Source organism: Exiguobacterium sp. SL-10 (assembly GCF_004337025.1).
Taxonomy (GTDB): domain Bacteria; phylum Bacillota; class Bacilli; order Exiguobacteriales; family Exiguobacteriaceae; genus Exiguobacterium.
In genome coordinates this window covers 1-57,671 of record NZ_SJUP01000014.1, presented here as the reverse complement: position 1 = coordinate 57,671, position 57,671 = coordinate 1, and the positions used below count along the sequence as shown (strand labels likewise).

51 protein-coding genes, 1 tRNA gene, 1 other RNA gene, 1 pseudogene and 1 riboswitch (1 of these 55 running past the window's edge) are annotated in these 57,671 nt (G+C 52.0%); of the genes and pseudogenes, 11 read left to right on the top strand and 43 right to left on the bottom strand.

The window, feature by feature from the left end:
• The 8 genes from EVJ33_RS13380 to EVJ33_RS13345 all read right to left on the bottom strand — a co-directional run.
• Positions 1–1,011: the 5' portion of a cysteine desulfurase gene (locus EVJ33_RS13380; protein ID WP_131437935.1), read on the bottom strand. The gene continues 210 nt to the left of window position 1, outside the view; 1,011 of the gene's 1,221 nt are visible here — the first part of the coding sequence; it begins with the start codon at positions 1,009–1,011; its stop codon lies beyond the left edge, outside the window.
• A 1-nt stretch (position 1,012) separates the two neighbouring features.
• Complete coding sequence (gene sufD / locus EVJ33_RS13375; protein ID WP_034778444.1) at positions 1,013–2,281, bottom strand: Fe-S cluster assembly protein SufD; 1,269 nt, start codon at positions 2,279–2,281, stop codon at positions 1,013–1,015.
• A gap of 12 nt (positions 2,282–2,293) precedes the next feature.
• Entirely contained in the window at positions 2,294–3,055 is a 762-nt protein-coding gene (sufC, locus tag EVJ33_RS13370; protein WP_087576453.1) for a Fe-S cluster assembly ATPase SufC, read from the bottom strand.
• A 172-nt stretch (positions 3,056–3,227) separates the two neighbouring features.
• On the bottom strand, positions 3,228–4,442 hold the full coding sequence (locus EVJ33_RS13365) for an MDR family MFS transporter (protein ID WP_131437908.1): 1,215 nt from the start codon (positions 4,440–4,442) through the stop codon (positions 3,228–3,230).
• Positions 4,443–4,543: 101 nt separating this feature from the next.
• Positions 4,544–5,377 carry a MetQ/NlpA family ABC transporter substrate-binding protein gene (locus EVJ33_RS13360; protein ID WP_131437906.1) on the bottom strand — a complete coding sequence of 278 codons (834 nt, stop codon included), beginning with the start codon at positions 5,375–5,377 and terminating at the stop codon, positions 4,544–4,546.
• Between the two features lie 30 nt (positions 5,378–5,407).
• Positions 5,408–6,070 carry a methionine ABC transporter permease gene (locus EVJ33_RS13355; RefSeq protein WP_131437904.1) on the bottom strand — a complete coding sequence of 221 codons (663 nt, stop codon included), beginning with the start codon at positions 6,068–6,070 and terminating at the stop codon, positions 5,408–5,410.
• Positions 6,060–7,088 (bottom strand): methionine ABC transporter ATP-binding protein, encoded by a 1,029-nt coding sequence (locus tag EVJ33_RS13350; protein WP_021065491.1) that lies wholly within the window; start codon positions 7,086–7,088, stop codon positions 6,060–6,062. Before EVJ33_RS13350 ends, EVJ33_RS13355 begins: the two co-directional genes overlap by 11 nt.
• 77 nt (positions 7,089–7,165) lie before the next feature.
• Positions 7,166–7,271, bottom strand: a riboswitch (SAM riboswitch).
• Positions 7,272–7,724: 453 nt separating this feature from the next.
• Positions 7,725–7,991 carry a thioredoxin family protein gene (locus EVJ33_RS13345; RefSeq protein ID WP_255417509.1) on the bottom strand — a complete coding sequence of 89 codons (267 nt, stop codon included), beginning with the start codon at positions 7,989–7,991 and terminating at the stop codon, positions 7,725–7,727.
• A gap of 178 nt (positions 7,992–8,169) precedes the next feature.
• On the opposite strand from EVJ33_RS13345, the gene EVJ33_RS13340 reads away from it, so the two are divergent.
• Entirely contained in the window at positions 8,170–9,222 is a 1,053-nt protein-coding gene (locus EVJ33_RS13340) for a PTS sugar transporter subunit IIC (protein ID WP_131437900.1), read from the top strand.
• Between the two features lie 40 nt (positions 9,223–9,262).
• Here EVJ33_RS13340 and gcvH read toward each other — a convergent pair whose 3' ends face one another.
• The 6 genes from gcvH to EVJ33_RS13310 all read right to left on the bottom strand — a co-directional run bounded on the left by gcvH (position 9,263) and on the right by EVJ33_RS13310 (position 16,312).
• A complete protein-coding gene (gene gcvH / locus EVJ33_RS13335) occupies positions 9,263–9,646 on the bottom strand; it encodes a glycine cleavage system protein GcvH (protein WP_021065488.1) in 384 nt (127 codons plus the stop codon).
• A 39-nt stretch (positions 9,647–9,685) separates the two neighbouring features.
• Positions 9,686–10,048: an arsenate reductase family protein gene (locus EVJ33_RS13330; RefSeq protein WP_131437898.1), complete on the bottom strand. Its 363-nt coding sequence runs from the start codon at positions 10,046–10,048 to the stop codon at positions 9,686–9,688.
• 45 nt (positions 10,049–10,093) lie between these two features.
• Complete coding sequence (locus EVJ33_RS13325) at positions 10,094–10,822, bottom strand: hypothetical protein (RefSeq protein ID WP_236634632.1); 729 nt, start codon at positions 10,820–10,822, stop codon at positions 10,094–10,096.
• 88 nt (positions 10,823–10,910) lie between these two features.
• A complete protein-coding gene (locus EVJ33_RS13320) occupies positions 10,911–12,695 on the bottom strand; it encodes an acyl-CoA dehydrogenase family protein (RefSeq protein ID WP_131437894.1) in 1,785 nt (594 codons plus the stop codon).
• A 13-nt stretch (positions 12,696–12,708) separates the two neighbouring features.
• Positions 12,709–13,881: an acetyl-CoA C-acetyltransferase gene (locus EVJ33_RS13315; RefSeq protein ID WP_131437892.1), complete on the bottom strand. Its 1,173-nt coding sequence runs from the start codon at positions 13,879–13,881 to the stop codon at positions 12,709–12,711.
• A 19-nt stretch (positions 13,882–13,900) separates the two neighbouring features.
• A complete protein-coding gene (locus EVJ33_RS13310; RefSeq protein ID WP_131437890.1) occupies positions 13,901–16,312 on the bottom strand; it encodes a 3-hydroxyacyl-CoA dehydrogenase/enoyl-CoA hydratase family protein in 2,412 nt (803 codons plus the stop codon).
• 214 nt (positions 16,313–16,526) lie between these two features.
• Here EVJ33_RS13310 and EVJ33_RS13305 point away from each other — a divergent pair, with 214 nt between their 5' ends.
• The 3 genes from EVJ33_RS13305 (at position 16,527) to EVJ33_RS13295 (ending at position 18,738) form a co-directional block, all read left to right on the top strand.
• Positions 16,527–17,429 carry an SDR family oxidoreductase gene (locus tag EVJ33_RS13305; protein WP_131437888.1) on the top strand — a complete coding sequence of 301 codons (903 nt, stop codon included), beginning with the start codon at positions 16,527–16,529 and terminating at the stop codon, positions 17,427–17,429.
• Between the two features lie 124 nt (positions 17,430–17,553).
• Positions 17,554–18,108, top strand: coding sequence for a YcxB family protein (locus tag EVJ33_RS13300; RefSeq protein ID WP_131437886.1), 555 nt, complete (start codon positions 17,554–17,556; stop codon positions 18,106–18,108).
• Between the two features lie 57 nt (positions 18,109–18,165).
• Entirely contained in the window at positions 18,166–18,738 is a 573-nt protein-coding gene (locus EVJ33_RS13295) for a YcxB family protein (protein WP_161566939.1), read from the top strand.
• A 15-nt stretch (positions 18,739–18,753) separates the two neighbouring features.
• On the opposite strand, the gene EVJ33_RS13290 is transcribed toward EVJ33_RS13295, so the two are convergent.
• The 6 genes and pseudogenes from EVJ33_RS13290 to secA2 form a co-directional block, all read right to left on the bottom strand.
• On the bottom strand, positions 18,754–19,671 hold the full coding sequence (locus EVJ33_RS13290) for a proline dehydrogenase family protein (RefSeq protein ID WP_131437882.1): 918 nt from the start codon (positions 19,669–19,671) through the stop codon (positions 18,754–18,756).
• 157 nt (positions 19,672–19,828) lie between these two features.
• The gene (gene trhA / locus EVJ33_RS13285; protein ID WP_131437880.1) at positions 19,829–20,500 is read right to left on the bottom strand and encodes a PAQR family membrane homeostasis protein TrhA; all 672 of its coding nucleotides are present in this window, start codon (positions 20,498–20,500) and stop codon (positions 19,829–19,831) included.
• A gap of 95 nt (positions 20,501–20,595) precedes the next feature.
• Positions 20,596–22,038, bottom strand: a complete 1,443-nt coding sequence (locus EVJ33_RS13280; protein WP_131437878.1) for a carbon starvation CstA family protein — start codon at positions 22,036–22,038, stop codon at positions 20,596–20,598.
• 382 nt (positions 22,039–22,420) lie between these two features.
• A complete protein-coding gene (locus tag EVJ33_RS13275; RefSeq protein ID WP_131437876.1) occupies positions 22,421–23,497 on the bottom strand; it encodes an RNA-guided endonuclease InsQ/TnpB family protein in 1,077 nt (358 codons plus the stop codon).
• Positions 23,498–23,754: 257 nt separating this feature from the next.
• Positions 23,755–24,576: an SLAP domain-containing protein gene (locus EVJ33_RS13270; RefSeq protein ID WP_131437874.1), complete on the bottom strand. Its 822-nt coding sequence runs from the start codon at positions 24,574–24,576 to the stop codon at positions 23,755–23,757.
• 1 nt (position 24,577) lies between these two features.
• Positions 24,578–26,920, bottom strand: a pseudogene (gene secA2 / locus EVJ33_RS13265) (accessory Sec system translocase SecA2).
• A gap of 282 nt (positions 26,921–27,202) precedes the next feature.
• Here secA2 and EVJ33_RS13260 point away from each other — a divergent pair.
• Both EVJ33_RS13260 and EVJ33_RS13255 read left to right on the top strand, forming a co-directional pair.
• Entirely contained in the window at positions 27,203–28,498 is a 1,296-nt protein-coding gene (locus EVJ33_RS13260) for a Y-family DNA polymerase (RefSeq protein ID WP_131437872.1), read from the top strand.
• Positions 28,495–28,824: a YolD-like family protein gene (locus EVJ33_RS13255; RefSeq protein ID WP_131437869.1), complete on the top strand. Its 330-nt coding sequence runs from the start codon at positions 28,495–28,497 to the stop codon at positions 28,822–28,824. Before EVJ33_RS13260 ends, EVJ33_RS13255 begins: the two co-directional genes overlap by 4 nt.
• On the opposite strand, the gene EVJ33_RS13250 is transcribed toward EVJ33_RS13255, so the two are convergent.
• Positions 28,821–30,377, bottom strand: a complete 1,557-nt coding sequence (locus tag EVJ33_RS13250; protein ID WP_131437867.1) for a SulP family inorganic anion transporter — start codon at positions 30,375–30,377, stop codon at positions 28,821–28,823. The genes EVJ33_RS13255 and EVJ33_RS13250 overlap by 4 nt on opposite strands.
• A gap of 153 nt (positions 30,378–30,530) precedes the next feature.
• Positions 30,531–31,622: a phosphotransferase gene (locus EVJ33_RS13245; protein WP_236634631.1), complete on the bottom strand. Its 1,092-nt coding sequence runs from the start codon at positions 31,620–31,622 to the stop codon at positions 30,531–30,533.
• A 213-nt stretch (positions 31,623–31,835) separates the two neighbouring features.
• On the opposite strand from EVJ33_RS13245, the gene EVJ33_RS13240 reads away from it, so the two are divergent.
• Positions 31,836–32,429 carry a YcxB family protein gene (locus EVJ33_RS13240; RefSeq protein ID WP_161566938.1) on the top strand — a complete coding sequence of 198 codons (594 nt, stop codon included), beginning with the start codon at positions 31,836–31,838 and terminating at the stop codon, positions 32,427–32,429.
• Positions 32,430–32,508: 79 nt separating this feature from the next.
• Here the strand turns inward: EVJ33_RS13240 and EVJ33_RS13235 are convergent, their stop codons facing one another.
• Entirely contained in the window at positions 32,509–33,921 is a 1,413-nt protein-coding gene (locus tag EVJ33_RS13235) for an NAD-dependent epimerase/dehydratase family protein (RefSeq protein WP_131437863.1), read from the bottom strand.
• Positions 33,922–34,060: 139 nt separating this feature from the next.
• Between EVJ33_RS13235 and EVJ33_RS13230 the strand changes: the two genes are divergently transcribed.
• Complete coding sequence (locus EVJ33_RS13230) at positions 34,061–34,252, top strand: hypothetical protein (RefSeq protein WP_131437861.1); 192 nt, start codon at positions 34,061–34,063, stop codon at positions 34,250–34,252.
• A 299-nt stretch (positions 34,253–34,551) separates the two neighbouring features.
• Positions 34,552–36,237 carry a GIY-YIG nuclease family protein gene (locus EVJ33_RS13225; protein WP_236634630.1) on the top strand — a complete coding sequence of 562 codons (1,686 nt, stop codon included), beginning with the start codon at positions 34,552–34,554 and terminating at the stop codon, positions 36,235–36,237.
• A gap of 98 nt (positions 36,238–36,335) precedes the next feature.
• Here the strand turns inward: EVJ33_RS13225 and EVJ33_RS13220 are convergent, their stop codons facing one another.
• The 20 genes from EVJ33_RS13220 to EVJ33_RS13120 all read right to left on the bottom strand — a co-directional run bounded on the left by EVJ33_RS13220 (position 36,336) and on the right by EVJ33_RS13120 (position 56,591).
• Positions 36,336–37,295, bottom strand: a complete 960-nt coding sequence (locus EVJ33_RS13220) for an HNH endonuclease signature motif containing protein (RefSeq protein WP_131437859.1) — start codon at positions 37,293–37,295, stop codon at positions 36,336–36,338.
• Between the two features lie 71 nt (positions 37,296–37,366).
• Positions 37,367–37,975, bottom strand: coding sequence for a hypothetical protein (locus EVJ33_RS13215; protein ID WP_131437857.1), 609 nt, complete (start codon positions 37,973–37,975; stop codon positions 37,367–37,369).
• A gap of 191 nt (positions 37,976–38,166) precedes the next feature.
• Entirely contained in the window at positions 38,167–38,322 is a 156-nt protein-coding gene (locus tag EVJ33_RS13210) for an alcohol dehydrogenase (RefSeq protein WP_131437855.1), read from the bottom strand.
• A 127-nt stretch (positions 38,323–38,449) separates the two neighbouring features.
• Positions 38,450–38,805, bottom strand: a transfer-messenger RNA (tmRNA) gene (ssrA, locus tag EVJ33_RS13205).
• Positions 38,806–38,854: 49 nt separating this feature from the next.
• Positions 38,855–39,325 (bottom strand): SsrA-binding protein SmpB, encoded by a 471-nt coding sequence (smpB, locus tag EVJ33_RS13200; protein ID WP_029595066.1) that lies wholly within the window; start codon positions 39,323–39,325, stop codon positions 38,855–38,857.
• Positions 39,326–39,374: 49 nt separating this feature from the next.
• Positions 39,375–41,777 carry a ribonuclease R gene (gene rnr, locus EVJ33_RS13195; protein ID WP_131437853.1) on the bottom strand — a complete coding sequence of 801 codons (2,403 nt, stop codon included), beginning with the start codon at positions 41,775–41,777 and terminating at the stop codon, positions 39,375–39,377.
• A 16-nt stretch (positions 41,778–41,793) separates the two neighbouring features.
• Positions 41,794–42,534 carry an alpha/beta hydrolase gene (locus EVJ33_RS13190; RefSeq protein WP_131437851.1) on the bottom strand — a complete coding sequence of 247 codons (741 nt, stop codon included), beginning with the start codon at positions 42,532–42,534 and terminating at the stop codon, positions 41,794–41,796.
• Positions 42,535–42,636: 102 nt separating this feature from the next.
• Positions 42,637–42,861, bottom strand: coding sequence for a preprotein translocase subunit SecG (gene secG, locus EVJ33_RS13185; protein ID WP_012726902.1), 225 nt, complete (start codon positions 42,859–42,861; stop codon positions 42,637–42,639).
• 73 nt (positions 42,862–42,934) lie between these two features.
• The gene (locus EVJ33_RS13180) at positions 42,935–43,822 is read right to left on the bottom strand and encodes a YitT family protein (protein WP_131437849.1); all 888 of its coding nucleotides are present in this window, start codon (positions 43,820–43,822) and stop codon (positions 42,935–42,937) included.
• A gap of 54 nt (positions 43,823–43,876) precedes the next feature.
• Entirely contained in the window at positions 43,877–45,217 is a 1,341-nt protein-coding gene (locus EVJ33_RS13175; RefSeq protein ID WP_201739715.1) for a glycosyltransferase, read from the bottom strand.
• The gene (locus tag EVJ33_RS13170; RefSeq protein WP_236634634.1) at positions 45,214–46,422 is read right to left on the bottom strand and encodes a glycosyltransferase family 4 protein; all 1,209 of its coding nucleotides are present in this window, start codon (positions 46,420–46,422) and stop codon (positions 45,214–45,216) included. The genes EVJ33_RS13175 and EVJ33_RS13170 overlap by 4 nt, the downstream gene beginning before the upstream one ends.
• A 21-nt stretch (positions 46,423–46,443) precedes the next feature.
• The gene (gene galU, locus EVJ33_RS13165; RefSeq protein ID WP_131437845.1) at positions 46,444–47,325 is read right to left on the bottom strand and encodes a UTP--glucose-1-phosphate uridylyltransferase GalU; all 882 of its coding nucleotides are present in this window, start codon (positions 47,323–47,325) and stop codon (positions 46,444–46,446) included.
• A 732-nt stretch (positions 47,326–48,057) separates the two neighbouring features.
• Positions 48,058–49,350: a phosphopyruvate hydratase gene (eno, locus tag EVJ33_RS13155; RefSeq protein ID WP_021065450.1), complete on the bottom strand. Its 1,293-nt coding sequence runs from the start codon at positions 49,348–49,350 to the stop codon at positions 48,058–48,060.
• Positions 49,351–49,388: 38 nt separating this feature from the next.
• On the bottom strand, positions 49,389–50,927 hold the full coding sequence (gpmI, locus tag EVJ33_RS13150; protein WP_131437843.1) for a 2,3-bisphosphoglycerate-independent phosphoglycerate mutase: 1,539 nt from the start codon (positions 50,925–50,927) through the stop codon (positions 49,389–49,391).
• Positions 50,928–51,680, bottom strand: a complete 753-nt coding sequence (tpiA, locus tag EVJ33_RS13145) for a triose-phosphate isomerase (RefSeq protein ID WP_131437841.1) — start codon at positions 51,678–51,680, stop codon at positions 50,928–50,930. It lies immediately after the preceding gene.
• A gap of 18 nt (positions 51,681–51,698) precedes the next feature.
• Positions 51,699–52,883: a phosphoglycerate kinase gene (locus tag EVJ33_RS13140; protein ID WP_131437839.1), complete on the bottom strand. Its 1,185-nt coding sequence runs from the start codon at positions 52,881–52,883 to the stop codon at positions 51,699–51,701.
• A gap of 98 nt (positions 52,884–52,981) precedes the next feature.
• Positions 52,982–53,989 carry a type I glyceraldehyde-3-phosphate dehydrogenase gene (gene gap / locus EVJ33_RS13135; RefSeq protein WP_021065446.1) on the bottom strand — a complete coding sequence of 336 codons (1,008 nt, stop codon included), beginning with the start codon at positions 53,987–53,989 and terminating at the stop codon, positions 52,982–52,984.
• 59 nt (positions 53,990–54,048) lie between these two features.
• Positions 54,049–55,074: a sugar-binding transcriptional regulator gene (locus EVJ33_RS13130; RefSeq protein ID WP_201739717.1), complete on the bottom strand. Its 1,026-nt coding sequence runs from the start codon at positions 55,072–55,074 to the stop codon at positions 54,049–54,051.
• A gap of 112 nt (positions 55,075–55,186) precedes the next feature.
• Positions 55,187–55,444, bottom strand: a complete 258-nt coding sequence (locus EVJ33_RS13125; protein ID WP_021065444.1) for a glutaredoxin family protein — start codon at positions 55,442–55,444, stop codon at positions 55,187–55,189.
• A 1-nt stretch (position 55,445) separates the two neighbouring features.
• Positions 55,446–56,591, bottom strand: coding sequence for an RNA polymerase factor sigma-54 (locus tag EVJ33_RS13120; protein ID WP_131437835.1), 1,146 nt, complete (start codon positions 56,589–56,591; stop codon positions 55,446–55,448).
• A 123-nt stretch (positions 56,592–56,714) separates the two neighbouring features.
• On the opposite strand from EVJ33_RS13120, the gene EVJ33_RS13115 reads away from it, so the two are divergent.
• Positions 56,715–56,787, top strand: a tRNA-Arg gene (locus EVJ33_RS13115).
• Between the two features lie 151 nt (positions 56,788–56,938).
• Complete coding sequence (gene clpP / locus EVJ33_RS13110) at positions 56,939–57,514, top strand: ATP-dependent Clp endopeptidase proteolytic subunit ClpP (protein WP_131437833.1); 576 nt, start codon at positions 56,939–56,941, stop codon at positions 57,512–57,514.
• Positions 57,515–57,671 lie beyond the last annotated feature (157 nt).

Sequence of the window (57,671 nt, the reverse complement as noted above, 5' to 3'; positions counted from 1 at the left end):
ACCTAAGTTGAACGTGACGAGTCCGACGCGTTCCTCTGGCCCGTAAATCTCAATGCCTTCAATCGTCCGCATCTGTTCGATGGCGTACGTCGCGAGCGCCCGTTCGTGGGCCTCGACGTTCTCGAGACCGAGGTCTTCTAAAAAGTCGATGGCCGCTGCCAAACCGACGGCGCCGGCGATAATCGGCGTCCCTGCTTCGAACCGGTACGGGATGTCTTTCCATGTCGACTCATACAAGTCGACGTAATCGATCATCTCGCCACCGAATTCGACCGGTTCCATGTGTTTGAGCAACTGTTTCTTCCCGTATAAGACCCCGATCCCGGTCGGACCGAGCATCTTATGGCCTGAGAAGGCGAGGAAGTCGCAATCGAGTGCTTGCACGTCAAGTTTCCGGTGCGGTGCGCTTTGTGCCGCATCGACGACCATGACCGCGCCTTTTTCATGGGCGAGCTTCGCCACATCGGCGATCGGGTTGATCGTGCCGAGCACGTTCGAGACGTGACTCATAGCGACGATTTTCGTCCGGTCTGACAAGACGGCACGGACCGCGTCGAGCGTGACTCGACCGTCCGGCGTCAATTCAACGTAACGGAGCGTGGCCCCTTTACGTTTGGCGAGCTGTTGCCACGGAATCAAATTGGCGTGATGCTCCATCGGCGTCAGGACGATTTCGTCCCCCGCTTCGACGTTAGCATCCCCGTAGCTCGACGCGACGAGGTTAATCGCCGTCGTCGTCCCGCGTGTGAAGATAATCTCTTCTGGGACGGCGGCGTTGATGAATGAACGGACGCGCTCCCGCGCCCCTTCATACGCATCCGTCGCGTGCGTCCCGAGCGTATGGACGCCCCGGTGCACGTTCGAGTGGATGCGGCGATAGTAATCCTCGATCGCCTCGATGACAGCAAGCGGTTTTTGGGAGCTCGCCGCGCTGTCGAGATAGACGAGCGGATGACCGTTGATTTCCTGATCTAAAATCGGGAACTGTTTACGAATCGAGGCATCGATCATCTTAACGTACTTTCCCTTCGATGACTTCACGGAGACGGTCTTTGACCGACTCGATCGCGAGTTGCTCGACGACCGGGTTCAAGAATCCGTGAATGATCAACCGTTCGGCTTCTTTACGTGACAGACCGCGGCTCATCAAGTAGTAAAGCTGCACGTCGTCGACGCGGCCGACCGAAGCGGCGTGACCTGCCATGACGTCGTCCTCATCGATGAGGAGAATCGGGTTTGCGTCGCCACGTGCCTTTTCAGACAACATGAGCACACGTTCCGTTTGAACGCCGTTCGATTTCGAAGCGCCATGGTGAATCATCGATGTCCCGCTGAAGATGGCCGTGGCCGAATCTTTTTGGACACCGTGAATCAAGATGAACCCTTCCGATGACTTCCCGAAATGGTCCGTCCGGATGTTGAAGTTTTGTTTCTGCGCGCCACGACCAACCGTGACGGCTTTCGTGTCTGAGAACGTGTTGTCTCCGACGAGGTGCGTCTTCGTCTCGACGAGCGAGTTGCCGTCGTTCATGTGACCGAGCGCCCATTCAAGGCGTGCGTTCTCATAGACGACACCACGGCGGTTCATGAATGAGAGGGCCGACTCAGCGAGCTGGTCGACGCCACCGAAGACGACTTTCGCGTTCGCGGCTGCGAACACTTCTGTCACGGCGTTGACCGTGTGCGGTTCGTTCGTGTTCGAGAGGAAGCTCTCGACGTACGTCACTTCACTGCCTTCGTCTGCGACGATGATCGTGTGGTGATAGAGCGCGCCGTTCGCTTGTTCCATCGTGAAGATGGCTTGGAGCGGGTCTTTCAACTGGACGTTCTTCGGTACGTATAAGAACGCGCCGCCGTTCATGAGGGCAGCGTTCAACGCAGACAAACGTTCTTCGTCCACGCGGACACCTTCCGTCATGAAATACTTCTCGACGAGGTCCGGATGTTGTTCCATCGCTTCGTTGATGCCCATGAAGAGAACACCTTCTGGCGTCGCAAGTTCGTTGTAGACGACATGACCGTTGCGTTCAACGAGCACGTTTGTACGGTGGTCTCCAAGAAGTGCTTCGATTTCAGGCGTCAAGCCGTCGTGCTTCGTGAGCTCGACGTCTCCAGAGACGAAGTCCCATTTATCAATCTTGATCTTTTCAACTTTTGGCAAGGCGAGAGTCGGCGCAAGTTCTGCTGCTTCTTTGCGACGGTTGACCATAAATGCCGGTCCACCGAGCGCCTCTGCACGTGCCGCTACTGCTTGTGCATCCAATTCAAATTGTACGGTCATCGTACAGCCTCCTTACGCTTCTGTGTCTACTGTCATTCCAAGATCTTGCTTCACCCAGTCGTAACCTTCTGCTTCGAGTCGTTGTGCAAGCTCTTTGCCACCTGACATGACGATTTTTCCGTCCATCATGATGTGAACAAAGTCTGGCTCGATATAGTTGAGGAGACGTTGATAGTGCGTGATGATCAAGCAGCCGAACTCTTCGTTGCGCATTTCGTTGACGCCTTTGGCGACGACTTTAAGTGCATCGATGTCAAGACCTGAGTCGATTTCATCGAGGATGGCGATGTTCGGTTTAATCATCATCATTTGAAGAATTTCGTTACGTTTTTTCTCTCCGCCTGAGAAGCCTTCGTTCAAATAGCGGTGTGCCATGGCTGAAGGAATTTCAAGGACGTCCATCTTCGCATCGAGTTCACGGATGAACTTCATGAGCGAGATTTCTTGGCCTTCTTCACGGCGCGAGTTGATCGCTGAACGCAAGAAATCGGCATTCGTGACACCACTAATTTCAGCAGGATACTGCATCGCGAGGAACATTCCGGCTTGCGCGCGCTCGTCGACTTCCATCTCGAGTACGTCTTCGCCGTTCAAATCGACGCTTCCGCCTGTTACTTCATACAATGGATGTCCCATAAGTGCCGATGCGAGTGTAGATTTACCCGTCCCGTTAGGACCCATGATGGCGTGAATTTCGCCACCTTTGATTTCAAGATTAAGACCTTTGACGATCTCTTTTCCTTCGATTGAGACGCGGAGGTCATCAATTTTCATGTGTGGTACGTTAGACATTCGGATACCCCTTCCGTTTTCTCGCCATTTTTGGCGTAGATTAGATATATTCTAATCTTAATCTAGGCAATTTTTTATTTCAAGCGACTCACCTTATTATTCATTCTCAATAAAACTTAAATGTTGAGAATGAGAATATCGGGAAATCAAGACTTTATCCAACTTTTTCCTCGGTTAAGGCCAAACTTGCTTTCCTTTCTTTCAAGGCGTCGGCGAAGAAGAAGGCCCCGCATGCCGTCAATACGGCCAAGCTTCCAAAAACCGGTAGCGCTGCGTTGTCGAATCCATCGAGCAACACGCCGCCGATGACAGGACCGATCGTCTGACCGAGCGCCGTCAACCCCATCGCCCCGAAATACGTCCCGCGCAGGTGAGCCGGTGCCAATTCGTCCGTCAACACGTCCGTCATCGTGAACATGAGCACCTCCCCGATTGTAAAGATGACCATCGCGACGAACAACACCCACGTCTCGGTCGCAAAACCGATGAGCAGAAGGCCGGTCGACAACGTCCCGACGCCGAAAAAGAGCGACTTGATCGGTGACACGCGAATCCCGAAGCGCATGATCGGATATTGGACGACGAGCACGGTGATCGCATTGACCGTCAACAGGTAGGCGAACAAGCGTGAGCCGTCACTGAAGCCGTCATGAAACGCGATGAACTGCGGCAACGTCGCATTGAACTGACTATAGCCGATGATGGCAAAGATCATGCCGATGATGACGGAGCGGAACGTCTTATCTTGTTGTAACACACGGAACGTCTCCGTCAAGCGCGGCCGGACTTTGACGCCGTCCCCTTCCTCGAACGGATACTTGCGGAACAATGTCGAGATGACGAGTCCGTATAGGACATAGACGCCCGTCACGACGAAGAAGGCGCTCTTCGCTCCGGTGAGCGACAACACGACCGCGAGCAACGGCCCGATCGCCGCCGCGATATTGATTAAAAAGTAGCGGACGTTATAAACGATGACGCGTTGGTCCGGCTGTGTCGTATCGCTGATGAGCGCACGGGACGCCGGTTCGAGGAACGACCGTGACACACCCATGAGCACCGAGAATATGTAAAACCAAAACAAGTCCGTCACAAGTGCGAAGCCAGTGAACGTGACCGCATTCAAGGCGATCCCGATCAGCATCAACTGCTTGCGCCCATACCGGTCAGACAACGTCCCCCCGAAAAAGCTCATGAATAACCCCGATAGCGCCGAGATGGCGAATACCGTCCCGATGACGCTCGCCGAGAAGCCGAGCGTCGCGAGATAAATCGCAAAAAATGGCATAACAAAAAATGTCGACAGCCGGGCAAAAAATGTGCCAAACAAGACACCCAGCGTCAGCGGATGAATGTGTCGTATGTTCATCCGGATCCCCCCTTTTTCTACATATATATAGTGTACTTCGAATACTTAGGCAAAACTACTCCAAACAAAAAAGGCCCGGGATGTCCCGAGCCTTGACGAGATTATTGTTTGACCGGTACGACTGCACCTTTGTACTCTTCCAAGATCCACTCTTGTGTCTCTTCTGAAGTGAGGACTTCAAGAAGTGCCTTGACGCGCTCATCCTCTTCGTCTCCTTCACGTGTGACGATCAAGTTGACGTAAGGTGAATCTTCGCCTTCGAGGGCGATGGCGTCTTCGAGCGGGTTGAGGCCAGCATCGATCGCGTAGTTCGTGTTGATGAGGACCGCGTCCCCTTCACCGTTGTTGAACGCTTGCGGGAGAAGTGCCGCTTCGACGTCCGTTTTGAACTCCAAGTTTTTCGGGTTGTCGACGATATCTGCAACCGTCGCATCTGTCGTCTTGCCTTCCGCTAGTGTGAGCAAACCTTCCGATTGGAGCATCGTGAGGATCCGTCCATGGTCAGCGACCGACGAGCTCATGATGATTTCAGCACCTTCTGGAAGCTCATCAAGTGATTTGTAGTCTTGTGAGTAGACACCGATCGGCTCGATGTGGACACCGCCAGCTGATGCGAATTTGTAGTCTTTGTTTTCAGCCATTTGCGACTCGAGGTACGGCTCGTGTTGGAAGTAGTTCGCGTCGAGCTCCCCGTCCGCGAGCGTCTTGTTCGGGAGAACGTAGTCTTGGAACTTCTTAATTTCGAGCGTATAGCCCTTCTCTTCATATTCGTCTTGAATGTGTTCTAAAATCTCAGCGTGCGGGACGTTCGACGCGCCGACGACGAGCGTCTTGTCATCGCCTGAACCTGATTCTGAATCCCCACCGCCGCAAGCCGCGAGAATCGTGAGTGCTGAAGCTGCTGTCAATCCGAGTACTGTTTTCCATGATTTCATTATAAAACCCCTCCAAATTTTCTATTTCGATCAAGCGGAACGCTTGTCAATTACGGATACGAGTCGATCGCCGATGAACTGGATGACGAAGACGATGACCAAGATTAAGACGGTCGCGACGAACGTGACGTCGCTTTGTGAACGCTGGAATCCTTCGAGGAACGCCAAGTTACCAAGTCCCCCGCCCCCGACGACCCCTGCCATCGCCGTGTAACCGACGATCGCGACGATCGTGACCGTGATGCCTGACACGATGGCCGGCAACGCTTCAGGGAACAATACTTTATAGACAATCTGCCATTTCGTCGCACCCATCGATTCGGCCGCCTCGATGACGCCGCGGTCGACTTCGCGAAGCGCGAGCTCGACCATCCGCGCATAGAACGGAGCCGCACCGATGATCAGTGCCGGCAGTGCTGCCGTCGAGCCGAGCATCGTCCCAACGACGAGTAACGTGAACGGGATGAGCAAGATAATCAAAATGATGAACGGGATTGACCGGAACACGTTGACGATTGCGCTGATGATTGTGTAAATCGGCCGGTTTTTCATCATGAGTGGCTCGTTCGTGACATATAGGAGCATCCCGAGGGCAAGACCGATGACGAATGTCGCGGCTCCGGCGACGAGCGTCATATAGAGCGTCTCCCACGTCTGTTCCAACATAACTTGCCAATCTACATTAGGAAACATCGCTTTCTACCTCCACTTCCACTGCCTGTGACCGGATTGAGGCGATGGCCCGCTCGACTTCAGCCGGCTCTCCGATCAATTGGATGAATAATGTCCCGAGGGCACCGACTTGTGACTGCGTCACGTTCCCGCCGATGATGTTGAAGCCGATATCATGCTGCTTCAACACTTCCGACAAAATCGGTTGTTCGGCCGTCTCGTTCAAGAATTTAAGCTTGACGATTTGACCGCTCGGATAACGGGCTTTCAAATGCTCGAACGTGAGCGACATGTCCTCGACCGCACCAATTTGTTTGACGAACTCTTTTGTGATCGGCTGCTCCGGATGTTGGAACACGTCGGCGACTTGTCCGGTCTCGACGACCTTCCCGGCCTCCATGACGGCGACACGGTGACAAATCTTTTGAATGACATGCATCTCATGGGTGATGAGGACGATTGTCAAACCGAGCTTCTTATTGATACTGACGAGCAGTTCGAGAATCGAATCGGTCGTCTTCGGGTCGAGGGCGCTCGTCGCTTCATCGCAGAGGAGCACTTCTGGATTCGTAGCGAGCGCGCGGGCGATCCCGACTCGCTGCTTTTGGCCACCCGATAGTTGTGACGGATAGCTGTCTTCTCGTCCGGCGAGGCCGACGAGTTCGACGAGTTCTTGGACGCGGCGTTTGCGCTCGCTCGCCGGTACCCCGATGAGCTCGAGCGGGAAGCTGATGTTCTCAGCGACCGTGCGCGACCATAATAAGTTGAAGTGTTGGAACACCATCGAGACGTTTTTACGTACCCCGCGTAGTTCCTTCGGCGTGAGCTTCGTCAGCTCGCTGCCGGCGACCACGATTTCACCGCTTGACGGTGCCTCGAGTCGGTTGAGCAACCGGATAAGCGTCGACTTTCCCGCTCCCGAATATCCGATTATTCCAAAAATTTCGCCGCTTTCAATCGTAAGCGACACATCATCGACCGCCTGGACCCGACCGTTTTTCGTATCGAACCATTTGGCCACATTGCGTAGTTGAATCAATCCATTTCCCTCCTGACAACAAAAAAAGTACGCACGTTTGAGCAAACGTGCGTACTTTATCGTACGGACAACGATTGCTCTCATCTTCCAAGGTTTACACCTTGCTGGAATTAGCACCATTTCGGATTGCTCCGCGGTTGCTGGGCGTCATAGGGCCAGTCCCTCAGCCTCTCTTGATAAGAGTGGTTGCGTATTTGATTAGCCTTATCATAGCGACATATTATTTTCATGTCAAACTATTTTATGCAAAAAAATAAAAAAAGGTGCCATCCGAGGATGACACAGAACGTAGCACCTTGAGACACGGGAAGGACAACCCATAGATGAACCTCTTTTGCCCGATCAGAGCATTCATCCTTATATGGGGGATTTTACCCAATCATCACTCGGTCTTCGAACGGACCATGCAATTACGCGACCGGTGCCTCGACGCTTGATTTTTTTGGGGGACAATCGAAGGGACGGTCCACCTGAAATCGCGTAAGCTCATGCAGCGGTTGTTCGAAAACGTCTTGCTGACGGGAAAATCTCGTCCTATGTTGTGTTCAAGTAAGATGTTGTAATGAATATATCATTCGTGAACTTTCTGTGTCAACTGATTATTTAAAATTTTCAGATTATTCTCATCATCCTATCTCATTTAACGAAAGATAGGACGTGCTGAACGTTTTGAAACGCATACAACCGATCCCGAACCTGGCCATTCTCCAGCTTTAATAGCGCCGGGACGCTCATGACCTGATACGCCTCAAGCTCGTTCGGGATAAAGTTGGCGTCACGCTTTTCAATCCGGATTTCTGGGTCGACCGCCTCGACGACCGAGAGCATTCGCTCCGCCACGGCGCATGTACCGCACATCGGAGCGTATATATATAAGAATCCGTCTGTCATCATTGTTCTCACCTCTTCTTTTAGTATATGAATGCGGACCGCTCTGTTCAAAAGTTGTGCTCAAATGGAAAATTCTGAACATTTCAACATTTCTTGTTGACGCTCGCCAGAAAGAAGCATAGTATGGTCATTAACTTTATTGCTTTTGTACATAACAGCATACCAGTAGAAAAGGACAGGTGAATCCCCAATGACGGAAGAGAAGCTTACCGGAAAACAGTTTTTGATGAACGTATTGAACGGCCTCAGTCTAGCCATTCTCATCGCCCTTATCCCGAGCGCTTTGCTCGGTGAATTAACGAAAGCCATCTTGCCGTATGTTCCGTCCTTGCAGTTCATCTTGGACGCGACGACGATTGCGATGCGCCTCTTACCAGTCATCATCGGTGTCGCCGTCGCCATGCAGTTCGGACGCTCGGCACTCGAGGCCGGGACGATCGGCATCGCCACCCAGGTCGGCAGTGGCGCCATTCGCATCGAGGAAGGCGCATTCCTCATGGCCGGGATCGGTGACGTCATCACGGCCGGCGTGACGGCCGCTCTCGCGACGTTCCTTGTCATGCAGCTGTCGCCACGTTTGAAGACGTACACGGTACTCGTCTTGCCGATGACGGTCATCGTCGTCGCCGGAGGGATCGGGGCGTTCCTGCTCACTTACATCTCACAAATCACGATGTACGTCGGGACGATCATCATGACGATGACGGAACTGCAGCCGATCGTGATGGGCATGTTGATCGCGATGGCGTTCTCGCTCATCATCGTCTCGCCAATCTCGACGGTCGGCATCGCCACGGCCATCAGCCTGTCTGGTGTCGCCGCCGGGGCGGCCAACCTCGGCGTTGTCGCAGCGGGCTTCGGTCTCGCCATCGCCGGCTGGCAGATGAACGCGACGGGAACATCCATCGCCCACTTCCTCGGCTCGCCGAAGATTCAAATGGCGAACTTCGTCCGTCGTCCGATCATGATGTTGCCCGTGCTCGCCAATGCGGCCATCCTCGGAGCGCTCGCAGGCATCCTTCGAATTGAAGGTACACCAATCAGTGCCGGTTTCGGTGTGTCTGGTCTCATCGGACCGATCAACGCCTTGCACCTCATGCCCGGCGGTTTCGCGCTTTGGAACGTCATGCTCGTCATCGTCCTGTTCGGGCTCATCCCGGTGACACTCGGGATTGTCTTCTACCGCCTGTTCAACCGGACGTCACTCGTTCAACCGGAACATTACCGCCTCGATTTTGAATAATACAAAACCCGGCTTCTCATGAAGAGAAACCGGGTTTTGTTTAGCCTTGAATCATCGCTTCATATTCTTCGGCTGACATGAGTTTATCGACGTCTGACGCGTCGTTCAACTCGACTTCGATCATCCAAGCGCCTTCGAACGGTGCTTCGTTGACGAGTTCTGGTGAATCGGCGAGTGATTCGTTCACCGCTGTGATTTTCCCAGAGATTGGAGCGTACAATTCTGAAACGGTTTTGACCGACTCGACCGAACCGAATGGCTCATCGAGTAAAATCGTGCCGCCGACTTCAGGAAGTTCGACAAAGACGATATCCCCTAGTTCGCTTTGTGCGAAATCTGTGATCCCGATGCGGGCCACGCTTCCGTTCACTTCAACCCATTCGTGCTCTTTTGAATAACGTAGATTGGCTGGTACTTTGCTCATCTTAACTTCCCCCTCAAATGAATTAGACTCACACGAGTATTATAGCACTTCGCCCCAAACGTCTGTAAACGACTTTTCTGAAAATCCGACAGTTGATTTTTGACCATCTGTCACGATCGGGCGCTTCAAAAGCATACCATTACTCGCTAAAAGCTCGATTTGTTCGTCTTCTGATAGATTTGGCAACTGATCTTTGATGCCTTCGTTTCGATATACCTGTCCGCTCGTATTGAAGAATTTTTTAAGCGGCAGACCCGACTGTTTCCATAGCTCAGCCAACTCGTCTTTTGACGGTGTCGCTTCGACGATATGGACGTATGTATAGTCGATGCCGTTCTCTTTCAACCACTTTTCTGCTTTTTTACACGTACTGCATGGCGGATAGCCATATAGTGTCACCATGTTCATCACCTCTTCTATAAATGTAGCACATTCCGAATCAACCGTTCACGCCTGAAGCAAACGCTCGATTTCTCGCTTCAACACCGCGTTCACCGAATGACGCGCTTCGATATGTTCGAGGATGACCGCAGCCGCCTCGACGGAACGTCCATAACCTAATACCCCTTGTTCGAGGAACGTGATCACATCAGGATGCTTCGCCTCAACCCGACGTGTCGGATTAAACGGGTCGCTCGTCTCCCCATATGCGAGTAACACGTTATTGACGGCCGACACCTGAATGAGTTCGAATCCGGCGAGCTGTTCGCCGCGCCGTTCCCGGAGCAGTCCGACGTATAGGTTCGTCAACGCCTCCTCATAGCGGTGTGCGGCGTCTGAAGGATGCGTGATGACCTTCGGCGTCGCGAATGTATCGAGCGCCTCGTCGCGTTGCCAGACGACACGACCTGGCGTATAGGCGATTCCAGGCATCTCCACCATCTCGAACACGGCGAACTCGGCGTAAATGCCATCCTCATACATGACCTTATGCCCATCTTTCGTATTTTGGAACTGATACGCCAACGGCTCGACGGCGAGCCAATCTAAATTGTCGATGAAGCGTGCCTTATACCCGTCTTCGACAATCAAAAAGAAATCGAGGTCCGAATAGTCGTCAAGCCGATCCGTCTCGAGCCCGATCGAACCGAGCGCGAGTAACATCAATGTCCCTTCATGCGTCGCGACCAAACGGCCGATTGCGTCCATCCGTTCTAACAAGTCATCTCGTCTCATATGTATCCCCTCCTTTTCTCATTGTACGGTGTCGGCAGGGCAAAAAGAAAGGGCCGACCGCGTCCGGTCCACCCTTTCTCTTGCTTGCTTACACGATAAACTTGTTCGCTTTGATGAGGCTCGCTGCGACTTCGCGCTTCGTGCCGATGACGTTGATTGGCTGATAGCGGCTGAACTTCTTCATCGCCGACAAGAGCATGCGCTGCGCGTCGCCCGATGCGGCCGCGTACAACACTTCTTTCGCCATGAGTTCGACTTGCTTGAACACTTGCTCGGCGAAGATCTCCGTATAGCGGACTTTCTGTTGGTTCTTCTCAGCGCCTGTGCGGGCGATGGCTTTCTCCGTCCGCGCGATGGCCGCTTCAAGCGCATAGATGGCGCTGATGATGTCGGCGATCTTCGCGAGGATCTCTTGCTCGTTCTGAAGGTCTTGCTGATATTTCTGGACGGCCGTTCCGGCGATCATCAAGTTGATTTTCTTCATGTTCGACAGAAGCATCTTCTCTCGTGCGAGCGGCGTACCGTCGAGTTCTTGCGGCATGTAGCTCATGAGCTCTTTTTGGAGCTTCTGCGCTTCGGCGAGGAGTGGCAAGTCGCCTTTCATCGCTTTCTTGAGGAGCGTGCCCGGCACGATTAAACGGTTGATCTCGTTCGTTCCTTCGAAGATGCGGTTGATGCGTGAGTCACGGTACAAGTTCTCGACTTCATATTCGGTCATGAAGCCGTAGCCGCCGTGGATTTGGACCGCTTCGTCGACGACGTAGTCGAACGTCTCCGAGGCGAACACTTTGTTCAATGAACACTCGATCGCGTATTCGGCGATGGCTTGGGCAACTTTCGAACCGTCACGCATGTTGTCGTCACCGAGCGCGTCGAGGCTGTCTTGGAATAGACCGCCCGTCCGGTAAACCGAGCTCTCCATCGCGTAAATGTTCGCGGCCATCGTCGCCAATTTCTCTTGGATGAGTGGGAACTGGCTGATCGGCGTCTTGAACTGTTTGCGCTCGTTCGCGTATTGGACCGAGAGATCGAAGGCACGTTTCGACGAACCTACTGCACCGACCGCAAGTTTGTAACGACCGACGTTCAAGATGTTGAAGGCGATGACGTGCCCTTTGCCGATCTCTCCGAGGAGGTTGTCGACTGGGACTTCGACGTCTTCTAAGATGAGCGTCCGTGTCGATGAACCTTTAATCCCCATCTTCTGTTCTTCGGCGCCTGTCGAGACACCGTTGAAATCACGCTCGACGATGAAGGCGCTGAACTTGTCGCCGTCGATTTTCGCGTAGACGACGAACACGTTCGCGAAACCGGCGTTCGTGATCCATTGCTTCTCCCCGTTCAACACGTAGTGCGTGCCGGCCTCGTTCAAGACGGCCGTCGCTTTCGCACCGAGCGCGTCCGAGCCTGAGCCTGGCTCTGTAAGGGCGTACGCTGCGATCCATTCGCCCGTTGCGAGCTTCGGCAAGTACTTATGCTTTTGCTCTTCCGTTCCGAAGAAGACGATCGGGAGTGTCCCAATCCCAACGTGGGCGCCGTAGCTGAGGGCGAATGAACGTGCCTTGGCGAACCGCTCCGTGATGATCGATGACGAAATCTTATCAAGCTGATAACCGCCGTACTCTTCTGGCACATCCGCGCCGAGGAGGCCGAGCTCGCCCGCTTCTTTCAACAGTTCGACCGAGAGATCGAACTCGTGTTTCTCGATGCGTCCAAGGACAGGCATGACACGGTCGTCGACGAAGCTCGCCGTCGTGTCGCCAATCATCTTGTGCTCATCTGAGAAGTCTTCCGGTGTGAACAAACGATCCGCGTCGAGTGCGTCGATGACGAAGCTACCGCCTTTAATCAATTCGTGTTCTGTACGTTCCATTGTCAATTCCCCCTTATAGTAATTCGAAGACGCCAGCAGCACCCATACCGCCACCGATGCACATCGTCACAACCCCATACTTTTCATTGCGTCGTTTCATCTCATGCAAGATCGAGACCGCGAGTTTCGCGCCCGTGCAACCGAGCGGATGTCCGAGGGCGATCGCGCCGCCGTTGACGTTCACTTTCGACGGGTCGATGCCGAGTTCACGGATGACGCCGAGCGATTGGCTCGCGAACGCCTCGTTCAGTTCGAACAATCCGACTTCTTCCAACTTCACGCCGGCCATCTCGAGCGCTTTCGGGATGGCGACGACCGGGCCGATCCCCATCACTTCCGGACGGACACCGCCGACCGCGAACGAGAGGAATTTTGCCATCGGTTTCAAGCCTTGACGTTCCGCTTCTTCACGCTCCATGACGAGCACGGCCGCTGCACCGTCTGACACTTGTGACGCGTTCCCCGCCGTCACCGAGCCTTTGATTTTGAAGGCCGGGCGCAGTTTACCGAGCGCCTCGAGCGTCGAGTCGGCACGGACGCCTTCGTCATGTTTGACGACGAGTTCGCGTTCTGCGACTTTTCCGTCTTCGCCGAGTACGTGCTCGACGACCGTGACCGGGACGATCTCTTCTTCGAACTTACCGCCCGCGATTGCTGCCGCCGCTTTTTGGTGGCTGTCGATCGCGAACAAGTCCTGGTCTTCGCGCGAGATGTTATATTCGGCCGCGACACGTTCTGCCGTGTGGCCCATGCTCATATAGTATTCCGGAGCCGTCTCCATGATTGTCGGGTTCGGACGGATGACGTGTCCGCCCATTGGGACGAGACTCATCGATTCCATACCGCCGGCGATGACCGCCGTCGCTTGGCCAATCATGATTTTCGCTGCCGCGTCGGCGATTGCTTGCAAACCGGATGAACAATACCGGTTGATCGTGATGGCCGGTACTTCGTGCGACAAGCCGCCCCGGACAGCCGCGTAGCGGGCGATGTTCATCCCTTGTTCCGCTTCCGGCATGGCGCATCCCATGATGACGTCGTCGATCGGTCCCTTGTAACCCGACCGCTCGAGCGTCGCTTTGATGGCGTGACCTGCGAGTTCGTCCGAGCGAACGTTTCGGAACGACCCGCGTTTTGCTTTTCCGACCGGTGTTCGTGCACCGGCCACGATGACTGCTTCTCTCATCTGTTAAGTCCCCCTTTTGTCAGTTCCGAAGTGGTTTGCCTTTGACGAGCATATGTTGCATCCGTTGCTGCGATTTCGGTTCCCCGATGAGGCTTAGGAACGCCTCGCGCTCGATGTCGAGGAAGTACTGCTCGTCGACCATCGTGCCGTATGCCAAATCGCCGCCGCTGATGACGTGGGCAAGTTTTTTCGCGATCTTCAGATCGTGTTCAGAGATATAGCCACCGTAGAACATCTCGTACGCCGCGAGTTCAAGCGTCGCTTTCCCCGTTTGACCGACGACCGGCAACTTCTCACGAACCGGTGCCGTATAGCCGTCAGCGAGACCGAGCACTGTCTGTTTCGCATCGAACGTCAAGTGGTCGCGGTTCATCGAGATGCCGTCGACCGGACGGTGATAGCCGAGCGCTTTCGCGTCATAGGCCGACTTCGACACTTTCGCCATGGCGATGTTCTCGAACGTCTGTTGCGCCGCTTTCTCGATGTTTTGCATCGACTTCGGCGTCTGCTCGAGGAGTCGACGGTACGTGTTGACGTTTCCGCCCCCACCTGGGATAAGCCCGACACCGACTTCGACGAGACCCATATACGTCTCAAGTGCCGTCTGCATACGCGCGGCCGGCAAGCTGATCTCCGTCCCACCTCCGAGTGTCATGCCGTAAGGCGCGACGACGACCGGGCGACCCGCATAGCGAATCTTCTGGACGACTTGTTGGAACTTGTTGATGATCCAATCGAGCTCGTACCAGTTCTCGTCTTCTGCTTCCATGAGCATCATCGCGAGGTTGGCGCCGACACAGAAATTTTTGCCGTCGTTGGCGAGGACGAGTCCTTTGAAGTCGGTCTCGACGAGGTCGATTGACTGTTCGATCATCTGCATGATGTCGACACCGATCGCATTGTTCGGTGACGTGAACTCGAGGGCGACGACGTCGTCTCCGATATCGATGAGGCGGGCCCCACCGTTCTCGAGCACGATGCCGTTCGACTTGGCGAGCGGCGCGAGTTTCACTTCTTTCGGGTTGACGGTCTTCTCGACGTACGTCTGTGACGCTTGGTCGTAATACTGGTCTCCCTTATAGAAGGATGTATGTCCGGCAGCGAGCATCTCGTCGATCCACGCCGGGACGTCATAACCTTCTGACTTCATGCGGGCGACCGATTTCTCGACACCGAGTGCATCCCACGTCTCGAACGGTCCGAATTTCCAGCCGAAGCCCCACTTCATCGCGTCATCGATGGCGACGATCGAGTCACTGATCTCACCTGTGAGACGAGCCGAGTAGACGAGCGTCTTCGCCGTGACCGGCCAGAGAAGTTGTCCGATGCGTCCTTTGTTCAAGATGGCACCTTTCAGCTTCGCTTTCGAGCCCGGGAGCGACTTGATTTGGTCGAGCTCCGGACCTGTAATCGCTTTCAATTGTTCGTATTCGAACGTCTCGAGATTCAGCTCCTGGATGACTCTGCCGTCCTTCTTATAGAAGCCTTGTCCGGCCTTTTGACCGATCCAGCCCTTCTCGACGAGCGTCTTCATGTCAGCCGGGACGTCGAACGTATCCTTCTCGTCACCGGCGTCGAGCGTCTCATAGACGTTTCCGGCGACGTGGACGAACGTATCGATGCCGACGACGTCGAGCGTGCGGAATGTCGCCGATTTTGGCCGGCCGATGAGCGGTCCGGTGATCGAGTCCATCTCGCCGATCGAGGCGTTCTGCTTGAGCATCTCTTCGAACGTGACGAGGAGGCCGTACGTGCCGATGCGGTTGCCGATGAAGTTCGGCGTGTCTTTCGCTTCGACGACGCCTTTCCCGAGACGGTCCTCAGCGAAGCGGGCCATGAAATCGATGACCGGGCGCGCCGTCTTCTCCGTCGGGATGAGTTCGAGCAGTTTCAAATAACGCGGTGGGTTGAAGAAGTGTGTCCCGAGGAAACGTGTCTTCAAGCCTTCTGGCAACACGCTCGCCATCGCCTCGATTGAGATACCGGACGTGTTCGAGCTGAGAATCGCGTCTTCACGGATGTAAGGTGCGATTTTCTCAAACAGCTGTTGTTTTACGTCGAGCCGTTCGACGACGACTTCGATGACCCAGTCCGCTTCCTTCAAGCGCTCGAGATCATCTTCTAAGTTCCCAACGTCGATGAAGTTCAAGTGCTCGGCCGTCGCGAGCGGTGCCGGATTTTGTTTCAATAGCTTCTGACGGTTCTCGGAAGCGATGCGGTTCCGCACTTCTGGTGACTCGAGCGTGAGCCCTTTCGCTTCTTCTTTCGCCGTCAATTCACGTGGTACGATGTCGAGCATGAGCGAACGAATCCCCGCGTTCGCCAAGTGTGCTGCAATCCCCGCCCCCATTACTCCTGAACCGATGACGACCGCAAAACGGATATTGCTCGTCAAACGGAGGTCGGCTGATTGTTCGATGTGACTCGTCATATTGTTCCCCCCTCAATGAGAATGAATAGTGATTCATTTCAAGCGTAAAAAAAATCGCAATCACCATCGTGTTTACTCTTCTATCATAAATGAATGACAATTCATTCGCAAGCGTTCATTTTTCAAATTCGTTCCAATTTCACTGAGGACGATTTATTTATCGGTCACTGTGGTATAGACACAAAGAGTCAATTTTAGAAAGGGGAACGTATACATGAGTGAGAATCGTTTAAACACAGTGGGGAACCGACATGATTTTGAATCGTTCAAGAAGGACGGCCAAGAGCAAGCCCATCAACCGGGGATCGACTCGAAGATGGAGCCGTTCCCGATTTATGAGCGTGAAGGGTATAAAGGAAGCGACAAATTAAAAGATAAAGTGGCCATCATCACAGGTGGTGATTCCGGCATCGGAAAATCGGTCGCCATCTTCTTCGCCCATGAAGGCGCGAACACGGTCATCGTCTATAAAGACCAAAACGAGCTCGAGGACGCCGAGGCGACGAAAGAGCGCATCGAAGAGCTCGGCCAAGCGTGTCTGTTGCTGCAAGGGGATATCGGCGATTCGGCGTTCTGCCAAGACGTCGTCAAAGAGGCACTCGAGACGTTCGGACATTTGGATATCCTCGTCAATAACGCCGCCGAGCAGCATCCGCAAGAATCGCTCCTCGATATCTCGGACGAGCAACTCGAGCAGACGTTCCGCACGAACATCTTCAGCATGTTCTATTTAACGAAAGCCGCCCTTCCGTACTTAAACGAAGGCGCGAGCATCATCAATACGACGTCGATCACGGCGTACGAAGGTAACGACCAATTGATCGACTACTCGTCGACGAAAGGCGCGATCACGTCGTTCACGCGTTCGCTCGCCAAGAACTTGGCCGAGAAGAAGATTCGCGTCAACGGCGTCGCCCCAGGTCCGATTTGGACGCCACTCATCCCGGCGACGTTCCCGGCAGAAAAAGTCGCTTCGTTCGGTGACTCGGCCGAGATGAAACGTCCGGGTCAACCGGCGGAACTCGCACCGGCCTATGTCTATCTCGCAAGTGACGATTCGACGTACGTCAGCGGGCAGGTCATGCACGTCAACGGTGGGACGGTCATCAACGGATAATCTTGTAAGAAGGCCCAGTGTTCAGTCACTGGGCCTTTTTGTTGGAAAATTAACCCATCCTATGTTAGCGTTGTCTGCAGACATTAACCCCGTCATTCAGACGGAAGGAAGGAGCCAGTGATGGATGATTCATTATCGATTGACACAAGATGATTTTTTCATGTTACAAAAGAACTTCATCAAAAACTCGGTTTCCGATAAACGAAGATCTATACTTGTCACGCTCGTACTCATGTCACTGACCGCCTTTTACGGATTTGCCCTCGCGATTGTCTTGTTACCGCAAACGCTTTCCGCCCCTGTCATCCTCGCACTCGCCGTCAGTGCCGCTGTGGTCCCAACGCTGCTCTTATTCCCGTTCTTCAAGAAAGTGTATTTCACGATTAGGTTGAGACAGGTGCGATCCATACTTCGACAGGACTCGAAATGGCCTCGTGATGTCACGTTGTCAATCCATGAGATTGGGATTGAAGTCAATTCGCTCCACAATGCCGTCAACAAACGGGTTCAAGTCGCATGGGAAGCGATCGACCGAGTGAACGAGGACGAGACCCATCACTATATATTTATTGAAGCGGCGGAAGCGATTATCGTCCCGAAGCAAAACCAGATGCTCAACGAGACGGAGCGAACTCGAATGAATGATCTGCTACAAAAACACTTAGGCATCACACTCTAAGCGACAAAGCTCTTCAATCAGCACGTATTTATGACGAATCACAAAGGAGTGGATGCAATGGTCACCACGTATAAACTGACGCTAGACGATTTTTTAGCTTTCCAAAACGACATGATTCACCATTCCAATCAATATAAACGAGCTCGCAGCATGTGGGTGAGAGCTATGAGTCTCCCGCTTTTCGCTCTCGGGTATGCGGCTGCCTTCTACCTCGTACCGCGCCCCGAATCGACGATCGTCTTTATATTGATTACAGTCGGAATCGGGCTGCTGTTCGCGCTACTACTAAGACCGTTGCTAAAAGATTTGCACGCCCCGCTCGCCCTTTGGCAAACCCGTCGTGTCCTCAACAAACAGGACACTTGGCCAAAAGATGTTACGCTCCAGCTTTCCGATGCCCACGTCGAGATGCAGGCTGTCCGTGGCAACGTCCATCGAACGACGCAAGTCCCATGGACATCCATTCTCAAAGTGAACGAGAACGAGACGCATCGCTTCCTCTATTACGAAGAGGATGAGGCGTTGATTATCCCGAAAGTGAAAGACGGAGTCACGGAAGTCGAACAAAGTGAAATCGAGCGGATCCTCGACAAACATATGAACACAGAAAAGCACACGAGTTCAACGTGAACTCGTGTGCTTGTTTCATTTCTTCACCATTCCTTTTAACACGAACGCGACGTTCGCCGGACGTTCGGCGAGACGGCGCATGAAGTATCCGTACCAGTCACGGCCGTATGGCACGTAGACACGGACTTTATAGCCTTGGCGGACGAGCTCGAGTTGACGCTCGACCCGGATGCCGTACAGCATTTGGAACTCGAACTGGTCGAGTGGGATGTTGTTCAGTTTCACATGCTCGATGACCGCATCGATCATGTGGTCGTCATGTGTTGCGATAGAGGCGTAGTTCCCGTTCGCCAGATGGAGTTTGACGAGCTTCAAGTAGTTGTGGTCGACGTCTTCCTTTTCGGGGAAAGCGACGGTCGCCGGTTCCTTGTAAGCTCCTTTGACGATGCGAAGGTTCGGCTTGAGCGGCGCGAGATGATTGATATCATCTTCCGAGCGGTACAAATATGACTGGATGACCGTCCCGAGGCCGTCGAAGTCCGCTTTCAACGTTTTGAACAAGTCGAGCGTTTTCTCACAGCGTGCCTCGTCCTCCATATCGATGGCGACGAAGACACCAACTTCTTTCGCCGTCGTCAAGATTTGACGCATATTGTCTTCAATCAACTCGTCCGAGATGTCGAACCCGAGCGACGTCAGCTTGAGCGACATGTAGGCGTCGAGCTGCTCTTCGGCCATAATTTCAATCGCTCGGATGATCTCATCACGGTTCTCGTTCGCTTCCGCGACCGTCGTGATGAACTCCCCTAAATGGTCGACCGTGACCGATAGCCCTTTCGCATTCAATTCGCGAATCGTCGGCACCGACGTCTTGAAGTCTTCCCCCGCCACAAAGCGCGAAGCTCCGAACCGAAGCCCGTATTTTTTAGCCAAACTGTTGAGTGTTTTGTTTTGAGACATGTAGATAAATCCATCGCGCAACACTTTTTCCATCTGATTTTCCCCCTTACGTTTACACCCATCTATCTCTATGACGATGTCTGAAATTATTATGACATACAAACGTCCATTCGTCTGTAATTTTGTAATCGTTTTCAGCATTTCATTTCCTTATCTTTATAAAAAATAGACGCCCCGTCGGACGTCCGTTTCAAAGGCCTGTATTCGGTGCCACATAGAGCAAAATACTGAGGAAAACGAACACGCTCCCCGCTAGGACGAACAGGTGCCAAATCGCATGGTTGAACGGCAGTTTCTGCCATACGTAGAAGATGATCCCGACCGAATAGGCGATCCCTCCGGCGAGGAGCAACATGAAACCATTATGACCGAGCGACTCGTACAATGGACGGATGGCGATTAAACAAATCCAACCGAGACCGAGGTAGGTCACGTTCGACACCCACATGTATTTCCCCGTCGAGAACAACTTCCAGACGATCCCTAGCACAGCAACGCCCCAAACGATACCGAACAACGTCCAACCGAGCGTCCCTTTGAGTGACACGAGCGCAAATGGCGTATAACTCCCGGCAATGAGTAAGTAAATCCCAGCGTGATCGAACACTTGGAGTACGCGTTTCGCGCGTGGATGCGGAATCGCATGCATGAGCGTCGAGAACAAGTACAGTAAAATCATCGATGCCCCGAACACGCTCACCGCGATGACGTTGCCTGTACTTCCCGTCTCCGTTGCCGTCATGACAAGCAAGACGAGCGCGACGATGCTGAAGATGACCCCGAGGCCATGGGTGATGGCACTCGCAATCTCTTCCCCGAGCGTATCGGCATGGAGCATGTCTTTTAGCTTCTCTTGATCCATTCAGGTCCCACCTTTCAAATCTATTCCTCTAGTATGGTCATTTCCCGATTTCAACGCAAACAAAAACATGGGCCGAAACGACCCATGTTTTTGGATTATGCGACTTCCTTCACCGGGACGTCACATTCCATATTTTGTGCCCGCATCGCTTTGGCGCGCATGTGGAACAAGACGAGCAACGTGATCGTCCCGATGGTAGCGATGACGTACGGGATGAACCCGTCCATCTTGAAGCCGATTGGTGCCGTCAAAATGTAGAACCAGACGGCATATAACATGAACGTGCCAGGGATGAGCGCGATATAGTGGTTGCGCCCTTTGATGTAGAGGTACATCGCCCCGACGAACAAGGCGATGACCGCCGTCGTCTGGTTGGCCCAGTTGAAGTATTGCCAGAGCATTTGGAAGTCCATGTTCGTGAGCACGTATGAGATCGCGAAGAGCGGAAGCGCGATCCAAAGGCGTGACGAGAACTTCTTCTGTGCGACTTTCATGTAGTCGGCGATAATCATCCGTGCGCTACGAAACGCCGTGTCGCCTGACGTGATCGGTAAGACGATGACGCCGAGGATGGCGAGTGTTCCGCCGATGCTGCCGAGCATGAGTGTCGCCACTTCTTGGACGACAAGTGCCGGCGTACCGGTTTGAATCAATCCGAGCAATTCGCCCGGCTCGAAGATCGCCATCGCGGCACCGGCCCAAATCATGGCGATGACGGCTTCGACGATCATCATGCCGTAGAAGATTTCACGGCCGTTGCTCTCTTTCATCGTCGTCCGCGAGATGATTGGCGACTGCGTGGCGTGGAAGCCTGAGAGTGCCCCACATGAGATCGTGAAGAAGAGGAGCGGCCAAATCGGCAAGCCGTCTGGATGCATGTTCGTGAGTGTCATCTCTGGAATCTTGTAGCCTTGTGCGAACAAGCTGACGGCAATCCCGATGGCGCTGATCATGAGGAGCGCCCCGAAGAACGGGTAGATGCGGCCGATAATCTTATCGACCGGGAGGAGCGTCGCCAAGATGTAGTAGGCGAATACGGCGAAGATGACAATCGTGAGCGTCGTCGCGTTGCCGTCGAACAAGTTGTTGATCATGTTACTCGGTGACGTGACGAACACCGTCCCGACCAAAAGCAAAAGAAGCAGGGCGAAACCGTTGACGACGTGGCGGAGCGAACGGCCGAGGAACTTCTCAGCGAGTTGCGGCAAATGCGCCCCGTTGTTACGGAGCGAGATCATGCCCGTCAAATAGTCGTGCACCGCTCCGGCGAAGATCGATCCGAAGACGATCCAAAGGAACGCGACCGGGCCGTAGAGCGCTCCCATGATCGGGCCGAAAATCGGGCCGACGCCGGCGATGTTCAACAGCTGAATCATCGAGTTCCGTTTCTTCCCCATCGGCACGTAGTCGATACCATCCTGTGACGCGTAGGCAGGCGTCGTCCGCTCTTCCTTGATGCCGAACGTCTTCTCGACGTAGCTGCCATACACTTTGTACCCGACGAATAGAATCGCCAAGGCGATAAAGAATGTAATCATGTGTGCTGTCCCCTTTTGAACGTATGTAGCCGGTCCCCACCGGCCCCGAAAAAATGAATCCCATTGTTTTACACATATAATGTAAACGCTTACGCGATTGATTATACAGTAGTATTCCTATTTTTGTAAGATGTTTTGTTCACTTTTTTGACACTTTTTCGAGCGTCAAAAAACGGCGCCCTATCGGACGCCGTCTCTATCCAGAACAATTATTTCAGCAATTATTATTCGTGATGTTCGTATTTGGCATTTCTACGACTTTATTCATTAGAAAGGTTGTAGAATTCTCAAGCATCACATTGGACTCAGGCCATTTCTGTTTTGTCCAGACCTTGAGATAAGGGTGTGCCATCACCCCTCCTGAGACAGGTCTAATAGACTCTCAGGCTGATGGACTATTACCATCCACCACAGGTGCCCACCTTATATTCATTGCACCAATCAAATCTCTGTGTTTTTTCAACCCGCACGAACATGAATATACTCGGTCTTTTGCCTTATTTTTTTTACCACAAGAAGGACACATTTGTGATGTATAGGCAGGATTAACATATTCTATCTTAATCCCATCCAACTTTGCTTTGTATTCAATGTACTTCGATAATCGATAAAATGACCAAGTGTGCAGATTTTTTGTGTTTTTACGGCTTGTTCTTGCCGTCTGTCTAAGTTTCGTTAGTTTCTCTAATCGAATGACAGAAACATCATTTACTTTTGCAAATTCAACAATTTTTCTACTTATTTTATGGTCCTTGTCTCTCATCCATCGCTGTTCCTTGTTACCTAGGTTTTTAACAGCTTTAACTTTCTTATTTCTGCTCAATTCTTTTCTTGTAGATTGAAACATCCTCCTCATATATTTATTTTCACGGCCATTCCCGAAAAATTTCGGCTTGCCACAGTCAGTGATAGCTACAGCTGGTACTTTTAATCCTAAGTCAACACCCATAATCTTTCCGTCATTCTTTTCCACAGTTGGAACAGTAATCGCGATTTGGGCAATCCACTTATTAGACTTTTGAGTAATGCGTAATGCACCTAGTTTATGTTTTAACAACGAAAAATTACGATCATCTTTATCGATCATGTGCGCTTGAATTGCTGCTCTTTTGACTTTACCGTCCAATATAATGGGAATATAAATATAATCACAGTCAAAAGTATAACTTTGATTGTTCCAAAAACAGATAGGCTTTTTAAGAATTGAAACATTTTCAAATTTTTTCTTCTTAGCTTTATAGAACAAACTTTGTGCATCACGTATAGCTTGATTTTTTACAACGCTCGGCAATATCACTTTTACATCTTTACTTGTTTTTTTTAAAATTAATTTCACTTCTACCATTTCTGCTACTAGCATATTAACAGTGTCAACATATAAACGACTCATCTCGTTTAAACTAGACTCTTGCTCTTTTGATGGATTTAATTTGATATTTACGGTTAGTTTTTGACTCATTCTTAATCCTCTTTTCTCTTATTTTTATAGAACATTAGTTCGTATATTCCCGTTTTTTCAAATTATTCATTGAAAATTTGATGACTATTATTTATGAAATTTCTCACATTAGAGGATTTTTAATTTTAGACTTAATCATCTTTAATACAATTTCAAATGATTTTATGGCGCTTATTTTAATGTGGTATCCATATAAAAATAAATTTCGCACAAGCATTAAAAACCATCCCCGACGTGTGTCAGGGATGGTCATATCGTCACGAACGGATTCGAATCGAGATCGGTCCGTTGCTCTCGCTTTCCGGCCGCTTAAAGCGGACGTGGAGCGGATAGTCGTGTTTCGGTAAAATCGGCTCGGCGAGCACGGCGTCGGCCCAGCCGACGACCTCGTCCCGTTGCATCAGCTCGAGCGGGAGGCGTGGGATTTGGAGCGCCTGCTCGGCATAACCGTTCCGGACGAGGAGCGAGGCCCCAATCTCCGTGTCGGTCACGTCGAGATGGACGAGCAACAAATCGAACTGGCCTTCGGCGACCGGTCGGCTGAGGATGTTCATCCGTTTCAGGCGATGCCATGCCACGTCCGGGAACGCATCGCGCTCACTGTCCGTCACGTCTTGGAGCGGTGCCGTCGGGTTCATTTGGAAGGCGAGCTGAATCGACTCGGTATCGAGGTCGTCGACATCGGTGAACAGTTCCTCCTCAAAGAAGTCGAGATAGACGGGCTTGCTCGTCATCGCCTCGAACGACGGCAAGTCCATCCGGCTGAGCATCTTCTGGCCGAGCGGTTCGCGGCGTTCGTTCAACAAGAGCACCGGAATCTCGTCGAGCGAGAACTCGGTCGCGACCGTGTTGCGGAACAAGGCGACCACGGACAGACCGCCCGGGTTCTTCGTCGCACTGAGCAGTTCGATCGACAACTGATTATCCGCGAGCGGTGGCAACGTCGTCGCATGATAACGGAACACGTACTCATCTTCTTTCGAAATGTCCATTCCTTCATCGAACACGAGGCGGAGCGTCCGCTCGTCATCTTGACGGATCACCGTCTCAACTTTCTTTCGTTTCAACAGTCCGAACATGTCACAGCCCCTCCTCTTCCCGTTGCGCAAAGTATAGGTCTAACTGGCACAGTTGAATCGTCACGTCGCGGGCGATGTCGAGATACGTCTCTTGGAAAATCTCGAGCCCTTCCTTGCCGAACTGACGGCTCGGGTCTTCCTGGCCGTAGCTGCGGAGCCCGATCCCTTCTTTCAAGGCGTTCATCGTCGTCAAATGGTTCGTCCAGCGGATCATCGAGATGGCTGAGCAACTGTTGACGGGCGAAGGCGATGACTTCCGGGTACCCTTCGATGCGCTCTTGCGCCGTCTCGATGATCCCGTCGATCCATGGTGCGACCTCTTGTTTCAACTCGTCTTTATCTCCGACCGTCTCCGGCCATGGCAGTGTCTGTTGTGTCAAATAGACATAGTCCTCGAGCAAGGCATCTTTCGCCCACTCCTCCGGCACGAGCTCGGCATCGATGTGGCGGTCGAGCGTCTCTTCGAGCGCGAGGCGCATCATCGCGAGCACGTTGTTCAAGATGACCGTCGCGTTGGCGTCGACCGCCTCGTCACGGATCGTATAGATGATGCGGCGCTGCTCGTTCAAGACGTCGTCGAGTTTGAACATGTAGTCGCGGACCGAGACACCGACGCCTTCAATCGTCGTCTGGGCGTATTCGATGATATCGCCGGCTTCCTTGTGGCGAATCTCCCCGTGCTCGTCCGGCTTCAGTTTGTGTTCGACCCGTTTCAATCGCTCGGCGGCGTACCGTTTGACGAGGTCGTCCTCGAGCGAGACGAAGAAACGTGACATGCCCGGGTCGCCTTGGCGCCCCGACCGGCCGCGGAGCTGGTTGTCGACGCGGAGCTGGTTGTCGACGCGGAGCGACTCGTGACGTTCCGTCCCGATGACGTACAAACCGCCGCGCTCGCGCGCCGTCTCGTCTAAGACGATGTCGGTCCCGCGTCCAGCCATGTTCGTCGCAATCGTCACGTGCCCGAGGCGTCCAGCCTCGGCGATGATCTCGGCTTCTTGGGCGACCGTCTTCGCGTTCAACAGCTCATGCTTGATGCCTTGTCGCTCGAGCTGTTCGCTGACGGCCTCCGACTGGGCAATCGATGTCGTCCCGATTAAGATCGGTTGTCCCGTCGCGTGAATGGCCGCCACTTCTTGTCCGACCGCCGCATATTTATGGGCGATCGTGTCAAAGACGCGGTCCGGCAAGTCTTCACGCAGACGCGGCCGGTTCGTCGGCACTTGGACGACGTCCATCTGATACGTCTTCATGAACTCTTCGCGTGACGTCTGCGCCGTACCCGTCATGCCACCGAGGAGCGGATACATCCGGAAGTAGTGTTGAATCGTGATCTCGGCCGTCGTCTTATTCTCTTCGGTGATGTCGAGCTGTTCTTTCGCCTCGAGCGCCTGATGGAGGCCTTCCGACAGACTGCGTCCTTCCATGACCCGGCCCGTGAACAAATCGATCAACTCGATCTTGCCTTCTTGGACGATATAGTCGACGTCCCGCTCGAACAACACGTTCGCCCGGAGCGCCTGCATCATGTAGTGATAGAGGACGTGGTGCTCGGCGGAGAACAAGTTATCGACCGAGAACAACGCCTCGATTTTCTCGATGCCCTGATCCGAGAACATGACGGCGCGCGCCTCGAGGTCGACCGTATAGTCGTCTTCCGTCAATTGACCGAACACGGCTTGGGCGAGCCGTTTCAAGCGGACGTGTGACTCGTCCTTCTGGGCGATGATGAGCGGCGTCTTCGCCTCGTCGATTAAGACGCTGTCGACTTCATCGAGCAAGGCGAAATGGAACGGACGCTGCACGCGTTCTTCCGGCGAGCCGACCAAATGGTCCCGAAGATAGTCGAACCCGAACTCAGTCCCGACCCCGTATGTAATGTCGCCGCATATGCCGCTTGTTTGTCAGGAAGCTCCATCTCCGGTACGTTCAGTCCGACCGTGAGGCCGAGGAACGTGTGAATCTTCCCGATCTGTTCGGCGTCACGTTGCGCCAAATAGTCGTTCACCGTGATGACATGGACGCCTTTCCCTTCAAGCGCCTTGACGAACGCAGGCAATGCCGCGACGAGCGTCTTCCCTTCCCCGGTCGGCATCTCCGCAATATTCCCTTCGAGGAGCGCGAGACCTCCGATGAGCTGGACGTCATAGTGACGGAGCCCGATCGTGCGGACCGATGCCTCGCGGACGAGGGCGAACCCTTCCTCCGTGATGGCGCGGACGTCCGCACCGTCCGTGAGCCGCTGTTTCAATTCGAGCGCGTACTGGCGAAGCGCTGCATCGTCCAATGCTTGCATCGTCTCCTCGTACGCGTTGATGCGTTCGACTTGTTTCTTATAGGTTTTCAATCATCGTGCCTGATCATTGGTCAATTGCTTCACAAAATCAATCACAGGATAGCCTCCATCGTCCGAAACCATATTTGTCTAGCTACCCTCCCATTATACCGGATTTTGTTTCTCCCTCGCTTTATTATTTCGGTAAATCCCAAAAAGTTGGAATTTCATCATGCATTTCACCCTTTTTTTGACTTCTTTCAAATTTCTTTTCATTTTTCTATTTGAGACGGCGTGAGACCGTGATACGATGAAAAAAACAGAACGTTTGTTCGTAAAAAAGGAGAGGTGGCTATGCGACGTCGGATTTTTTGTATCGACAGCGTCTCGTTCTACGCCAGTTGCGAGTGCGCCGCCCGCAAGTTGAACCCGTACAAGACAAAGCTCGTCGTCTTATCGAACTTACAGGACAACGGCGCCCTCGTCCTCGCCGCGACGCCGCCCATGAAACAGCTCGGCATCAAGACCGGCTCTAGACGGTTCCACATCGACCGCTTGCCGTGGCACGAGCGGCGGCACGTCATCTACGCCGAGGCCCGGATGAGTCATTATTTGAACGTGTCCGTACAAATCGTCCATATCTTGCATCAGTTCGCGCCCCCGGAGGCGATTCGCGTTTACTCGATTGATGAGACGCTCGTCGACTTGACCGGGACGGAGCAACTGTTCGGGAACGATGCGCACGTCGCCCGCCTCATCCGCTCGACCGTGTTCCGCTATACCGGCATCCCGGTCACGATCGGCATCGGACCAAACAACGTCCTCGCCAAGCTCGTCCTCGACTTGCATGGGAAAAAGACGGGTGTCGCCAGCTGTTTCCTCCACGACGTCGAACGATTGATCCACCCGGCCCCGATCGGCAAGATGTGGGGCGTCGGCGCGAAGATGGAAGTCCATCTCCGGCGGCTCGGCATCGACACGATCGGTGACCTCGCCCGCTATCCGCTCGAGACGCTCCATGAGAAGTTCGGCGTCATCGGCGCCGAGCTGTGGCATCACGCCTGGGGCATCGACGAGTCACCGACGATCCTCCCGCCAAGCTCGTTATTCGGGGCAAAGCGACAGCGGCCGCGGACGATCGGTCATGGCATCACGCTCATGAAGGACTATACGACGTATGCGGCCATCCGGCTCGTCTTGCAGGCCATTGCCGTCGAGGTCGGGATGCGGACGCGGCAGGCCGGACTCGTCGGCGGCAGCATCCATCTCGGTGTCCGTTACACCCGGACGAGCGAGCGGCGCGGCTTCAGCAAACAAAAAAAGCTCGCCCGCTTCACAGCGGACGAGCGCGAGTTCTTGCCGGTATTATTGACGCTCTTCCTCGACGCGTGGGACGAGACGGAGGCCGTACGTTACGTCTCGGTCGCCCTCGGCAAGCTCGAGCCTCGCAGCGACCACGTCCAGCTGTCGTTCTTCGAGGACGAGTGGGCCCGAGCACGCCGGTTCGACTTCCTCGACCTTGTCGACAGCTTGAACGTCCGTTTCGGGCGCGGCACGATTCGGCCGGCGTCGAGCTTATTGAAAGACAGTCCGCTCCGGACGCGGCAACGCCTCATCGGCGGACATAAACAAGGAGGTGAATCGTCATGAGCCAGACCCGCTACAAAGACCGCGGTGAATTGAAATGGATTCCGTTCCTCATGCCCGAGCACGTAGCGCTCTTGAAGAAATATTACGCCCACGTCCAAAAGATCGAGCTGCCCGATTTGGATGAGCAGCTCCTCTATCTGTGGCAAACCGAGCTCGAACGCGCCATCCGGGAAGGAGACGCCGTCGAGCTAACGCTGTTCGACAACGGCATGACCCATACGGTGCGCGGCTACGTCCACGCCATCTATTACGCCGAGCGTGAAGTCGAGCTGTTCGACACAGACGTGCGCCGCATCCCGTTCGGTCAGATTCTGTCCGTCCGTTAAGACGCGTCAATCGCTTCCTGTGTCGTCTCGAACGTGTCGACATGATCGAGCACGCCGTAATGCGTGAGCGTCTGCCGCACGGGTGCCGATAAGTGCGCGAAGACGACACGACGGTCGGCCACCTTTAACTCCCGGACGACGCGGCGAATCTCTTCGACGGCCGTCACATCGATGACCGGACAACGGTGGAAGTTGAAGATGAACACGTCAGGCTCGTCATGGATATGATGCAATACGTGCTCGAACATCTCGATTGCCCCGAAGAAGAGCGGACCCTCGACACTGAAGACGACTTGACCGTCGCGCGTCACGTACCGTTCCGTCTGTTCGCGGACGTCAATCGTATCGGCCATCCGTTTCGCGAACAAGGCGAGCGCACAGATGACCCCGACCTCGACGGCGACGACGAGGTCGACGAACACGGTCAGCCCGAGCGTGACGAGCAAAACGAGCGATTCGGCCGACCGATGCTTGAGCATCTCGAAGACGTGGTGCCGCTCCGACATGTTCCAAGCGACGCGCATCAGAATCGGGGCGAGGGCGGCCAGTGGGACATAGCTCGCGAGCGGTGCCAACACGAGCACGGCGAGGAGCACCGTCAACCCGTGGATGACCCCGGAGCGGCGGCTGACGGCCCCTGCTTGAATGTTCGTCGCCGTCCGGGCGATGGCGCCGGTCGCCGGGATCCCGCCGAAGAACGGGACGACGACGTTGGCGAGCCCTTGCCCGAACAGTTCCTTGTCCGGGTTCATCTTCGTACCGGCCATGCCGTCCGCGACCGCACCCGACAATAGCGACTCGAGCGCCCCGAGGAAGGCGATGGCGAACGCCGATGGCAACAGCGTCGCAATCAAATCGAGGTCGATCGCGAGCCAGTTGAACTCAGGCAATCCGCTCGGAATGCCGCCATAGGCACTACCGATCGTCGCGACTTCCCCTGGGATGACGAGACTGACGAACGTCGGCACGAGCATCGCCATCAAGAGAAGCGGTAACTTGACGGGTAGTTTTGGTACGAGCCAGAGCGTCAAGAAACCGATGGCGGCAATGAAGACAGGCCATAAGCTCGCTTCATGTAACGATGTCACGAGCTTCAGCAAATTCTCGTGGAAGTGCGGCGCCTTCTGAAACGAGATGCCGAACAGTTCGTCGAGCTGGTCGACGAAGATGACGACGGCGATTCCGGCCGTGAACCCGATTGTGACGGCGCGCGGCATGAAGCGGATGAGTCGTCCGACGCGGAGTACGCTCATAAGGAACAACAGGATCCCAGCGAGGAACGTCGTCACGAGCAATCCTTCGTAGCCGTGCGCGAGCATGACGCCCGAGACGATCGGGATGAAGGCGCCGGTCGGTCCGGCGATTTGGAACGTCGAGCCTCCGAACAAGCTGACGAGGATGCCGGCGATGATGGCCGTGTACAAGCCGTACACCGGTCCGACGCCTGAGGCGATCGCGAACGCCATCGCGAGCGGCACGGCGACGACCCCGACGGTGATCCCGGCCGAGATGTCCTTTTGCCATCCTTGGCGTGATGTCATGAAGTTGTCCATTCTTGCATTCCTTCTTTCCATGATGTCGAAAACGAGTTCAGTGTACGCCTGTCCCTTCCCTTTGTAAACGGCTCTGGCGAAACGTTAACATAATCGACAAAACAAAAAGACGCATCGCGATGGATGCGTCGAAGAGTGACCGGGGTAAAAAAATCATATTTCAGTCAATCGAGAGGTGGCGAACTGTTTCAGTGCGTCACATAATCCGAACAGCCGGGTTGTGATGGCTTCCTTGCTTCCATAACGAATCGTATCCTCCCGTGTCAATTCTTCTTGAAGTAACAGCTGATGGTGAAGGTAAGCCGTCTCGAGTAATTGGAGCAACTGCTCCCCTCTCACTTCTCGAACGATTGACTGATTCCCGTCGCTGTAGCCTGCAAGAAATCCTTCTGCCATTCCTTTTAACTGTGCTTCACACAAATCAAATCGATGCCTCTCATAGCGTTCCGTTTGTGAAAGGGCGACAAAAAAGGTCTCGTATAAGTTCATGAAATTGCCAGCCATGCCTCGCGGTGCGTATACGATTGGATAAGGATCGATCAAACAGACGCGATTCCTTTGCAATAAAATATTTTCGGGAGACGCATCTTGATTGACGAGACTCGGGACGCTGATTTGATCGTTACGAAGTGCGGTCGCCGCGTTGAGCATTTGTTCGACTACATCGTCTTTAAACTCGGGATACGTGGCGCATAACGTTTTGTAGTCTGCCAAGTGCTCGTCACTTTCTTCCCGGATCAACGTGTGAAGGTCCCCGTTCAAACTGCCGTGTAATTTCTTCTCTTCTGTCCATATCAAATAACCTAACCCCTCGACATCGTGTCGGATTTGATCGGTTTTTCGATAAATCTCCCCGACCTGAGCCCCCACCTGTGAAGCTTGTTCTTTCGTCATCGCATGTAAAGAAAGAGGGGCACCCCCGAATGACTCTAACGTATACGTGAACTCAGCAGACACGAAGAACTCATAAAAATCTGGAGCAGCTCCTTGAACCGCGCGATTCACGGACTGATAATACAATTTCGTAGCGGCGTACTCTGCCATCAAGGCATCATGATCGAACGTAACAGGCTTTCCGTAAGCGACTTCTTTCGGAATCCGCAAAACCAGTTCGCGATCGTCTTTCGACACTTTCCAGGCTTCATGCCACGCACCTTCACCAAGAAAAATGGGTTCGGTGACACCAGCATGTCGGAGCGCCTTGATTCGTTTTTCTTTGGTCCTTTGTTGAATCGTCATCGACATATTCAATCCTCCATTGTTCCATTCTATTTAGCATATTACCTTGACTCGAACGACCAAAGTAACTTTATTGGAAATTACAGTAAACACTTTGTTATGGTTACTATAAAGTGAAACACATAAAAAAGGTAAGTCGAGACAACAACAAATCCAATTAATATGTGCATGGTATTAAAAAACGTCTACAGCTTTACATAGAAAATGAGGGATCACACCATGAGTACGAAGTATCAACTGACTTTCGAAGATTTTATGGCTCTACAGAAAGACTCATTAAAGAGAAGCGAGCATCATCAAGCCAGATACAATATCACAACCATCGCACTCGCCATGATGGTCTTCCTGTTCGGCTTTATCGTTCTTCATATCATATTGCCGATGTCTCTCTATTTTTATAATCTTTATCTGAATTCAGAGAACACATTTAAGCTTATTGTAGTGTGTTTAGCCATCATCCCCGTCATTTTAATGAGACCACTTATAGGAAAGTATTACGATTTCGTCACGCTTCGCAAACTTAAATCTGCTTATAAAAATGATAAGCGATGGCCGCACGACGTGACGTTGCACCTTCATGAAACTGGGATTCACGTAACTTCATCTTATATCAGTGGGATTAAAAAAACCGATGTGGCATGGGAGTCCATTAAGGTTGTTGGCGAAGACGACCATCACTTCTTTTTATACTATGAAACGAACGAAGCGATTATCGTGCCTAAAAGCAGCCCTGAAATGAATGAATCAGAGAACCGAATACTTCATGATTTAATAAATCAACACTTGAACCGTCACGTAGTAAATGAAAAGTGAGATAAAAGCGGACGGTGTTCATTACGTACTAAAAGACAGAACAATAAGACGCAACCATCACACAATGGTTGCGTCTTATTTAATTCGTCGGTGCCTTGACGACTTGATCGCCCTCGTCCGCATCTTCCCCAAGCAGACGGACGTGACGGCCGAACAGCCACATGACGACGAGGTGGGCTTTCGCCTGCGTCTTCGTATAGAACCACCACGGCAGCGCCGGCACGAACTCATGGATGGCGACGAGCCCTTCTTCCGACTCGGGGAGCCGTCTGAACTCGAGTCGTCCCGTCTTGTCGTCCTCACTCAACTTCGCGAACAGGCCGCCGTCGATGGAATAGGACGCCATGTCATCCGTCGCCTCATCTTCGAGCGATAAGTGAAGTGCGACGAGTGATGGTCGGAGGAGTGCGATTTCCCAGTCATCCTCTTCTTTCGTCGTCTGGATGAGCGGGTACGCGAGCCGGCCGAGCCACTCGAAATACGTGTCCGCCATCCACAACGCTGACTTGTTCTCGGGAAGACCGAACCGTTGAATCGAGCGGACGGTATACTGTTGCGGCGCTTTTTTCTTCTTGCCGCCACCCGACTTTTGTTTCTCTTCTTCCTCGAGCGCGTGCTCGACCGCTTCCTTGAACGGAATCTCTCCTTGTTTGACGCCGGTCGTGTCTTTCGCGACCATGGCGTGACCCATGCTTTCAACGAGTGGATAGACGGTGTCTTTCGGCTCACCCGTCACGGCCATGACCCAGAGGCGGGACAGCTTGATGGTCGGGAACGGGAAGTCGATCATAACGCGACGTTTGCCCATGACGTCAGCCGTATCTTCAATCATCTTCCGATACGTCATCACTTCCGGACCGCCGATATCGATATGGTGGTCGTACAGCGCTTCGGCCCCGACGACCGAGATGAGCGCTTGGACGGCTTCACGCAAGTCGATTGGATGCGTCTCCGTCTTCGTCCAGTTTGGGAGAATCATGACCGGTAACCGTTTGACGAGCTTCGCGAGAATCGGGAACGACGAGCCTTCCGGACCGATGATGAGCCCGGCCCGAATCGTCGTCACCGGCACGCCTTGTCCGCCGAGAATCCGTTCGACCTCGAGCCGGCTCTTCAAGTGACGTGACAACGTCTTCGACTCTTTCGGAATGATCCCGCTCAAATAGACGATTTGTTCGATGTCGTTCGCTTTTGTCGCCCGGGCGAAGTTGTCGGCGATGAGCGCGTCCATGTCTTCGAACGTCGCCTGCGTCAATCCGCCGTCCGGAATCATCGAGTGGACGAGGAACATGGCGTAGTCTGCCCCTTCGCACGCCTCACGCGTCTGTTCATACGAGAACAAATCGCACGACCGCCACGTGATGTGGTCCTCGTCTTCTTTGTTTTTCGTCGAGCGGGACAAGGCGATGATGTCATACTCTTCTTTTAAATGGCCCATCACGTTCGAGCCAATATAGCCGCTCGCGCCCGCGATGACGATGGTTTTCCGCATAGTGGTCACTCCCCCCTTCATTTGCACATAAAGTTACTGTACCCGTCTTGGGCTGAGATTAAATCAGTCCCGCGCCCTACAGTATGTACTGGAAAATTTATGTAAACTAAACTTAATTACAGGCGGAGGAGGAATGGCTATGGGGTTTTGGTATTTCTTGATGCTATTAATCGGTGGAGGGCTCGTGATTCGCGGCTTATTCAACAAGAACACGAACGGACTGATGCGGTTCGGCACTCTCGTCATCGGAGGTTTGTTAATCGCACTCGGCTTGTTCATGTTCCAAGATGGAAGTGATGCGATTGTTGCGGATTTGTTTAACTTGTGGTGAGCATTAAATAAATGAAAACGAGTCGAACCTTCCTAATCAGGTTCGACTCGTTTTATGTCTTCGGTGCCCAGTTGGCTTCAAACCCATTTTGGACCGCATAGTCGTAAATGTGAATCAATTTCGTCTCTTTGTACGTCTCCATCTGCTCGGCCACTCGCAACTCCTAATTGTGTTCCGCGAGTGTGTAAATGTAATCTACAAAAAAATATTTTACAACTTTAACTAAATATAATGTTTTATTGTAAATTAATGAGTAAAATGAATTTATTAAATACCTTAAAAGAAAGAAGTTGAGATTTATGAGTCAAAATAAGTCTGAAAAAATGAAAGCGAAAATACCATGGTATTTTAGTTGGTGGCTAATACTTTTGTTAATTCTAACTGGTGTTGTAACAGTTGGCATAACTTCAATGATAGGCGTCGTATTATGGTTTGGTCGTTATTACTATATCAAGTCTGAAAAACTAAAATCACGTATCTCCGAAGTTACAAACTTACAACAAGAAATCACTTCCCTAACAATGGAATTAGATACACTAGAAATCAAGCATAACGAAATTCAAATAAACATCTCAAATTCTCAAGATATTTTCGAAGAAAATAAAACTCAGTATATAAAACAAATCCGTGCTGAATACGAATCGGAAGGAAAACGAATTATTGACGAAATCATATCAGACAATCAAAAGAAAATAGCTGAGCTTCAAAAGTTCGCAGAAGAACGCGATGCTTTAGCAACTGAAAATGAAAAGTTAAGCAAAAACATTAAATCTCAAAGTACAAAACTATCAAAATTGAAAACTGAGTTTAATGGTATTCGCAATTTAATTGATTTATTCCCTCGATTATTTAACGAAGAAAATCTTCCCACTGAGTTAGAACTTTTATTAGAAAATTACGATGAAGAAAGCATTATGAAAAGCTTGGTAGAGCTAGATTACCATGCAATGAATTCAAAAGAATTACGGAAACAAATCAATAAAATAAAAAAAGAAGTTGCAGCATTGCTAGATAAATATAAAGATCGTTACAAAACAAAAGCGAATCAAGCTATTTATCAGCTAATGGTGATAGGTTTGCAAGCCGAACTACAAAATATCCTTTATACTCTTTCATACGCTAAACATGAGGAAGCTATCGATAATGCGAAAGGTTTAATCCGAAAATACTTAGCTATTTCGACAAACGGTAATGCTTCAATTTCACCAACCATCTCTAAATTTCTAGCGGAACTTGAACCATTGTTCATTGAGGCAGTAGAGGTTGAGTATCAATATTACATTAAACGTGAACAAGAAAAAGAAGAACAACGTTTAATACGAGAGCAAATGCGTCAAGAAGTTGCAGAACGTAAAGAATTAGAAGCACAAAAGAAAAAATTAGAAGCAGAAGAGGCGAAATTCGAGGTTGAGTTACAGCGTACGAATGAGCTTCTAATTAATGAAACTAACCCAGATATAATTGCTCAATTACAGTCACGTATTACAGAACTCGAGCAACAACAAAGCAACATTGAAGAGCAAAAAGAAGAAATTTTAAAACGAGCTAATGGTAAAGCTGGTTATGTTTACGCTATCTCAAATTTAGGTTCCTTCGGTAAGCAAGTATTTAAGGTTGGAATGACAAGACGTATGAATCCACAAGATCGCGTCGATGAACTTGGAGACGCATCCGTACCATTTAAATTTGATGTACATGCAATGATTTTCTCAGATGATGCAGTGGGATTAGAATATCAACTTCATCAAGAATTAACCGCTAAGCGATTAAATAAAGTGAATTTACGTAAAGAGTTTTTTGTAACAACTGTTGAAGAATTACAAACTTTAGTTGAAACAATCGACCCAACTGCTGAGTTCAAGACATCGATGGTAGCGCATGAATACTTTAGAAGTATCGAAATGGATGAAGAAGGGATTGTGCCTACTTCAAGCTTATCCTTCGAAAGTGATGAAGTCGAAGCGAATGAAACCATTCTAAATTAAATACTCTAAATAACATGCTGAACTGAACCCTGAATGAGCACTTTTTATTAAGTGTATTTCGTTCAGGGTTCAGTTCATTGAGTGAGGCTCGACTCGTTTTATGCTTTCGGTGCCCAATCGGTTTTAAACCCATTTTGCACCGCATAGTCGTACAGGTGAATCAATTTCGTCTCTTTGTATGTCTCCATCTGCTCTGCCACTCGCAACTCATGGTTTCGTTCCACGAGCGCGTAAAGATAATCAACCTTCGCCATCCGATTGTTCTTGCTCGTATTACAAGTCGGACAAGCGAGAACAAAATTCCATAAGACATCATTCTGCATATAAGACCACGGGATAAAGTGATCGACGTGAATCTGTTTGAGTGGTTTCATGCAATAAAAACAGATGGAATGACCGTGACTCAGTAAAATCTGTTTGAACTCGTCGAGCGATTGACGAGCCGAGACGAATTCGATTTTGTTCAAAATTCGCTCCATCGCTTCGCGTGTATTGTATTTTTCCAGAAAGACGGCGAGTTGATAATTCGTAACATTCATCAATACCCGTTTATATTTCTCAAAAAAGATGACGTAGCTCGGCACAAGTTTGACCCACTCCTCGTTCCGATTGAATGAATAGATGGTCCCCTCGAACGAAGCATAGAACGAGCCATATACGTACTTCTTATAAAACTGATTTACATTCCGGATCAAGTGTTGTTGCTGCTGAACCGGGAGACGATCAAAGTTCCAAGTGGACGGAATTTCATGTGTCGCTTGAAACGTGAGCATCGTTTTCTCGACCGAACTCAATTTCCCAAGTTGATTCACTTGTCGCAATCCGTGCGTCACAATCAAATTCCAATACATCTTCGTCACGTGTCTCGAAATTTGCTCGAACGTCACCACACCAGAATCACTCAGTTCGGTCGTGCATTCGAGCAACGCTTTCATGAGCATATGCTTGTACGTCGTCGTATGTGTCGCGTTCATTAAAAATTGTTGTGTATAGCGCCATAAGTCAGTTTCTGTTAAGTAGACGTCTTTTGCCTCAGCAACACTTAAATCCCACCCCAATGACCTCACCCCCACTCATTCGTTACATCATCGATTATAACGAATGAGGAACAAGAGCGGATCACCGTGAATCAAACAGGAGCCGAAAACTCTTTTTTAATTTGTTCTATATCGATATTTGTTTTTTCATGAACATAACGAACTAACGTATCATACTGTTCAACCGTATTTAGCTTTTTAAATTTCTCAACATCTCCTTCAAAGCCTTTAAAGTACTCGCTTTGATATTCCGGGTTGTTAAAGAGCTTTAGATATTCCATATAATCTTTCACGGTCATCTGGCTCACGATTTGAGAGAGAACTGCATGCCACTCTTTTATCCGACCCTCATGAATCTGTTTTTTGATGACGATGTCCTGCGCCTGCTCATATTTGATTTGTTGAATGCATTGTTCTACTTCTAACTTATACTGGAACAACTCGTCTCGATTTCGAGTATCTACTGTAGGGACCACCTCTGTTAAATAATATTGATATCTCTTCTTTCGAGGATTCATGATTTTGTCTTTTCCTTTTTTAGGATTTGATTCTTTATTCGTACGCTTTTTAAGTCGCTCCGTTACACCGAGTGCACCAATTGCTCCAGCAATTTCATTTTTATGAGCAAGTGCAAACTTCCCTACTGCCGGACCATACTTCTTGACCCCATTGATAATTAATTCCGTAGATTTTTTTGACATGAGGATTCCTCCTATGATGGTTATGTATATTCTCGTGACGTTTTTTTAAAAACAGCTCATAGTTTATATTCAACAAAGTAATATTCAATCCTTTGATCCCGTTCAAAAACCCAAATAATGGTGTCGTCCATTCACAAAGAAAGGATTATTGAGCAAACACTCAATAATCCTTTCGCTATAATGCTTTCTTATCATTCACCAGACTCTTTTTTGTCTTTTTGCTTCTGCAAATATGCTTCTCGAATCTGATTGATCTTATCCTTTTTATTCGACACAGCCGGTTTTTTACCGTCTTGATACTTGGCAGCAGCCACTTTACTTTTCGTATCTAATTGATATTTCCCCATTCGATTCACCTGCTTTCATTTCATTGCGATTGACGTGCTCCGTTAAAATCAAAAGACCTTCTAATCTCAATGAAATTAGAAGGTCTTCATTAAAAATCATTGATTGCAGTCGTCATAGACTGCTTAAAAATGGAGACGGCGGGAGTCGAACCCGCGTCCGAAGGCATCGTAACGCATGCTTCTACGTGTGTAGTTTATCTATTGAATCTCAATGTGACACTGCCGATAAACAGGCGTTGTCGCATCCAGTCTGATTCATCTCTTCTTCGCGCCCTCAGACGGCGAGGTTGAAGCGTAGCTTGCTTAGTTTGAGACCCTGATAATCATCCACACAAGCGATGGATGTCAGGATCCGCAGGGCACTTAGGCTGCTGCGAGTTGTGTGTTAGTTTTGCCAGTTATAGGCGTTTGCGTTTTAACGAGGCCGACCCCTCGACACGCCACATACGACCGACCTACCCCCGTCGAATCCATAACGTCCCCGAGGTGGTAATTGGTACTACAACTACTATACCACAATCAGGTCTCGCTGTCAGTATTTTTGCCGGTCCCGGAGTGCCCGGTCGACGTCACGCTTCGCGTCTTTCTTCTTCAAGTCGTCGCGCTTGTCATATTTCTTCTTCCCGCGCCCGATGCCGAGGAGACATTTGGCGAAGCCGTTCTTAAGATACACTTTGAGCGGGATGATCGTATACCCGTCACGCCCTTGTGCGCCGATGAGCTGATTGATTTGCTTCTTATGCAACAATAGCTTTCGGACACGGAGCGGTTCGTGGTTGAACCGGTTCCCTTGCTCGAACGGGCTGATATGACAGTTATGAAGTGTCGCCTCGCCACCATCAAAGCGGACGTAGGCGTCGGCAATGTTGATCTTCGACTGGCGCACCGATTTAATCTCGGTTCCTGTCAACACCATGCCGGCTTCAATCGTATCCTCAATCGCATAATCGAAGGACGCTTTTCGGTTTTGCGCGAGCGCGTTCGAATCTTTCTTCTTGGCCATAGACATTCAGTCCTTTACTTCAATATGGAGGAGGGGTCGCCCCCTCCCGTCAGCGACGCTTCTTCGCTCCGCGTTTGGCGTCGCCTGTTCGTTTTTGACCGTCTTTCTTTTTCAAGTCGAGTGCCGAACGTCCTTGCGACGTCTTCGGCTTCTCACCTGGTTTGGACGGTTTGCCGGCTTGACCTGGTTTCCCTGGTTTACCCGGCTTGCCGCGCTTCGGACGTTTGTCGTCACGGCCGCGGCCTTTTTTGTCGTCTTTCTTTGGACGGCCTTCCGTCGCTTTGATCGTCGTCGGTTGGCGACGGCGCGACTGTTCCCGTTTCGGCATGCCGACGACGGTGAAGTCGATCGTGCGCTCGTCCAAGTTGACGGCGTCGACCTTGACGCGCACCGCGTCACCGATGCGGAACTGACGTTTCGTCCGCTCGCCGAGCAACATGAGTTGCGACTCGTCGAAGTGGTAGTAGTCATCCATCGACTGGAGACGGACGAGTCCTTCAATCGTGTTCGGGAGCTCGATGAACATCCCGAAGTTCGTGACACCGCTGACGACGCCGTCGAACTCTTCACCAAGACGTGATTCCATGTACTCGGCTTTCTTCAAGGATTGCGTCTCGCGTTCGGCATCGACCGAACGGCGTTCGCGTTTCGACGCCTGTTCGGCGATCGAGTCGAGACGTTCCTCGTACTTAGCAATCGTCTTCTCGGACACGTCACTATTGAAGGCGTACGTGCGCATGAGACGGTGGACGATCAAGTCCGGGTATCGACGAATCGGCGACGTGAAGTGCGTATAGAAGTCGGTCGCCAAGCCAAAGTGGCCGAGCGAGACGTCATCGTACTTCGCCTGTTGCATCGAGCGGAGCATAATCGTGCTGATGACCGGCTCTTCCGGTTCGCCCGAGATTGCCTTCAAAATCTTCTGAAGCGTCTTCGGTTCGACCTTCTGTCCTTTGAACCGCTCGATGTGCACACCGAAGTTCGCGACGAAGTCGAAGAAGAAATCGAGCTTGTCCGGTTTCGGGTTATCGTGGACACGATAGATGAACGGTACGTCCATCTTGTGGAAGTGTTCGGCGACCGTCTCGTTGGCCGCGAGCATGAACTCTTCGATCAACTTCTCGGCAACCGAGCGCGGACGCAAGACGATGTCGGCCGGTTTGCCTTCTTCGTCGACGACGACTTTCGCCTCGGCGAAATCGAAGTTGATGGCACCGCGCGAGTTACGGCGCGTACGGAGCACTTCCGCGAGTTCGGCCATGAGGTCGAACAACGGGATGTACGGCTCGTAGCGTTCGAGCGTCGCTTCGTCGTCACGTTCGATGATTTCACGGACATTCGTATACGTCATCCGCTCCGTCGTCTTGATGACACTCGGGAACAGCTCATGGTTGACGACCTTCCCGTTTTGCGGGGAGATCTCCATGACGCAGCTGAGCGTCAAACGGTTGACGTGCGGGTTGAGCGAACAGATCCCGTTCGAGAGACGGTGCGGCAACATCGGGATGACGCGGTCGACGAGATACACACTCGTCCCCCGTTCGAACGCCTCGACGTCGAGCGGTGACCCTTCCGTCACATAATGTGACACGTCAGCGATGTGGACGCCGAGCTCATAGTTGCCGTTGTCAAGTTTCTTGACGTGGACGGCATCGTCCAAGTCCTTCGCGTCTTCGCCATCGATCGTGAAGATCGTCTCGTTGCGAAGGTCGACGCGGCCCATGAAGTCCTTCTCGTCAGCCTCGTCCGGCACGGCGTTCGCCTGGTCGATGACATCTTCCGGGAACTCCGTCGGGATACCGTGCTTATAGACGATCGACAAGATGTCGACGCCTGGGTCGTTCTTGTGTCCGATGATGCGGACGACGTCACACGCTCCGGCGAAACGTCCGTCCGGATACTTCGTGATGCGGACGACGACTTTATGGCCATCGACGGCACCGAGCGATTTGTCCGGGTTGACGACCGGCCAGAAGTTGATGCGTTTGTCGTCCGGCTCGATGAAGGCGAACTGGTCGAGGCGTCCGCTCGGGAGCGTATACGTCCCGACGAACTCTTTCAAGCCACGCTTCAATACTTTGAGGAGCACGCCCTCGGTCTTGCCGCGGTTGTCCTCACGTTTTTTGACGAGGATCGTGTCGCCGTGGTAGACGTCCTTCAATTGGTCGGGCGGCAAGAACACGTCCTCCGTCTCGCCTTCGACCGATAAGAAGCCGAAGCCGCGTTGGTGAATCGAGATGATTCCCGCTGCTTGGCCGAGCACGGCGAGCGTCCCGTAACGGTTCGTCCGTGTGCGGCCGATTAAGCCCTCTTCTTCGAGGGTGTTCAAGGTGCGGATGAGCTCTTTAAAGGCATCCGTCGACTCGAGCGAAAGACGCTCGGTCAATTGGTCCACCGTCAGTGCTTTATCACTGGCTTGGATGATTTCTAGTAGTTGGTCACGTAAATTCAACGTGACACCTCCTTTTTCACACTGACCAGTCTAACGTTTCGAGAAAATCGAGCACGTCCTGGTGCAGTTTCTCTTTTTCTTTATCGAGCGTGATCACGTGTCCCGACTCCTCATACATGAGCAACTCTTTTTGGAACGCGTTAATCGCCTCGTAAATCTCGTGTGCAGATTCAGGATCGACCATTTGATCTTTCGCCCCTTGGACGACGAGCGCCGGGACGAAAATATCTTCTAACTTTGTCGTCGTGTCACGGACGAAGGCACGGAGATCCTTGAGCGTCGGCATCGGTTTGAACTCCGCCATCTCCTGTTCGATCTGTTCAGGTGATTTTTCTTCTCGAGATTTATATTCTCGAGCGTAGGCTTTGACTCCTTTGTATAACCGGTCCTCGGCATCGATTCCGGTCGGGGCACACATCGGGATGACGCCTTTGACGGTTTCCTCCGAAGCGAGGCGTAGCGACATGACGCCTCCGAGCGAGAGGCCACAGACGGCAATCTCCTCATAGCCTTTATCTTTCAACGATTGGTAGGCGTTCAAGACGTCTTCCCACCAGTCGGCCGGTCCGTACTGAAGCAATTCTTCCGGCGGGACGGCATGGCCCCGGTACTGGGGACCCATACACGTATAGCCTTCTTTTTGCAGGAAACGACCGAGGATGCGGACATCCGCGCTCGATCCGGTAAAGCCATGTAACATCAACACGGCACGTGGTCCGCCTTCAAAGAAGAACGGTTTCGGTGCTGTAATCTTCATTGCTAACGTCATCTCCTCATACAATCCATTATTCCCAAAAAATAATTGAAAAAAACAAAAGCCGACCGCCTCACGTAAAAATCGAGAACGATCAGCCTTTCATCATAATGATGCGACTAGTAATCCTAAAATGAAAAACAATGTGCCTAGTACAGCTGCAGTTCGGTTCAAAACAGCGTCGAAGCCGCGCGCTTTCTGGCGGCCGAACAACTGCTCCGCGCCACCTGCAATCGCCCCAAGACCTTGCGACCGACCTGACATGAGCAGTACGACGACAATCAATAAAACAGCCACGACGAGCAGGCTGATTGTAGCGATCGTTTGCATAGTAGTCAGTTCCTCCTTCTTTTTACACGCTTCTTATTATATAGAAGTTGGCGTCAAAACGCCAGTGTTCAAATTATCGGGACGGGTAGCTGAACCCTTCCCCGATGACCTCTTTCACCTGATGGATGACGACGAAGGCACGCGGGTCTGTCACTTCGACGATTTTCTTGAGCGGGCCGACTTGGCGCTTGTCGACGATCATATACAACATGTTTTTATCTTGCTTCGTGTAGTAGCCGTGGCCGTGGATAATCGTTGCCGAGCGGCCGAGTGTCTCCGTCAGCACGACGGCGAGCTCTTCTTGCTTATCGCTGATGATGGTGACGGCCTTGCGGATGTTGAGCCCTTCGGCGACGAGGTCGATGACCCATGAGCCGATGATGATGGCGATCAACGTATAGAGCACGACCTGCTCCCCAAGGATGAAGCCTGACGCCCCGACGACGATGGCATCGATGATGAACATCGACACGGCGACGCTCATATGCAAATACCGCTCCATGAGACGGGCGATGATGACCCCGCCCCCGGTCGTCCCGCCGACGCGGAGCACCATACCGATGCCGACCCCGATCATGATCCCGGCATAGACCGCCGCGAGCAACTTATCCTCGGCCGGGCTGCCCCAACTATGGGTCAAGCTGAGGAAGAACGATGTCGCGATGACGGCGACGACCGAGTACACCATCGTCCGGCGGTCGAGCAGCTTATAGCCGACGATGAATAAAATCCCGTTCCCGATAATCGACGTGACCCCGAGGTCCCAGCCGAACAAGTAATACAGGATGATGGTGACCCCGAGCAGGCCGCCTTCCGAGAAGTCGTTCGGGACGGTGAAGTAGTTCACCCCGAACGCGAGAATGAATGAGCCGGCGACGATCCAAGCGATATCCTTCAAGGAAATCGATTGGAGCTTCTTCCAGACTTGTTGACGCAATAGATGTTGTTGCTGACGTTTCATCATTTGTCCCCCTTCCATATAAAAAAGACCGCGGCCAAAGCCGCAGTCTAAGTCTTACTGTTGAACTGGCTTTGGCGCACCGTCTTTCATAATCGGCAACTTGCGGTCCACGACGTTCGTGTAGACGTTCAAGAGTGCCTCTTTTTCCAAATCCCAGTTATATTGCTCACGCGCCGTCTTCGTGTTCTCTTTGACACGGGCGTAGAGTGCTTGATCGTCGAGCAGGCGGTTGACGCCTTCGGCAATCGATTGTGGGTCGTGCGAATCGACGACGACACCGACGTCGTTGCCGGCGACGACCCGTTCGATTTCCGGGAAGTCACATGAGACGACCGGTACTTCGGCCATCAAATATTCGAACAGCTTGTTCGATGACGCCGAGTAGTGGTTGAAGCAGACGTTGTTCAACACTTGGAAACCGAGATACGCGTTCATCGTATAGTACGGTAACGCCTCGACCGGTACTTTGTCAATCATCTTGACGCGGTCGCTGACGCCTTCGTCCTCGATCATCTGTTTGATCACCGGTTTCAGTTTCCCGTCCCCAATCATGACGAGCGTGCCTTCGTTGAAGTCCTTGACGGCGAGGATGAGCTGCTCGAGTCCGCGGCCGGCTTGAATGCCGCCTTGGTACAGGAGGATCTTCTCATCTTTCGGCAAGTCGAGGAGCGCATGCAAGTCTTTGCGGAGCGTGAAGTCGAGCGGACGGTAGAACGGATAGTTGTGGAGCACGTACGGGTAGAAGCCGTAAAGCTCTTCGTTGTGTGCCGCGCGCGTGTGGTTCTCGACCATCATCGAATCGACGTACGGCAAGAGCCAACCCTCGAGGTTACTTTGGATATAGCCGTAACCGGTCCGGTCCGTCTGGACTTCATGCGAATCGTAGACGATCTTTCCTTTGTTGACGAGTTTTCCGGCGATCAAGGCCTGCGGGAGAGTGTTCAAGTCGTTAGCGTGATAGAAGTCATACGACTTCTTCGTCGAAGTGAACACCATCTCGAGCATCGCGCTCGCGTTGACGATCTGTTTCCGTACCGGCGGGAGGAGGATTGCGCCTGCTGCCGCACCGAGTCCGATCATCGTGAGCGGTGCAAGGATGACAAGTCCCGCGCCGACGAGTCCGGCACCGATCTTGCGTGTTTTTTTCGCGAAAATCCACTTTTTCACTTGGCTTGCCATTTTCATGCCGTTTACCAAGATCGGCGGTTGACGTTTGACCCGGATGACGCGGAATCCTTCCGGACGCATCTCTTCTTTCGGGAGCGATGGGTTTTTCGGGTCTTGGAGCGCGATCAAATCGACTTCATAGCCCGCCTCGGCGAGTGCCGAGCATTCGCGCAAGACGCGCGCATCATTCGTGAAATGGTTCCAGACAAACATACATACTGACTTCATCGTGTTTCCTCCATCGTTACTTTTTCGATCACGTCTTCGAGGACGTGTATATTGTTTTCCCAACACAGGTTCTCTTTCACATAACGAATCCCGTTCACGCCGTACTTCTCGCGCAACTCGGGACGTTCGAGCAGCTTCCGGAGCATGAGCTCGATCTCGTTGATGTCACGCTTCCGTGACACGTAACCGACCTCGGCCGCTTCGATGACATTCGCCGCATGGCCTGACACCGCCGCGACGATCGGTTTGCCGACCGCCATATAATCGATCAGTTTACCCGGGATGACCGTGTCGAACACTTCTTGCTCGATTAGGCTGACGAACGCGACGTCCGCGTTCTTGATGGCTTGGAACGCCTCCGTCCGTGGCATCGCCTCGAGGAAGAGGAAGTTTTTGAAGCCGCGGGCTTTAATCGTCTCTTTCAACTCGTTCTTGCGATAGCCGTAGCCGATCAATTTGAAATGGACGCGCGGCTCGTCACGGAATCGCTCCGCGAGCTCAAGCAAGAGCGACACGTCTTGGGCGAGGCCCATGTTGCCGGCGTATAAGATCTCCATCCGGTCGTCCTCGGGGACGGTCCGCTCAAGGTTGCGTTCGCTCTCGCGAATCGAGTTCGGCATATAGTGGATCATCTCATTCGGGACGCCACGTTGGCGCAAATAGCTACGGAAGCCTTCCGAGTTGATGATGATCTCATCGGCCGTTTTGTAAAGTCGCTTCTCGAACCAAAACGCCGGGGCGAGCATCCAGTCGTGTTTGAACACGCCGACGCCTTTCACCGACTCCGGCCAAAGGTCACGCACGTCCAAGATGAACGGGACGCCGTACTTCCGTTTCGCATACACGCCGACGAACGCCATAAAAAAAGACGGGGTCGTCGCAAAGACGACATCCGGTTTCGAGTCGAGCTTTTGGACGGCGGCGACGCCTTTGATCATCTGTTCCAAAAACAAGGCGAGCCGACTCACCATGTTCGACGTATGCTTGCGCTTCTTCGTGATGAGGCGCTTGATGAACGGTTGCTTGTTGAGCGCCTTGTCGTTCCAAAAGCGGTCGTCTTTATACAAGTTGAAGTTCGGATACGACGGGGCGGCCGTGATGACCTCCACCTCGTAGCCGCGTTCTTTCATGAGATGCGTAATATTTTGCATCCGGTTGCCGGCACTGCCGATCTCCGGATAATAGTTTTGACAGACCATTAACATTGTTTTCAAAAGTAACACACCTTACTGTTGTTCGAGTTCGTCCACGAAGCGCTTCAGTAGCGTATGGACGTTGGCTTTTAAATCTGGGTCGCAAAGCGCATAGGCGATGGTCGTCTCCACAAAACCAATTGGTTCACCTACGTCGTAGCGACGCCCGTCAAATTCATAGGCGTAGACGGTCTCCACCTCATTCAAGCGGGCGATGGCGTCCGTCAGTTGAATCTCGCCCCCCGTTCCGATTTCTTGCGCTGATAACGCCTCGAAGACGTCCGGCGTCAAAATGTAACGACCGAGGATGGCGAGGTTCGACGGGGCGTTCCCGATGGGCGGTTTTTCAACGAACGTCCGCACCGGAATGAGCTTCCCTTCGACGGCAAGCGGGTCAATTATACCATATCGATTCGTCATTTCATACGGGACGCGCTGGACGCCGATGATTGAACGCCCAACTTGCTCGTACTGGTCGATCAATTGCTTCGTCGCTGGTTCGTCCGCCTCAATGATATCGTCTCCGAGCAGAACAGCAAACGGTTCGTCACCGATGAACTTCCGAGCACACCAGATCGCGTGTCCAAGCCCTTTCGGCTCTTGTTGTCGTATGTAGTGGATGTTGGCGAGGTTCGACGAGTGGCGGACCGACTCAAGGAGCTCCGTCTTACCTTTAGACTCGAGGTTCTGTTCAAGCTCGATGGCCCGGTCAAAATGGTCCTCGATGGCGCGCTTGTTCTTCCCGGTCACGATGATGATGTCCTCGATGCCAGAGGCGACGGCCTCTTCCACGATGAATTGGATCGTCGGTTTGTTGACGATCGGGAGCATCTCTTTTGGCATCGCCTTCGTCGCTGGCAAGAAGCGCGTTCCGAGCCCAGCGGCCGGGATGATGGCTTTCCGTACACGTTTCATGGACATCTCTCCTTTTTATGTGTTGTATCTGATTATACCCAATTTTTCCCGATTCACCCATATAAAAAACGGCCGTGACATACGTCACGACCACTTCCAGTCCTCCATAACCTTGTATAGGAACCAACCACCGACACCGATTGCGATGAGAAGAAGGAGAAAACCGCTGATCATCATGACGAACGCCTCCTTTTACCTACACTAGTCTATTCCCGGAATGACTGGTCGACAAGCACTCCTCTGACATTCTATTTCAGAACCACTTCCGTCCATGCCCCTCGATGAACCGGTACTCTTCTTGATAGTGGTCATAGTGCCCTTCATCGATCATGTGTTGGAATGCTGCATCGCCTTCCGTCGCCTTTCGTTTTTATAGACAATCGACACGTTCCCGCCACTCAACTTTTTTTCTTGTTCATTCGATTGGTCCATACGACTCCCCTCCACTTCATCTATATCATGTTCAGTATACAGCAGCACGGGGTGTCGATGACGAGGAGGCTCGACACAGAGCGTCCGCCCCGTCGAAGCGGCACCGTGACTCTTGCAGGAAAGCAATCGCGCGGAGACCCCGCAAGCACGAAGTGCGAGGAGGCTCCGTGGGATTGCCTGCAGAAAGCATCGGTGCCGCCAGGACGGATTGACGACCACTCAGTCGGCCACCGTCTGATGAACGTCTTTATCCAGCCACAAAAAAACAGGCCCGCACAAGGCGGACCTGAAAAACATCAATTATTTTTTGAGGTTGTAGAACGACTTGATGCCGTCGTATTTCGCTACATCGCCGAGCATGTCTTCGATGCGGAGAAGTTGGTTGTACTTCGCGATACGGTCTGTACGCGAGAGCGAACCAGTTTTGATTTGACCAGCGTTTGTCGCAACAGCGATGTCCGCGATTGTCGCATCTTCTGTTTCACCAGAACGGTGTGAGATAACAGCTGTGTAACCAGCTTTTTTAGCCATTTCGATTGCGTCGAATGTTTCTGTGAGCGTACCGATTTGGTTAACTTTGATGAGGATCGAGTTCGAAATTCCTTTTTCGATACCTTCAGCCAATTTCTCAGTGTTCGTTACGAAGAGGTCATCCCCAACGAGCTGAACTTTGTCACCGATTTTGTCAGTGAGCAATTTGAAGCCGTCCCAGTCGTTTTCGTCGCAACCGTCTTCGATTGAGATGATTGGGTACTTGCTTACGAGCTCAGCGTAGAAGTCTACGAGCTCAGCAGTTGTCATTGACTTGCCTTCGCCAGCGAGTTCGTACTTGCCAGTCGACTTGTCATAGAACTCAGACGATGCAACGTCCATTGCGAGGTAGATGTCTTCGCCAGCTTTGTAACCAGCTTTTTCGATCGCTTCAAGGATAACTGTGATTGCTTCTTCGTTAGACTTCAAGTTTGGTGCGAAACCACCTTCGTCACCGACAGCTGTGTTAAGACCCATACCAGAGAGAACTGATTTGAGGGCGTGGAATACTTCTGCACCCATGCGGAGCGCTTCACGGAACGTTGGCGCGCCAACAGGCATGATCATGAACTCTTGGAAGTCAACGTTGTTGTCCGCGTGTGAACCACCGTTGATGATGTTCATCATTGGAGTTGGAAGCGTCTTGGCGTTGAATCCACCGAGGTACGTGTAAAGTGGAAGGCCGAGCTCGTCTGCTGCTGCGTGTGCTGCTGCCATTGATACACCAAGGATCGCGTTTGCGCCGAGTTTACCTTTGTTTTTTGTACCGTCAAGCTCGATCATTTTCTTGTCGAGTGCGTTTTGGTCGAATACATCGTAGCCGATGAGTTCTGGTGCGATTGTGTCGTTTACGTTAGCAACGGCTTTGAGTACGCCTTTACCAAGGTAACGTGACTTGTCGCCATCACGGAGTTCAACTGCTTCGTGCTCACCAGTTGATGCGCCTGATGGGACGAGGGCACGGCCGAAACCGCCGTCTTCTGTGAAGACTTCTACTTCGATTGTTGGGTTACCGCGTGAATCCAAAATCTCGCGTGCGTAAATTTCTGTAATCATTGACATGAAAATTCGCTCCTTTTTGTTTGGAAAGTTTTTTTGGGTTACTTCGTGACGATTGATGTGCCGGTCATTTCGGCCGGTTGCTCTCCACCGAGAAGGTGAAGGAGCGTCGGGGCGAGGTCGCACAAGGCGCCTTGGAGAACTGGTTTCAGTTCCACCCCTTCTTTCGTGACGATACATGGTACAGGTTCCGTCGTGTGGGCCGTCATCGGTGAGCCGTCCGGATTCGTGACGAGGTCAGCGTTCCCGTGGTCCGCCGTGATGATCGCCGCGCCGCCTTTGGCAATGAGTGCGTCCACTACTTTACCGAGGCATTCGTCGACGACTTCGACAGCTTTCTTCGTCGGTTCGAGCATACCGGAATGGCCAACCATGTCCGGGTTCGCGTAGTTGATGATATACGCGTCATATTCGTCAGATTCGATGCGCTCCAAAAGTCCTTCTGTGAGCTCATATGCGCTCATTTCAGGCTGCAAGTCGTACGTCGCCACTTTCGGTGACGGCACGAGGAAACGATCTTCCCCTGCGAACGGTGTTTCTTGTTGTCCGTTCAAGAAGAACGTGACGTGCGGGTATTTCTCAGTTTCCGCGGCGCGGAGCTGTTTGTACCCTTGCGCGGCGAGAGTCTCACCGAGCGTGTTTTTCAAATCTTCCGGTGGGAAGACGATGTCCGTGTCGATTTCATCTGAGAACTTCGTCATCGAGACGAGCAAGATGTTCTCTGGATGTGCGTTCGAAAGTTCGAAGCCTTTGAAGCCGGTCTTCTCTTTGAACACTTTCGCGAGCTCGATCGCCCGGTCCGGACGGAAGTTGAAGAACATAATCGCGTCGTTGTCTTTGATCGTCGCGACCGGTTGTCCGTCTTTCTCGATGACCGTCGGTAAGACGAATTCATCCGTCAAGCCGTCTGCGTACGACTGTTTAAGCACGTCGACCGCATTCGTACCAACTTCGCCTTTCGCGTTGACGAGCACGTCGTATACTTTCTCGACGCGTTCCCAACGGTTGTCGCGGTCCATGGCATAGTAGCGTCCAGACACGCTAGCGACTTGACCGAGTCCGAGTTCAGCAAGCTTCGCTTCCGTCTGTTCGAGGAAGCCAGCGCCTGATTTCGGATCACAGTCACGGCCGTCCGTGAAAGCGTGAATGTATACTTTTTCGATGCCATGAAGTTTTGCGAACTCAACGATGGCGTACATGTGGTTGATGTGCGAGTGAATCCCACCGTCTGAGACGAGGCCCATGATGTGGAGGCTCGAATCATACTTTTTCACATGTCCGGCCAAGTGATTCATCGCTTGGCGGTCGAAGAGTGAACGGTCTTTGATGGCGTTGTTGACGCGTGAAAGTGACTGATAGACGACCCGGCCGGCACCGATGTTCAAGTGACCGACTTCCGAGTTCCCCATCTGACCTTCCGGAAGGCCGACGTACTCGCCTTTCGCGTTCAAGAGCGTATGTGGATACTGCTCCCAATAGCGGTCGAAGTTCGGTTTGTTCGCCGCAGCGACCGCATTACCGAACGTCTCGTTCCGCATTCCAAAACCATCCAAGATGATGAGGGCGACTGGTCTTGCCATTTAAATCGCCTCCAACAACTTGAGGAACGAAGCAGCTTCAAGTGAAGCACCGCCGACGAGTGCGCCGTCGATGTCTTCTTGCGCCATATACTCCTTGATGTTCTCAGGTTTTACAGAACCGCCGTATTGGATGCGAACCGCAGCCGCCACGTCTTCACCGTAAAGACCTTTTACCACGTCACGAACATATTTGCATGAGCTTTGCGCGTCTGCTTCGTCCGCTGATTTACCAGTGCCGATCGCCCAAACTGGCTCGTACGCGATGACGAGTTGTTTGACTTGGTCAGCTGAGAGGTCCGCGAGGCCACCTTCGACTTGCGTCTTGATGACGTCTTCGAACTTGCCGCCTTCACGCTCTTCTAATGTTTCACCGACACAAACGATTGGCGTAAGACCGTGTTCGAACGCTTTTTTCGTTTTGCTGTTGATGAACGCATCAGATTCGCCGAAGTATTCGCGACGCTCTGAGTGTCCAAGGATGACGTATGTCACGCCGAGGTCAGCGACCATGGCCGGGCTGATTTCGCCTGTGTATGCCCCGCTGTCTTTGTCGTACATGTTTTGTGCACTGAGCTTCAAGTTCGATCCTTTAGCCGCTTCTACCATTGGGGCCAAGAATACTGCTGGTGCACCAATCGCCGCGTCAACTTTATCCGTTGACGGGATGTTGTTTTTTACTTCCTCTACGAAAGCGACGGCTTCCGAGAGTGTTTTGTTCATTTTCCAGTTACCTGCAATAATCGGTTTACGCATCGATAACCCTCCTCTATTTTACTTGTCGTTCAACGCTTCGACGCCTGGAAGTTTCTTGCCTTCCATGAATTCGAGTGAAGCGCCGCCACCAGTCGAGATGTGGCTCATTTGATCAGCAAGGCCGAACTTGGCTGCTGCCGCGGCTGAGTCACCACCACCGATGATTGAGTACGCGTCGCTGTCTGCGAGTGCTTGAGCGACACCTTTCGTTCCGTTAGCGTACTTATCGAGTTCGAATACGCCCATCGGTCCGTTCCAAACGACAAGTTTCGATTCGCGAATCGCTTCCGCGTAAATTTCGACTGTCTTCGGTCCGATATCAAGACCCATGTGATCCGCAGGGATCGAGTCGATATCGACTGGTCCGACGTATGTCTCTTCGCCGAATTCTTTCGCAATGACACAGTCGACCGGCATCAAGAATTTCACGCCTTTGTCTTCTGCTTTTTTCATGAACTGACGAGCGAGGTCGAGCTTGTCTTCTTCAAGGAGTGACGTCCCGACTTCGTGCCCGAGTGCTTTCGAGAACGTGTACGAGAGACCGCCACCGATGATGAGTGTGTCAACGATGTCAAGAAGGTGGTCGATGACCCCAATCTTGTCAGCAACTTTCGATCCGCCGATAATCGCCGTGAACGGACGGTCTGGATTCGAGAGTGCCTTCCCGAGGACTTCAAGTTCTTTCTCCATCAAGAGACCAGCCACCGCGTGGTCCACGTTTTGCGCGATACCTTCTGTTGAAGCGTGGGCACGGTGAGCCGCACCGAACGCGTCGTTGACGAAGATATCAGCGAGTGCCGCGAAACCTTTCGCGAGTTCTGGATCGTTTTTCGTTTCACCAGGGTAGAAACGGACGTTCTCGAGAACGACGACGTCACCTTCACCAAGTTTTGAAACGGCTTCTTCTGCGACTGGACCGTACGCCTCTTCAACGAGGGGTACATCTTTGCCGAGAAGTTCAGCGAGACGTTTAGCGACCGGTGCGAGTGAGTACTCGAGGTTCTTCTCGCCTTTTGGACGCCCGAGGTGGCTCGCCAAAATGACTTTCGCGCCGCCGTCGATCAAGTGCTTGATCGTTGGAAGAGCCGCTTGGATCCGCGTTTCATCTTGAATGACGCGATCTTTGAGTGGAACGTTGAAGTCAACGCGGCAAAAAACGCGTTTCCCTTTTACATCGATGTCACGAATAGACTGTTTGTTCATAACCTTCGCCTCCATATGTCGTGCGTGTCAATTTCATAAATAGAGCGGAGAACAATCTCTTGTTTCCGCTCCTATTTGATTCTATTTAGTTCACGAACTTACTTCGCGATTTCAGCGAAGTGCTTGAGTGTGCGAACCAATTGTGCAGTGTAAGACATTTCGTTGTCGTACCAAGAAACTGTCTTAACGAGTTGCTTGTCGCCAACTGTCATTACTTTAGTTTGCGTAGCATCGAAGAGTGAACCGTAAGTGATTCCGACGATGTCAGAAGATACGATTTCGTCTTCAGTGTAACCGTAAGACTCGTTCGCTGCTGCTTTCATTGCTGCGTTGATTTCGTCAACAGATACAGTTTTCTCAAGAACTGTTACGAGCTCTGTGAGTGAACCTGTAGCAACTGGTACACGTTGTGCCGCACCGTCAAGTTTACCTTGAAGTTCTGGGATAACGAGGCCGATCGCTTTAGCCGCACCAGTTGTGTTCGGTACGATGTTCGCTGCTGCCGCACGTGCACGACGGAAGTCGCCTTTCGGGTGTGGAGCGTCAAGCGTGTTTTGGTCGCCTGTGTAAGCGTGGATCGTTGTCATGAGACCTTCGATGATTCCGAACTGGTCTTGGAGAACTTTCGCCATTGGCGCCAAGCAGTTTGTCGTACATGAAGCACCAGAGATAACTGTCTCTGTACCATCGAGGATGTCGTGGTTTGTGTTGTAAACAACAGTCTTCATGTCACCTGTAGCTGGAGCCGAGATGACAACTTTTTTCGCGCCAGCTTTCAAGTGAAGCTCCGCTTTTTCTTTGTCTGTGAAGAATCCAGTACATTCGAGTACGATGTCAACACCGAGCTCGCCCCATGGAAGTTCTTCTGGGTTGCGGTTAGCAAGTGTGATGACTTTCTCGCCGTTTACGAGGAAGTGATCGTCGTGTACTTCAACGTCTCCGTCGAAACGACCTTGAGTCGTGTCGTACTTGAGAAGGTGAGCAAGCATCTTCGTGTCAGTCAAGTCGTTGATTGCAACAACTTCGATTCCTTCGTTTTTGATGATCTCGCGGAATGCCAAACGACCAATACGTCCAAATCCGTTAATACCAACTTTTACTGCCATAGTTAATTTCCTCCTTAGGGTAGAAGCTATTTATTGAAGAGCCAACGGGGGTCAACTCTTTAATAACGAGTTAATAATTCTGTCGCCGCACCTTCGTCTGTGACGAGGATGATGTTTGGCGTGTGTTTCGCATATGCGGCAATCGCTTGTGCCTTCGATTTCCCTCCGGCGACCGCGATGACGGTGTCCATGTCGTCGAGCTCCTCTAATTGGATCCCGACCGTCTTGACCCGATGAACGATTTCACCTTCGGCGTTGAAATAATATCCGAACGCTTCGGCGACGGCATCATGCCGTTCGATCATCCGCAAATGCTCCGGCGTGGCGTGACGACGTTTTGCCATCGTTTCCGCCTCACCAATTCCATGTACCACAATTCGCGCCGCTCTAATCATTTCCAGAACATTTTTGATGCTAGGTTCTTCCACCATCCGCTCGAACGTCTCTTGCGAAACCTCGTCCGGAATGTGGAGTAAATGATAGTCGGCATGGGCCCGGTCGGCCATTCGAGAACAGACGGTGTTCGCCTGTAACTCAAGCGTCTCTCCGAGTCCGCCGCGTGCCGGTACGAAATGCATCGGCCGTTCTTTTTTATCGGGCGACATCATGGCCGCAACCGATGCCATCGTCGTCCCGCCTGTGACCGCGATGATATTGTCGTCAGGTGCCAGTCTCGCTTTCAGTTGCGTGACGGCGGCCCGACCGATATCTCGCTGGACCCAAAACGTCTCGTCGGAATCACCCGGTACGATGACGACTTGGCGAACGCCTAGTTTTTGCTCGAGAACTCGTGCGACTTCCGAAATCCCTAGGATCTCTCCCATGACCTCGTGCAAGTCTCTGAGAACGTTTCGGCCCGATTCCGTAAGGGAAATACCTTGAGTAGCGACCATCAATAGACCTTGGTCTTTTAAAAAGTCGACTTCTCGTCTTAGAATTCGTTCCGTCAGCCCGAGGCTTGTGGCGAGTGTCCGGCGACCAATTGGCTGCATCAACCGGACGTAATGTAAGATGTCATAACGATGTCGGAGCGTATCGAGCATGTCGGGAACGATTTGCTTCTGAACTTGAATCAGCTGCTGGATCATACTCATTCCCCCTCGACTTAAAGTATGGACATTTTTTGTCCCACTTTTATATTTACGTCCCACCGCTACGACTTCATCTTATCAATCACCTTTCCGTCTTGCAACCCCTTCAAACGTTTTTTTTCGATGTAAGCGTATACTTAACAAAATCTTCAACTTTACTGTCATCGTATCGCCCTTGACTAATGACACGTCCCTCGTGTAAGACGACGGGGATCTCAAACAAGTACTTCGCCTCGAGTTCCTCGTTGCCCGTAATGTCGATCTGTTCGAGTTCGAACGGATAGTCTTCCATGAGCCATTCGAGCATGACGAGCGCCTCCTCGCAAAGTGAACAGTTGGCACGCCGATATAACGTCAGGACCATGTCAGTCCCCTCCTTTCCAGTACTGTCGTTCCCGCTCCCGCGAGTTTCCAAAACCGAGCGCCTCCCGATAGTTCGCCACCGTCCGTCGTGTCACTGTATAGCCAATACGGGCCAGTTCCCGCGTGAGCGCGGCATCGCTCAATGGCGATGTCTCTTGTTGAATCAGTTCGGCGAGCGCCTTCTTCACCATGAATGGCGATTGCCCGTGCTCCGTGGATCGGACGAAAAAGTGACGCCACGCCATGACCCCGCCCTCGGTCGTCACATACTTCCCTTGAATCGCTCGTCCGACGGTCGACTCATGCTTGCCGATCTGTTCGGCGACTTCTTTCCGCGTCAACGGATGCAAGACAAGCTTGCCGTCGAGCCAGTCCGCCTGGCGTTCCGCGATGACGGCCCATACCGAACGAAGCGTCGCGTTCCGCATCTCGAGCGTCTCATGCCACCACTTCGCCTCGCGGTCGTCCTTGATGCGTACCACATCGAGCGTCGGGCTGAACCATGTCGTCACGAGCTCACCGTCACGCCGGACGACTTCGAGTTCCGGCACGACATGCTCGGTTCCTTCATATAATATTGGTGTTTTTGGTAATGTCGCCACGATACGCGTCACCCGCTCGAACTCGGCAGCCGGGATGTCGAGTCGTCCCGGGATGTCATCCACGTGCGCGTCGATTGCCTCGAACACGTCTAAGACGAGCGGATCATCATGTTCGATGGCGTGCCGATATTGGCAGTCACGCTCGTTTTTCGCCCCGATCCCCGTCGGTTCTAAAAATAAGAGCGCCTGCCGTGCCACCTCAATGTCCGCCACGTCAGCCCCGAACCGATGAGCGAGCACGAAGTCGCTCTCCGGTAATAGGCCACGATGGTCGAGCGCCATGACGAGTTGCTTTTGCAGCTGTTTTTGAATCTCGTTCCCGCTTCCTTCCTCGATTTGTTCGAACAATCGCGCCTCGAATCCGCTCGCCGTGTCGGCCACCCATTCGACCGTACCGTTCCCCGTGGCGATGTTCGGATTCCGTTTGGACAACCGCCCAAGCTGAAATGCGATCGCGGTCCGGTCCGCCTCGAGAATCGGCAGACGCCGCACCATATCCTGGGTCAGCTGTTGTGTTTGAAGCTGTTGTTGTTCTTGCCGTTGCATCGGTCACACCCCTCTCGCTTCTTATTGTAACGAAAGGCGGGAAAACGCGCTCAAAAAAAAGTGAGACGAACAGGATTGCTTTTTTAAAAAAACAAATGTATAATAAATCGTGTCAAAGAACATGCACCCGTAGCTCAGGGGATAGAGCACTGGTTTCCGGTGCCAGGTGTCGGGAGTTCGAATCTCTCCGGGTGTATCAAAGAAAGAGGTCAGGCAAATGCCTGGCCTCTTTTGTCGTTTTAGAATCCTCAAACCGTGGAATAGGTCAAAAACGATGACTATCGTTTGACCAACATTGACTATAGCGGTATGATATGTTTACAACCTACATAAAGGAGGCAGATTCAATGTTAATTCCAACAGTTATCGAACAAACAGGTCGCGGGGAACGCGCGTACGATATTTACTCACGCTTGCTCAAAGACCGCATCATCTTGCTCGGAAGTGCGATTGACGACAACGTCGCCAACTCGATCGTCGCTCAACTACTCTTCCTTGCAGCCGAGGACCCAGATAAGGACATCTCGCTTTACATCAACAGCCCGGGTGGTTCGATCACTTCCGGAATGGCGATTTATGACACGATGAACTTCATCAAGCCGAACGTGTCGACGATTTGTATCGGAATGGCCGCATCGATGGGTGCCTTCTTGCTCCAAGCCGGTGAAAAAGGCAAACGCTTCGCACTTCCGAACGCGGAGATCATGATTCACCAACCGCTCGGCGGTACGCAAGGCCAAGCATCGGACATCAAAATCCATGCCGAGCGCATCATCAAAATGCGTGAGAAATTGAACCAAATCATGGCTGATAACACAGGCCAGCCACTTGAAGTCATCGAGCGCGATACAGAGCGCGACTACTTCATGGCAGCCGACCAAGCGAAAGACTACGGTCTCATCGATAAGGTTATGACACGCTAATGACGCCACGCAACCCCATCCTCCTCGGAGGAGGGCACTGAAAAACCTCCGCTCTATCCGAGCGTGGACAGAAAAAAGAGCGATTGGACCGACTCAAGTCGGGACGATCGCTCTTTTTCCTTGCCCTCATCCTGTATTTTCTTTTCGAAGGACGATG

Coding starts and splice junctions, on each gene's coding strand:
- EVJ33_RS13140 (WP_131437839.1), bottom strand. CDS start 52,883: ATGAACAAACAGTCTATTCGTGACATCGATGTAAAAGGGAAACGCGTT.
- EVJ33_RS13330 (WP_131437898.1), bottom strand. CDS start 10,048: ATGGTGACACTATATGGCTATCCGCCATGCAGTACGTGTAAAAAAGCA.
- EVJ33_RS13310 (WP_131437890.1), bottom strand. CDS start 16,312: ATGACGAGTCACATCGAACAATCAGCCGACCTCCGTTTGACGAGCAAT.
- EVJ33_RS13280 (WP_131437878.1), bottom strand. CDS start 22,038: ATGATTACATTCTTTATCGCCTTGGCGATTCTATTCGTCGGGTACAAA.
- EVJ33_RS13300 (WP_131437886.1), top strand. CDS start 17,554: ATGATTCATTATCGATTGACACAAGATGATTTTTTCATGTTACAAAAG.
- EVJ33_RS13320 (WP_131437894.1), bottom strand. CDS start 12,695: ATGGAACGTACAGAACACGAATTGATTAAAGGCGGTAGCTTCGTCATC.
- EVJ33_RS13275 (WP_131437876.1), bottom strand. CDS start 23,497: ATGAGTCAAAAACTAACCGTAAATATCAAATTAAATCCATCAAAAGAG.
- EVJ33_RS13355 (WP_131437904.1), bottom strand. CDS start 6,070: ATGTTTCCTAATGTAGATTGGCAAGTTATGTTGGAACAGACGTGGGAG.
- sufD (WP_034778444.1), bottom strand. CDS start 2,281: ATGACCGTACAATTTGAATTGGATGCACAAGCAGTAGCGGCACGTGCA.
- EVJ33_RS13240 (WP_161566938.1), top strand. CDS start 31,836: ATGAGTACGAAGTATCAACTGACTTTCGAAGATTTTATGGCTCTACAG.
- EVJ33_RS13245 (WP_236634631.1), bottom strand. CDS start 31,622: ATGTCGATGACGATTCAACAAAGGACCAAAGAAAAACGAATCAAGGCG.
- sufC (WP_087576453.1), bottom strand. CDS start 3,055: ATGAAAATTGATGACCTCCGCGTCTCAATCGAAGGAAAAGAGATCGTC.
- EVJ33_RS13190 (WP_131437851.1), bottom strand. CDS start 42,534: ATGAAGATTACAGCACCGAAACCGTTCTTCTTTGAAGGCGGACCACGT.
- EVJ33_RS13180 (WP_131437849.1), bottom strand. CDS start 43,822: ATGAAACGTCAGCAACAACATCTATTGCGTCAACAAGTCTGGAAGAAG.
- EVJ33_RS13295 (WP_161566939.1), top strand. CDS start 18,166: ATGGTCACCACGTATAAACTGACGCTAGACGATTTTTTAGCTTTCCAA.
- EVJ33_RS13315 (WP_131437892.1), bottom strand. CDS start 13,881: ATGAGAGAAGCAGTCATCGTGGCCGGTGCACGAACACCGGTCGGAAAA.
- galU (WP_131437845.1), bottom strand. CDS start 47,325: ATGAAACGTGTACGGAAAGCCATCATCCCGGCCGCTGGGCTCGGAACG.
- EVJ33_RS13125 (WP_021065444.1), bottom strand. CDS start 55,444: ATGGTCCTGACGTTATATCGGCGTGCCAACTGTTCACTTTGCGAGGAG.
- EVJ33_RS13170 (WP_236634634.1), bottom strand. CDS start 46,422: ATGTTAATGGTCTGTCAAAACTATTATCCGGAGATCGGCAGTGCCGGC.
- gcvH (WP_021065488.1), bottom strand. CDS start 9,646: ATGAGCAAAGTACCAGCCAATCTACGTTATTCAAAAGAGCACGAATGG.
- EVJ33_RS13250 (WP_131437867.1), bottom strand. CDS start 30,377: ATGGACAACTTCATGACATCACGCCAAGGATGGCAAAAGGACATCTCG.
- EVJ33_RS13225 (WP_236634630.1), top strand. CDS start 34,552: ATGAGTCAAAATAAGTCTGAAAAAATGAAAGCGAAAATACCATGGTAT.
- smpB (WP_029595066.1), bottom strand. CDS start 39,325: ATGGCCAAGAAGAAAGATTCGAACGCGCTCGCGCAAAACCGAAAAGCG.
- EVJ33_RS13210 (WP_131437855.1), bottom strand. CDS start 38,322: ATGGGGAAATATCAATTAGATACGAAAAGTAAAGTGGCTGCTGCCAAG.
- secG (WP_012726902.1), bottom strand. CDS start 42,861: ATGCAAACGATCGCTACAATCAGCCTGCTCGTCGTGGCTGTTTTATTG.
- EVJ33_RS13305 (WP_131437888.1), top strand. CDS start 16,527: ATGAGTGAGAATCGTTTAAACACAGTGGGGAACCGACATGATTTTGAA.
- EVJ33_RS13365 (WP_131437908.1), bottom strand. CDS start 4,442: ATGAACATACGACACATTCATCCGCTGACGCTGGGTGTCTTGTTTGGC.
- EVJ33_RS13235 (WP_131437863.1), bottom strand. CDS start 33,921: ATGCGGAAAACCATCGTCATCGCGGGCGCGAGCGGCTATATTGGCTCG.
- EVJ33_RS13340 (WP_131437900.1), top strand. CDS start 8,170: ATGACGGAAGAGAAGCTTACCGGAAAACAGTTTTTGATGAACGTATTG.
- EVJ33_RS13325 (WP_236634632.1), bottom strand. CDS start 10,822: ATGAGACGAGATGACTTGTTAGAACGGATGGACGCAATCGGCCGTTTG.
- EVJ33_RS13360 (WP_131437906.1), bottom strand. CDS start 5,377: ATGAAATCATGGAAAACAGTACTCGGATTGACAGCAGCTTCAGCACTC.
- eno (WP_021065450.1), bottom strand. CDS start 49,350: ATGTCAATGATTACAGAAATTTACGCACGCGAGATTTTGGATTCACGC.
- EVJ33_RS13260 (WP_131437872.1), top strand. CDS start 27,203: ATGCGACGTCGGATTTTTTGTATCGACAGCGTCTCGTTCTACGCCAGT.
- gpmI (WP_131437843.1), bottom strand. CDS start 50,927: ATGGCAAGACCAGTCGCCCTCATCATCTTGGATGGTTTTGGAATGCGG.
- EVJ33_RS13230 (WP_131437861.1), top strand. CDS start 34,061: ATGGGGTTTTGGTATTTCTTGATGCTATTAATCGGTGGAGGGCTCGTG.
- EVJ33_RS13120 (WP_131437835.1), bottom strand. CDS start 56,591: ATGCAACGGCAAGAACAACAACAGCTTCAAACACAACAGCTGACCCAG.
- EVJ33_RS13215 (WP_131437857.1), bottom strand. CDS start 37,975: ATGTCAAAAAAATCTACGGAATTAATTATCAATGGGGTCAAGAAGTAT.
- EVJ33_RS13175 (WP_201739715.1), bottom strand. CDS start 45,217: ATGAAGTCAGTATGTATGTTTGTCTGGAACCATTTCACGAATGATGCG.
- EVJ33_RS13270 (WP_131437874.1), bottom strand. CDS start 24,576: ATGTTCGGACTGTTGAAACGAAAGAAAGTTGAGACGGTGATCCGTCAA.
- EVJ33_RS13290 (WP_131437882.1), bottom strand. CDS start 19,671: ATGGAAAAAGTGTTGCGCGATGGATTTATCTACATGTCTCAAAACAAA.
- gap (WP_021065446.1), bottom strand. CDS start 53,989: ATGGCAGTAAAAGTTGGTATTAACGGATTTGGACGTATTGGTCGTTTG.
- trhA (WP_131437880.1), bottom strand. CDS start 20,500: ATGGATCAAGAGAAGCTAAAAGACATGCTCCATGCCGATACGCTCGGG.
- tpiA (WP_131437841.1), bottom strand. CDS start 51,680: ATGCGTAAACCGATTATTGCAGGTAACTGGAAAATGAACAAAACACTC.
- EVJ33_RS13255 (WP_131437869.1), top strand. CDS start 28,495: ATGAGCCAGACCCGCTACAAAGACCGCGGTGAATTGAAATGGATTCCG.
- clpP (WP_131437833.1), top strand. CDS start 56,939: ATGTTAATTCCAACAGTTATCGAACAAACAGGTCGCGGGGAACGCGCG.